At 61.6% G+C, this 55,183-nt stretch carries 57 protein-coding genes and 1 riboswitch (2 of these 58 running past the window's edge); of the genes, 36 read left to right on the top strand and 21 right to left on the bottom strand.

What is annotated here, in order from left to right:
• Together DWF74_RS07600 and DWF74_RS07595 are read left to right on the top strand one after the other, a co-directional pair.
• On the top strand, positions 1-372 hold the 3' portion of the coding sequence (locus tag DWF74_RS07600; RefSeq protein WP_102860713.1) for a response regulator. The gene continues 351 nt to the left of window position 1, outside the view; 372 of the gene's 723 nt are visible here — the last part of the coding sequence; its start codon lies beyond the left edge, outside the window; it ends in the stop codon at positions 370-372.
• On the top strand, positions 369-1,979 hold the full coding sequence (locus tag DWF74_RS07595) for an ATP-binding protein (RefSeq protein ID WP_115580699.1): 1,611 nt from the start codon (positions 369-371) through the stop codon (positions 1,977-1,979). Before DWF74_RS07600 ends, DWF74_RS07595 begins: the two co-directional genes overlap by 4 nt.
• On the opposite strand, the gene DWF74_RS07590 is transcribed toward DWF74_RS07595, so the two are convergent.
• Positions 1,948-2,718, bottom strand: coding sequence for a 4'-phosphopantetheinyl transferase family protein (locus DWF74_RS07590; RefSeq protein ID WP_115580698.1), 771 nt, complete (start codon positions 2,716-2,718; stop codon positions 1,948-1,950). The genes DWF74_RS07595 and DWF74_RS07590 overlap by 32 nt on opposite strands.
• A gap of 221 nt (positions 2,719-2,939) precedes the next feature.
• Here DWF74_RS07590 and DWF74_RS07585 point away from each other — a divergent pair, with 221 nt between their 5' ends.
• The 3 genes from DWF74_RS07585 (at position 2,940) to DWF74_RS07575 (ending at position 5,682) form a co-directional block, all read left to right on the top strand.
• Positions 2,940-3,542: a hypothetical protein gene (locus DWF74_RS07585; RefSeq protein ID WP_102860716.1), complete on the top strand. Its 603-nt coding sequence runs from the start codon at positions 2,940-2,942 to the stop codon at positions 3,540-3,542.
• A gap of 119 nt (positions 3,543-3,661) precedes the next feature.
• Complete coding sequence (locus DWF74_RS07580; RefSeq protein ID WP_102860717.1) at positions 3,662-4,339, top strand: response regulator; 678 nt, start codon at positions 3,662-3,664, stop codon at positions 4,337-4,339.
• A complete protein-coding gene (locus tag DWF74_RS07575) occupies positions 4,336-5,682 on the top strand; it encodes an ATP-binding protein (RefSeq protein ID WP_102860718.1) in 1,347 nt (448 codons plus the stop codon). The genes DWF74_RS07580 and DWF74_RS07575 overlap by 4 nt, the downstream gene beginning before the upstream one ends.
• A gap of 12 nt (positions 5,683-5,694) precedes the next feature.
• Here the strand turns inward: DWF74_RS07575 and DWF74_RS07570 are convergent, their stop codons facing one another.
• Positions 5,695-6,693 carry an AraC family transcriptional regulator gene (locus tag DWF74_RS07570; protein ID WP_102860719.1) on the bottom strand — a complete coding sequence of 333 codons (999 nt, stop codon included), beginning with the start codon at positions 6,691-6,693 and terminating at the stop codon, positions 5,695-5,697.
• A gap of 333 nt (positions 6,694-7,026) precedes the next feature.
• Here DWF74_RS07570 and DWF74_RS07565 point away from each other — a divergent pair, with 333 nt between their 5' ends.
• Positions 7,027-8,358 (top strand): dicarboxylate/amino acid:cation symporter, encoded by a 1,332-nt coding sequence (locus DWF74_RS07565; protein WP_115580697.1) that lies wholly within the window; start codon positions 7,027-7,029, stop codon positions 8,356-8,358.
• Between the two features lie 147 nt (positions 8,359-8,505).
• A complete protein-coding gene (locus DWF74_RS07560; protein ID WP_115580696.1) occupies positions 8,506-9,687 on the top strand; it encodes a CaiB/BaiF CoA transferase family protein in 1,182 nt (393 codons plus the stop codon).
• A gap of 33 nt (positions 9,688-9,720) precedes the next feature.
• Here DWF74_RS07560 and DWF74_RS07555 read toward each other — a convergent pair whose 3' ends face one another.
• The gene (locus DWF74_RS07555) at positions 9,721-10,215 is read right to left on the bottom strand and encodes a SprT family zinc-dependent metalloprotease (protein WP_102880572.1); all 495 of its coding nucleotides are present in this window, start codon (positions 10,213-10,215) and stop codon (positions 9,721-9,723) included.
• 149 nt (positions 10,216-10,364) lie between these two features.
• A complete protein-coding gene (locus DWF74_RS07550; protein WP_102860723.1) occupies positions 10,365-10,967 on the bottom strand; it encodes a Yip1 family protein in 603 nt (200 codons plus the stop codon).
• 293 nt (positions 10,968-11,260) lie between these two features.
• Here DWF74_RS07550 and ttcA point away from each other — a divergent pair, with 293 nt between their 5' ends.
• Positions 11,261-12,085, top strand: coding sequence for a tRNA 2-thiocytidine(32) synthetase TtcA (ttcA, locus tag DWF74_RS07545; RefSeq protein ID WP_110651466.1), 825 nt, complete (start codon positions 11,261-11,263; stop codon positions 12,083-12,085).
• Positions 12,086-12,144: 59 nt separating this feature from the next.
• On the opposite strand, the gene DWF74_RS07540 is transcribed toward ttcA, so the two are convergent.
• The 7 genes from DWF74_RS07540 to arsC all read right to left on the bottom strand — a co-directional run bounded on the left by DWF74_RS07540 (position 12,145) and on the right by arsC (position 19,040).
• The gene (locus tag DWF74_RS07540; RefSeq protein ID WP_115580695.1) at positions 12,145-13,680 is read right to left on the bottom strand and encodes an ArnT family glycosyltransferase; all 1,536 of its coding nucleotides are present in this window, start codon (positions 13,678-13,680) and stop codon (positions 12,145-12,147) included.
• Between the two features lie 103 nt (positions 13,681-13,783).
• A complete protein-coding gene (arnT, locus tag DWF74_RS07535; protein ID WP_102860726.1) occupies positions 13,784-15,535 on the bottom strand; it encodes a lipid IV(A) 4-amino-4-deoxy-L-arabinosyltransferase in 1,752 nt (583 codons plus the stop codon).
• A 241-nt stretch (positions 15,536-15,776) separates the two neighbouring features.
• Entirely contained in the window at positions 15,777-16,442 is a 666-nt protein-coding gene (locus DWF74_RS07530; RefSeq protein ID WP_115580694.1) for a histidine phosphatase family protein, read from the bottom strand.
• 430 nt (positions 16,443-16,872) lie between these two features.
• A complete protein-coding gene (locus DWF74_RS07525; protein ID WP_102860728.1) occupies positions 16,873-17,544 on the bottom strand; it encodes a DNA-3-methyladenine glycosylase I in 672 nt (223 codons plus the stop codon).
• Between the two features lie 125 nt (positions 17,545-17,669).
• Entirely contained in the window at positions 17,670-18,092 is a 423-nt protein-coding gene (locus DWF74_RS07520; RefSeq protein WP_102860729.1) for a DUF2069 domain-containing protein, read from the bottom strand.
• Positions 18,085-18,690 (bottom strand): NAD(P)H:quinone oxidoreductase, encoded by a 606-nt coding sequence (wrbA, locus tag DWF74_RS07515; protein ID WP_102860730.1) that lies wholly within the window; start codon positions 18,688-18,690, stop codon positions 18,085-18,087. Before wrbA ends, DWF74_RS07520 begins: the two co-directional genes overlap by 8 nt.
• Entirely contained in the window at positions 18,687-19,040 is a 354-nt protein-coding gene (gene arsC, locus DWF74_RS07510) for an arsenate reductase (glutaredoxin) (protein ID WP_102860731.1), read from the bottom strand. The genes wrbA and arsC overlap by 4 nt, the downstream gene beginning before the upstream one ends.
• Positions 19,041-19,179: 139 nt before the next feature.
• Here arsC and DWF74_RS07505 point away from each other — a divergent pair, with 139 nt between their 5' ends.
• Positions 19,180-19,644, top strand: a complete 465-nt coding sequence (locus DWF74_RS07505) for a TlpA disulfide reductase family protein (RefSeq protein WP_115580693.1) — start codon at positions 19,180-19,182, stop codon at positions 19,642-19,644.
• 71 nt (positions 19,645-19,715) lie between these two features.
• On the opposite strand, the gene DWF74_RS07500 is transcribed toward DWF74_RS07505, so the two are convergent.
• The 4 genes from DWF74_RS07500 to DWF74_RS07485 form a co-directional block, all read right to left on the bottom strand.
• Positions 19,716-20,120 (bottom strand): META domain-containing protein, encoded by a 405-nt coding sequence (locus DWF74_RS07500; protein ID WP_102860733.1) that lies wholly within the window; start codon positions 20,118-20,120, stop codon positions 19,716-19,718.
• On the bottom strand, positions 20,117-20,554 hold the full coding sequence (locus DWF74_RS07495) for a hypothetical protein (RefSeq protein ID WP_102860734.1): 438 nt from the start codon (positions 20,552-20,554) through the stop codon (positions 20,117-20,119). Before DWF74_RS07495 ends, DWF74_RS07500 begins: the two co-directional genes overlap by 4 nt.
• 90 nt (positions 20,555-20,644) lie before the next feature.
• Positions 20,645-21,634, bottom strand: coding sequence for a 2-hydroxyacid dehydrogenase (locus DWF74_RS07490; RefSeq protein ID WP_102860735.1), 990 nt, complete (start codon positions 21,632-21,634; stop codon positions 20,645-20,647).
• 63 nt (positions 21,635-21,697) lie between these two features.
• A complete protein-coding gene (locus DWF74_RS07485; protein WP_102860736.1) occupies positions 21,698-24,451 on the bottom strand; it encodes a response regulator in 2,754 nt (917 codons plus the stop codon).
• 218 nt (positions 24,452-24,669) lie between these two features.
• On the opposite strand from DWF74_RS07485, the gene DWF74_RS07480 reads away from it, so the two are divergent.
• The 7 genes from DWF74_RS07480 to DWF74_RS07450 all read left to right on the top strand — a co-directional run bounded on the left by DWF74_RS07480 (position 24,670) and on the right by DWF74_RS07450 (position 32,895).
• The gene (locus tag DWF74_RS07480) at positions 24,670-25,392 is read left to right on the top strand and encodes a response regulator transcription factor (protein ID WP_102860737.1); all 723 of its coding nucleotides are present in this window, start codon (positions 24,670-24,672) and stop codon (positions 25,390-25,392) included.
• The gene (locus DWF74_RS07475; protein WP_115580692.1) at positions 25,379-26,734 is read left to right on the top strand and encodes a sensor histidine kinase; all 1,356 of its coding nucleotides are present in this window, start codon (positions 25,379-25,381) and stop codon (positions 26,732-26,734) included. Before DWF74_RS07480 ends, DWF74_RS07475 begins: the two co-directional genes overlap by 14 nt.
• Positions 26,735-26,850: 116 nt before the next feature.
• Positions 26,851-27,753, top strand: coding sequence for a cysteine synthase CysM (gene cysM / locus DWF74_RS07470; RefSeq protein ID WP_115580691.1), 903 nt, complete (start codon positions 26,851-26,853; stop codon positions 27,751-27,753).
• Entirely contained in the window at positions 27,753-29,105 is a 1,353-nt protein-coding gene (gene rlmD, locus DWF74_RS07465; protein ID WP_102860740.1) for a 23S rRNA (uracil(1939)-C(5))-methyltransferase RlmD, read from the top strand. Before cysM ends, rlmD begins: the two co-directional genes overlap by 1 nt.
• A 122-nt stretch (positions 29,106-29,227) precedes the next feature.
• Complete coding sequence (gene relA, locus DWF74_RS07460; protein WP_102860741.1) at positions 29,228-31,471, top strand: GTP diphosphokinase; 2,244 nt, start codon at positions 29,228-29,230, stop codon at positions 31,469-31,471.
• Between the two features lie 24 nt (positions 31,472-31,495).
• Entirely contained in the window at positions 31,496-32,329 is an 834-nt protein-coding gene (gene mazG / locus DWF74_RS07455; protein WP_102860999.1) for a nucleoside triphosphate pyrophosphohydrolase, read from the top strand.
• A gap of 26 nt (positions 32,330-32,355) precedes the next feature.
• Complete coding sequence (locus tag DWF74_RS07450) at positions 32,356-32,895, top strand: DUF2058 domain-containing protein (RefSeq protein WP_060840548.1); 540 nt, start codon at positions 32,356-32,358, stop codon at positions 32,893-32,895.
• 102 nt (positions 32,896-32,997) lie between these two features.
• Here the strand turns inward: DWF74_RS07450 and DWF74_RS07445 are convergent, their stop codons facing one another.
• The 4 genes from DWF74_RS07445 to purM all read right to left on the bottom strand — a co-directional run bounded on the left by DWF74_RS07445 (position 32,998) and on the right by purM (position 35,913).
• Positions 32,998-33,186: a hypothetical protein gene (locus tag DWF74_RS07445; RefSeq protein WP_115580690.1), complete on the bottom strand. Its 189-nt coding sequence runs from the start codon at positions 33,184-33,186 to the stop codon at positions 32,998-33,000.
• A gap of 284 nt (positions 33,187-33,470) precedes the next feature.
• Positions 33,471-34,184, bottom strand: coding sequence for a DUF3108 domain-containing protein (locus tag DWF74_RS07440; protein ID WP_102860742.1), 714 nt, complete (start codon positions 34,182-34,184; stop codon positions 33,471-33,473).
• A gap of 8 nt (positions 34,185-34,192) precedes the next feature.
• Complete coding sequence (gene purN / locus DWF74_RS07435) at positions 34,193-34,843, bottom strand: phosphoribosylglycinamide formyltransferase (RefSeq protein ID WP_102861000.1); 651 nt, start codon at positions 34,841-34,843, stop codon at positions 34,193-34,195.
• An 11-nt stretch (positions 34,844-34,854) separates the two neighbouring features.
• Positions 34,855-35,913, bottom strand: a complete 1,059-nt coding sequence (purM, locus tag DWF74_RS07430; protein ID WP_102860743.1) for a phosphoribosylformylglycinamidine cyclo-ligase — start codon at positions 35,911-35,913, stop codon at positions 34,855-34,857.
• Between the two features lie 370 nt (positions 35,914-36,283).
• Here purM and DWF74_RS07425 point away from each other — a divergent pair, with 370 nt between their 5' ends.
• The 6 genes from DWF74_RS07425 (at position 36,284) to DWF74_RS07400 (ending at position 41,592) form a co-directional block, all read left to right on the top strand.
• Positions 36,284-37,333: a DUF2066 domain-containing protein gene (locus DWF74_RS07425; protein ID WP_102860744.1), complete on the top strand. Its 1,050-nt coding sequence runs from the start codon at positions 36,284-36,286 to the stop codon at positions 37,331-37,333.
• 38 nt (positions 37,334-37,371) lie between these two features.
• Positions 37,372-38,445, top strand: a complete 1,074-nt coding sequence (locus DWF74_RS07420; protein ID WP_102860745.1) for an AI-2E family transporter — start codon at positions 37,372-37,374, stop codon at positions 38,443-38,445.
• Between the two features lie 215 nt (positions 38,446-38,660).
• Positions 38,661-39,365 carry a DnaA regulatory inactivator Hda gene (gene hda / locus DWF74_RS07415; protein WP_007898944.1) on the top strand — a complete coding sequence of 235 codons (705 nt, stop codon included), beginning with the start codon at positions 38,661-38,663 and terminating at the stop codon, positions 39,363-39,365.
• Positions 39,366-39,588: 223 nt separating this feature from the next.
• Positions 39,589-40,209: a C40 family peptidase gene (locus DWF74_RS07410; RefSeq protein WP_102860746.1), complete on the top strand. Its 621-nt coding sequence runs from the start codon at positions 39,589-39,591 to the stop codon at positions 40,207-40,209.
• A 164-nt stretch (positions 40,210-40,373) separates the two neighbouring features.
• Positions 40,374-40,907 carry a C40 family peptidase gene (locus DWF74_RS07405; protein WP_092311761.1) on the top strand — a complete coding sequence of 178 codons (534 nt, stop codon included), beginning with the start codon at positions 40,374-40,376 and terminating at the stop codon, positions 40,905-40,907.
• Between the two features lie 22 nt (positions 40,908-40,929).
• Positions 40,930-41,592: a class I SAM-dependent methyltransferase gene (locus DWF74_RS07400; protein WP_115580689.1), complete on the top strand. Its 663-nt coding sequence runs from the start codon at positions 40,930-40,932 to the stop codon at positions 41,590-41,592.
• 2 nt (positions 41,593-41,594) lie between these two features.
• Here DWF74_RS07400 and DWF74_RS07395 read toward each other — a convergent pair whose 3' ends face one another.
• On the bottom strand, positions 41,595-42,914 hold the full coding sequence (locus DWF74_RS07395; protein ID WP_115580688.1) for a PQQ-dependent sugar dehydrogenase: 1,320 nt from the start codon (positions 42,912-42,914) through the stop codon (positions 41,595-41,597).
• A gap of 70 nt (positions 42,915-42,984) precedes the next feature.
• Positions 42,985-43,566 (bottom strand): hypothetical protein, encoded by a 582-nt coding sequence (locus tag DWF74_RS07390; RefSeq protein ID WP_115580687.1) that lies wholly within the window; start codon positions 43,564-43,566, stop codon positions 42,985-42,987.
• 170 nt (positions 43,567-43,736) lie between these two features.
• Positions 43,737-43,969, top strand: a riboswitch (cobalamin riboswitch).
• An 80-nt stretch (positions 43,970-44,049) separates the two neighbouring features.
• Between DWF74_RS07390 and cobO the strand changes: the two genes are divergently transcribed.
• From cobO to DWF74_RS07325, 14 genes are all read left to right on the top strand, one after another.
• Positions 44,050-44,661: a cob(I)yrinic acid a,c-diamide adenosyltransferase gene (cobO, locus tag DWF74_RS07385; RefSeq protein ID WP_102860750.1), complete on the top strand. Its 612-nt coding sequence runs from the start codon at positions 44,050-44,052 to the stop codon at positions 44,659-44,661.
• Between the two features lie 10 nt (positions 44,662-44,671).
• Entirely contained in the window at positions 44,672-46,012 is a 1,341-nt protein-coding gene (locus DWF74_RS07380) for a cobyrinate a,c-diamide synthase (protein WP_115580686.1), read from the top strand.
• Complete coding sequence (bluB, locus tag DWF74_RS07375) at positions 46,005-46,655, top strand: 5,6-dimethylbenzimidazole synthase (RefSeq protein WP_102860752.1); 651 nt, start codon at positions 46,005-46,007, stop codon at positions 46,653-46,655. Before DWF74_RS07380 ends, bluB begins: the two co-directional genes overlap by 8 nt.
• Positions 46,652-47,560 carry an adenosylcobinamide-phosphate synthase CbiB gene (gene cbiB / locus DWF74_RS07370; protein WP_110594693.1) on the top strand — a complete coding sequence of 303 codons (909 nt, stop codon included), beginning with the start codon at positions 46,652-46,654 and terminating at the stop codon, positions 47,558-47,560. Before bluB ends, cbiB begins: the two co-directional genes overlap by 4 nt.
• Positions 47,553-48,545 (top strand): threonine-phosphate decarboxylase CobD, encoded by a 993-nt coding sequence (cobD, locus tag DWF74_RS07365; RefSeq protein WP_115580685.1) that lies wholly within the window; start codon positions 47,553-47,555, stop codon positions 48,543-48,545. Before cbiB ends, cobD begins: the two co-directional genes overlap by 8 nt.
• Entirely contained in the window at positions 48,542-49,993 is a 1,452-nt protein-coding gene (locus DWF74_RS07360; protein ID WP_115580684.1) for a cobyric acid synthase, read from the top strand. The genes cobD and DWF74_RS07360 overlap by 4 nt, the downstream gene beginning before the upstream one ends.
• Before the next feature lie 35 nt (positions 49,994-50,028).
• Positions 50,029-50,550, top strand: a complete 522-nt coding sequence (gene cobU, locus DWF74_RS07355) for a bifunctional adenosylcobinamide kinase/adenosylcobinamide-phosphate guanylyltransferase (protein WP_115580683.1) — start codon at positions 50,029-50,031, stop codon at positions 50,548-50,550.
• Positions 50,547-51,602: a nicotinate-nucleotide--dimethylbenzimidazole phosphoribosyltransferase gene (gene cobT, locus DWF74_RS07350; RefSeq protein ID WP_102860757.1), complete on the top strand. Its 1,056-nt coding sequence runs from the start codon at positions 50,547-50,549 to the stop codon at positions 51,600-51,602. Before cobU ends, cobT begins: the two co-directional genes overlap by 4 nt.
• Positions 51,599-52,174, top strand: a complete 576-nt coding sequence (cobC, locus tag DWF74_RS07345) for an alpha-ribazole phosphatase family protein (protein WP_102860758.1) — start codon at positions 51,599-51,601, stop codon at positions 52,172-52,174. Before cobT ends, cobC begins: the two co-directional genes overlap by 4 nt.
• Before the next feature lies 1 nt (position 52,175).
• Positions 52,176-52,907: an adenosylcobinamide-GDP ribazoletransferase gene (locus DWF74_RS07340; protein WP_102860759.1), complete on the top strand. Its 732-nt coding sequence runs from the start codon at positions 52,176-52,178 to the stop codon at positions 52,905-52,907.
• A 70-nt stretch (positions 52,908-52,977) separates the two neighbouring features.
• A complete protein-coding gene (locus DWF74_RS07335) occupies positions 52,978-53,382 on the top strand; it encodes a MarR family winged helix-turn-helix transcriptional regulator (protein ID WP_102860760.1) in 405 nt (134 codons plus the stop codon).
• Positions 53,383-53,434: 52 nt separating this feature from the next.
• The gene (locus DWF74_RS07330) at positions 53,435-54,637 is read left to right on the top strand and encodes an MFS transporter (protein ID WP_102880541.1); all 1,203 of its coding nucleotides are present in this window, start codon (positions 53,435-53,437) and stop codon (positions 54,635-54,637) included.
• Positions 54,634-54,756, top strand: a complete 123-nt coding sequence (locus tag DWF74_RS30775; protein WP_258008952.1) for a hypothetical protein — start codon at positions 54,634-54,636, stop codon at positions 54,754-54,756. The genes DWF74_RS07330 and DWF74_RS30775 overlap by 4 nt, the downstream gene beginning before the upstream one ends.
• 55 nt (positions 54,757-54,811) lie before the next feature.
• Positions 54,812-55,183 carry the 5' portion of a glutathione peroxidase gene (locus tag DWF74_RS07325; RefSeq protein WP_115580682.1) on the top strand. 180 nt of this gene lie beyond the right edge of the window, so 372 of the gene's 552 nt are visible here — the first part of the coding sequence; its start codon is at positions 54,812-54,814; its stop codon lies beyond the right edge, outside the window.

Genomic DNA, 55,183 nt, shown 5'->3' with positions numbered 1-55,183 from the left:
GCCTTGCTGCGGCGTAGCGAAGCAGCGGAGCCTGCCCAGGAGAAAACCCGGCGCCTGCAATTCGGTCCTCTGGTGGTGGACAACGCCCTGCGTGAGGCATGGCTGAGCGATGTCGGCATCGAGCTGACCAGTGCCGAGTTCGATCTGTTGTGGCTGCTGGTGGTGAATGCGGGGCGGATACTGTCCCGTGAGGAGATCTTCACCGCTCTGCGCGGCATAGGTTATGACGGCCAGGACCGTTCCATCGATGTGCGCATCTCGCGCATCCGGCCCAAGATCGGCGACGACCCGGAGCACCCGCGGCTGATCAAGACCATTCGCAGCAAGGGCTATCTGTTCGTTCCTGAAGCCGCCGCCGAATTGCCCTCGTGAACTCCATCTTCCTGCGGATCTATGGCGGTATGTGCGCCGCGCTGATCCTGGTGGCGCTGCTGGGGGTGCTGGCTCTGCACCTGCTCAACGAGGTGCGCAGCGAGCAGTACCGCGAACGACTGGCCCACGGCACCTTCTCGCTGATGGCGGATAACCTCAAGCCCATGAGCGAGATCGAGCGTCGCCGCGCCTTGGCCGTGTGGGAGCGGCTGTTGGGGATTCCCCTGAGCCTGAAGACCTTCAACCAGACCGACCTGGACAGCAGCCAGCGTGGCCGGGTGCTGCGCGGACAGGCGCTGGTGGAGCAGATCGGGCCCTTTGCCGCCCGGGTCTATCGCCTGGTCAACGAGAAGGAGCAGTTGCTGCTCAGTGCCGAAGTGCAACAGATCAGCGAGCAACTGGCCCGGGCAACCATCTATCTGTTGGCGGACGAGTTGGTACGGTATCCGGTGGCGGAGCAGCCTGAGCGCCTGGCGGCATTGAAGAAGGCCAAGGGGTTTGGTTTCGATATGCACCTGTCCACCCTGGATGCCGCCGATATGGATGAGGACCAGCGCCGACGGGTGGCCGAGGGCGATACGGTGATGGCCCTGGGCAAGGGCGGTGATTCGATCCGGGTATTTGCGGGGTTGGTGGGTACGCCCTGGGTGCTGGAAATCGGCCCTCTGTATCAGATGAACCCTTATCCGCCGCAATGGCTGGTGCTGATTGCCGTGCTCGGCCTGAGCTTGATCGGCCTGATCGTCTATTTATTGGTACGCCAACTGGAGCGACGTCTCAGCGGCCTGGAATCGGCGGCCACGAAAATTGCCAAGGGCAGCCTGGAAACCCGCGTGCCGGCTCGTGGTGTGGATTCGGTGGGGCGCCTGGCGGCTGCATTCAACGGCATGGCCGAGCATTTGCAACGCTTGTTGGCGATCCAGCGCGAACTGGTGCGGGCGGTCTCTCATGAGTTGCGTACACCAGTGGCTCGGTTGCGTTTTGGTCTGGAGATGATTGCTTCGGCAAATACCGATCAGGCGCGACAGAAGTACCTGGATGGCATGGATCACGATATTCAGGACCTGGATCGTCTGGTGGACGAGATGCTCACCTATGCCCGCCTGGAACAGGGCTCGCCGGCCTTGAACTTCCAGCGTATCGACCTGGATGCCCTGATTAACCAAGTGATCAGCGAACTGGCACCCTTGCGGGCCAACCTCAAGGTCCAGCGTGGGCTGTGCCTGTCCGACGCCGAGTGCGACGGGGCCTGGGTTGAGGCCGAGCCGCGCTATCTGCACCGGGCGCTGCAGAATCTGGTGAGCAATGCCATGCGCCATGCGGAATCCCAGGTCACTGTCAGTTATCAGGTGGGCCAGTTGCGCTGTCGGGTGGATGTGGAGGATGACGGTCCCGGCGTGCCGGAAAGTGCCTGGGAAAAGATCTTCACGCCTTTTCTGCGCCTGGATGACAGTCGTACCCGGGCTTCCGGCGGTCATGGGCTGGGGCTGTCGATCGTGCGGCGAATCATCCACTGGCACGACGGTCGGGCCCTGATCAGCCAGAGCAAGAGCCTCGGGGGCGCCTGCTTCAGCCTCAGCTGGCCCCGGCAGCAGGAGCCCCGCTGAGGATTGTCGGCGGGGCGGCCTTGATGGCGATCAGACTGAGCAACTGGTTGTCCTCGACCACGAACTGCCCCTGTAGCTCACTGCCGTGGTGCCATTCATCGCTCAGGTCCGTCAGTAGGCGCACTCGGACCTGGCCCTCGAGAGACCACTTCAGTACTTCGGCGTGTTCGAAGTAGAAGTTTTTGTGCACCAATGGATACAGGGTCTTGTACAGGCTTTCCTTGATCGAGAAGGTCAGGGTCACCGCCAGGGCGTGCAACGCGGGGGGCAACAGGTCCCGGCGTTGCAGTTCCGCCGGCGTGAGGATCTGCTCAGCCAGATTGGCCGCGCGTTCATTGCTCAGCAGCTTTTCCAGGTCTATTCCCAAGGCTCGCCAGTGCTGTTTGTCGGCGACGATGGCGGCGGCGCGGCCGGTGCCGTGGGTAATGGAACCGCAGATATGCTCGGGCCAGATCGGCGCCCGATCGGCGCCGATCGGAGGAACCCAATCCACATTCTGCAGTTGCCACAGGGCGGCCCGGGCGCACAGGCGTCCGGCCAGGAATTCGGCTTGGCGCTTGGCCACCGAGCGCTGGATGTTGGGCGGCGCTTCAATGCCGCTGCGCTGGAAATCGTCCGCGGCCAATTGCCCGGGATCGAACCGAGTGCTCAGCCAAAGGGTATGGGGCAAGGCCTCCGGCAGGGGCCAGGAGGCATCTAGAGAGGTACAGCAAGCGGGGAGAGGGGGGAGTGCATTCATGGCCGCTAGTTTGCCGGGTTGAAGAGTTCGAGGGTAGCGGTGTGTGGTGCAGAGAGGGGACTCAGAAAGCTGGGCGAGAGCGTTGTGCAGGTTGAAATGCCTCAAGACAGCTAGATGGATCTGGTTCAGGCGAGGTTAAGAGTGTGTTCAGGGGGAGTTCAGGGCGGGCTGTTTACTCTAGCCCCGTACCCAAAAAGCCAATAGCGCAAAGGAAACTTCCTATGACTTCATTGAAAAAACTGATCCTGGCCTTTACCGTTCTCGGCGCCAGCGCCGCCGTCCAAGCCGCTGACAGTAACTTCGCCAGCCTGACCTACGGCCAGACCAGCGACAAGGTTAAAAAATCCAGCCAGCTCAACAGCAATCTCGGGCATCCGAACGCCGATGGTGTGATCGGCAAGGACAACACTTGGGGTGTGCGTTTCGGTCAACAGAATGACCAGGGCCGTTACTACGCCACTTACGATTACGTTTCCGGCTCTCACAATGGCATTAAACTGCGTCAGCAAAATCTGCTGGGCAGTTACGATATGTTCCTGCCGGTGACCAGCAGCACCAAGCTGTTTGGCGGTGCTACCGCCGGCTTGACCAAGCTGACCCAGGAATCCCCGGGCTTCAGCCGCGATAGCGACATCGGTTACGCGGTGGGAGTGCAGGCGGGTGTCCTGCAGCAGGTTTCACAAAATACCTCGGTAGAGCTCGGCTACCGTTACCTGCGCAGCAATGCCGGGACCGAGATGAGCGAGCGGGGCGGCAGCAAGCAAGGTTCCTTGAGCCTTACCAGCAGTGCCCAGACTTATCTGTCGGCCAACTACGCTTTCTGATAAGCGGCCTGGCCTGAACCGCGCCGGACTGTGCCTTGGGCACGGTCCGGCGCTGGCGCATTGATCGTCAGGGCGCAGGGGCGCCCTCGGAGATGTCGAATTTTGCCTGGGAGAGCGTTATGAAGTTGCTGGTCGTCGAAGATGAGGCGCTGTTGCGCCATCACCTGCAAACCCGCCTCACCGACAGTGGCCATGTGGTCGAGTCCGTGGCGAACGCCGAGGAGGCGTTGTATCAGACCGAGCAGTTCAATCACGACCTGGCGGTGATCGACCTGGGATTGCCCGGCATGGGCGGACTGGACCTGATCCGTCAGTTACGTGCCCGTGGCAAGACGTTTCCGATCCTCATCCTCACCGCCCGCGGCAATTGGCAGGACAAGGTCGAAGGCCTGGCCGCCGGTGCCGACGACTATGTGGTCAAGCCGTTTCAGTTCGAAGAGCTGGATGCACGGCTCAATGCGTTGCTGCGGCGTTCCAGCGGTTTTACCCAGTCCACCATCATTGCCGGCCCTTTGCTGCTGGACCTGAATCGCAAGCAGGCGTCCATGGATGATCAACCCCTGGCCCTGACCGCCTACGAATACCGGATCCTCGAGTACCTGATGCTCCATCACCAGCAGGTGGTGGCCAAGGACCGGCTGATGGAGCAGTTGTACCCGGACGATGACGAGCGTGATCCGAACGTCATCGAGGTGCTGGTGGGGCGGCTGCGGCGCAAGTTGGAGGGGCCGTCGGGCTTCAAGCCGATTGATACGGTGCGCGGCCTGGGCTATCTGTTCAACGAGCGCTGCCGATGATTCGATCGCTGCGGCTGCGGCTGATGCTGGCGGCGACCACCTTGGCGGTGCTGTTCATGCTGGCGTTGCTGCCGGCCATGCAGGGGGCCTTCAGCCTGGCGCTGCAGGACTCCATCGAGCAGCGCCTGGCTTCCGACGTCACCACCCTGATTTCGGCGGCGCGGATTGAAAACAACCGCCTGCAGATGCCCGCACAACTGCCGGACGAGCGCTTCAATCTCGCCGACAGTCGCTTGCTGGGCTACATCTATGACCGAGAGGGGCACCTGGTCTGGCGCTCCCGGGCCACCCAGGAAGAGAACATCAATTACCGGCCGCGGTACGACGGGCGCGGTAACGAGTTCGCCAGAATCCGTGAAGCCAATGGCCAGGAGTTCTTCGTCTACGACGTCGAGATCAAGTTGTTGGGGGGCAAGAACGCGGCTTTCAGTATCGTTGCACTGCAACCGGTGCGTGAGTACCAGCAGACTCTGGAAGGGGTCAGGGAAAACCTCTATCTAGGCTTTGGTGCGGCGTTGCTGGTGCTGCTGGCATTGCTCTGGCTGGGGTTGACCTGGGGTTTGCAGGCCCTACGACGCTTGAGCCAGGAGTTGGACCAGATCGAGAGCGGTACCCGCCAAAGCCTCAGTGAGGAGCATCCGCGAGAGCTGTTGCGTCTGACCGGCTCCTTGAACCGTCTGCTGCAAAGCGAGCGCGAGCAGCGTAGCCGCTACCGCGACTCCCTGGATGACCTGGCCCACAGCCTGAAAACCCCGTTGACGGTGTTGCAAGGGGTCAGCGAGGACATGGCGCAACGGCCTCAGGATCGGGAGCAGGCCTGGGTCCTGCAGGCGCAGATCGAGCGCATGAGTCAGCAGATCAGCTACCAGTTGCAGCGTGCCAGCCTGCGCAAAAGTGGCCTGGTGCGTCATCAGGTGCGCCTGCGGCCGGTGCTGCAAAGCCTGTGCGACACCCTGGACAAGGTCTATCGCGACAAGCAGGTGCGCGTGTCCTTCGATTTGCCCGAGCGCTGCTATGTGCCGATCGAGCACGGGGCCTTGCTGGAATTGCTTGGCAACCTGCTGGAGAACGCCTACCGCCTGTGCCTGAGCTCGGTACGCATCAGTGTGCGCGAGACTCTGGATGGCTCAGAGCTGTGTGTGGAGGACGATGGCCCTGGTGTGCCACCCGATCAGCGGGCGCGGATTCTCCAACGTGGCGAGCGTCTTGATCGCCAGCACCCAGGGCAGGGCATAGGCCTGGCGGTGGTCAAGGACATCATCGAGAGTTATGGCGCGCAGTTGACCCTGGGGGATTCAGCCTTGGGCGGTGCGGCCTTCAGGATTCACTTCCCGGCCCTGTAAAGGGCGCTTTGGCTACTGCTCCCGGGCGCGATAGGCGCCTGGGGTCAGGCCAGTCCATTTCTTGAATGCCCGATGAAAGGCCGAGGGTTCGGAAAAGCCCAATTGCTCGGCGATCTGTTGCAATGAGAGGTCAGCCCGCCCCAGGTGGTAGATGGCGATGTCACGGCGCAGTTCGTCCTTGAGTGCCTGAAAGCTCGAACCTTCTTCGCGCAAATGGCGACGCAATGTCTGCGGGCTGACGTGCAGGTGCTGGGCAACGCTTTCCAGGTCGGGCCAGCGCTCCCGGTCACGGCTGAGCAGACGCCGCAACTGGCTGCTGAGGCTGTCGCCCTGGTCCGGGCGTGACAGCAGATCGGCCGGGGAGCGCTCAAGAAAATGCTTGAGGGTACGTTCATCCTGTAGCAGCGGCATGCCCAGGTAGCGACTGTGGAACAACAGGCTGCTGTGCTCCTGGCTGAACAGCAGTGGGCAGGGGAACAGCAAATCGTATTCTGCGCCGTGTTCGGGTTTCGGGTAGCTGAAGCAGGCTTGTTCAAGGCGTATGCGCTGGCCGATCAGCCAACTGCCCAGGCGATGCCAGATCACCAGCAGGCTTTCGCTAAGAAAGTGCTCCGGGTCCCATAACTCAGCATCATCCAGGCTCAGACGGGCCATTTCTCCTTCGTGCGTCAGACGAAGGCGCGGTGCTTGCGCAAACAGGCTGTAAAACAACAAGCCGCGATTGAGCGCTTTTTCCAAGGTGCGGCAGTGGATCAGTGCGTGGCACATCATGGCGAAGGTTCCGCGTTTGCTGGGGCCATGGCCGAAACCCAGGTATTCGTCGTCCAACGCCAGCCACAGTTGCTGCAGCAGACGGGTGAATTGTTCGGGGGCGATGCGTGCCTTGGGCTGGCTCAGCAGTTCTGGACTGATGCCCAACTGCTGCAGAAGCGGCCCGTAATCGTAGCCGCGACGACGTGCACCGCCCAAGGCGGCACGGGCAAAGTGGCTGGCGATGGTGCGTTCGCGCATGAAGGCTGGTCCGTCCATTGAGTGGCGGATGTTAGCCAGCCCCCTATGAGGGAACAAGGCGGATATCCGCCAAATTGTAGGACGAGACTCGGTGAATGGGCGGAAATCCGCCAGCGGCGCCGGGTGCAGTGGAAGCCAAGATCGGCCTGTCCCCCTGATGTCTAAAGGCCTGTAGGGCTTTTTTACAAGGTGGCACGGGCTTTGCGATAGAGCCGGAAGATCTGCCAGCACGCAGTTCGACACAACAAATCCCTCCAGCGCAGGAGGGTTCGCACTTTAGGCACCGCATGCATCGACGGAAGCTGTATGCCGGGGCTCTTGAGGAACTTTGCAATGACGACTCGTCAGCCACTGTACAAATCCCTGTATTTCCAGGTGATCGTTGCCATCGCCATCGGCATCCTGCTCGGTCACTTCTATCCTCAGACCGGCGTGGCCCTCAAGCCCCTGGGTGATGGGTTCATCAAACTGATCAAGATGGTCATTGCGCCGATCATTTTCTGCACCGTGGTGAGTGGTATCGCCGGCATGCAGAACATGAAATCGGTGGGCAAGACTGGCGGCTACGCGCTGCTGTACTTCGAAATCGTCTCCACCATTGCCCTGCTCATCGGCCTGATCGTGGTCAATGTGGTGCAGCCGGGTGCTGGCATGCACATCGACGCCTCGACCCTGGATGCTTCAAAAGTCGCTGCCTATGTGACTGCGGGCAATGACCAGAGCATTGTCGGCTTTATCCTCAACGTGATCCCGTCGACCATCGTGGGTGCCTTCGCCACCGGCGACATCCTGCAAGTGCTGATGTTCTCGGTGATCTTCGGTTTCGCCCTGCATCGCCTGGGTGCCTACGGCAAGCCGGTGCTGGACTTCATCGACCGCTTCGCCCACGTGATGTTCAACATCATCAACATGATTATGAAGCTGGCGCCCCTGGGTGCGCTGGGTGCCATGGCCTTCACCATCGGTGCCTACGGCGTCGGCTCTCTGGTGCAACTGGGCCAGTTGATGATCTGCTTCTACATCACTTGCGTGGTATTCGTGCTGGTGATCCTGGGGGGCATCTGCCGCGCCCACGGCTTCAGCGTGATCAAATTGATCCGCTACATCCGCGAAGAGCTGCTGATCGTGCTGGGTACCTCGTCCTCGGAATCGGCCCTGCCACGCATGCTGATCAAGATGGAGCGCCTGGGTGCCAAGAAGTCGGTGGTCGGCCTGGTGATTCCTACCGGTTACTCCTTCAACCTGGACGGTACCTCGATCTACCTGACCATGGCGGCGGTGTTCATTGCCCAGGCAACTGACACCCACATGGACATCACTCACCAGATCACCCTGCTGCTGGTGCTGCTGCTGTCCTCCAAAGGTGCTGCTGGTGTGACTGGCAGTGGCTTCATCGTTCTGGCCGCCACCCTGTCGGCTGTGGGGCACCTGCCGGTGGCCGGTCTGGCGCTGATTCTGGGTATTGACCGCTTCATGTCCGAAGCCCGTGCCCTGACCAACCTGGTGGGCAACGCCGTGGCTACCCTGGTCGTTGCCAAGTGGGTCAAGGAACTGGACGAAGACAAACTGCAGGTCGAGCTGGCGTCTGGTGGTCGTGCGATCATCGACACCCGTGAAACCGACGATCTGGGTGTGGCTGAAGGCCCGGCACCGAGCATCAAGTAAGTCTTGCTGAATATAAGAAACCCGCTACGGCGGGTTTTTTATTGCCTGGAGGTTGAGCACAACGGTCAGTCCGGCTGACCGTTGTGGTAATTGTTGCGCTGCTCGCGGCTGCCTACTCTGAAGCAATCGATCAAGAGGAGAGGGCACATGCAAGGGCCGTTGGCGTCACTCAAGGTACTGGATTTCTCCACCCTGTTGCCGGGGCCGTTCGCCTCGCTGCTGCTGGCGGACATGGGGGCCGAGGTATTGCGCATCGAGTCGCCAACCCGCATGGACCTGCTGCGGGTGCTGCCACCCCACGACCACGGTGTATCCGCCAGTCACGCCTATCTCAACCGCAACAAGCGCAGCCTGGCCCTGGACCTCAAGCGGCCCGAGGCGCTGGAGGTGATCCGGCAACTGCTGCAGGACCACGACATCGTTCTCGAACAGTTTCGCCCAGGCGTGATGGAGCGCCTGGGGTTGGGGTACGAGGCCTTGAAGGCGATCAACCCGCGGCTGATCTACGTGTCCATTACCGGTTATGGCCAGACCGGACCCTACAAGGACCGCGCCGGGCACGATATCAACTACCTGGCCCTGGCCGGGCTCGCCAGCCAGACCGGACGCCGCGACCAGGGCCCGCTGCCTCTGGGCATCCAGGCAGCGGATATCGCCGGGGGCTCGCTGCACGGCGTGATCGGCCTGCTGGCGGCAGTGATCGCCCGGCAGCATAGCGGCCAGGGCCAGCACCTGGATATCAGCATGACCGATTGCGTGTTCAGCCTGAACGCCATGGCCGGAGCCGGTTACCTGGCCTGCGGGGTAGAGCCGGGGATGGAACAGCAGGTGCTCAATGGCGGCAGCTTCTACGACTACTACCGCAGCCGGGATGGTCGTTGGCTATCGGTGGGCAGCCTGGAGCCGGTGTTCATGCAGCAGCTGTGTCAGGCCCTGGGGCGGCCGGAACTGGCGGTCCAGGGCTTGTCTCCCATGCTCGAGCAGCAGAGGGCCCTTAAGCAGGCCTTGCAGATCGAGTTCGAGAAACATGACTTTGCCGAGCTGTGCCAGTTGTTCGCCGGGCTCGACGCTTGTGTCGAACCAGTGCTCAGCCTGGCTGAGGCGGTGGAGCACCCCCAATTGCAGGCTCGGCAACTGCTGAGCCAGGTCCCCCGGGAAGACGGTAGCCCCCAGACCCAGATGGCATGTCCGCTGAAATTCTCCGACGGTTTGCCCGAGCCGCGGCATATCGGCGCCAGGCTGGGCGCCCATTCCGATCAGGTGCTGGCGGAGCTTGGCTACAGCGCTGAACGTATCGAGGAACTGCGACGCAGCCAGGTCATTGCCTAGGCGTCGGCTTGCCGGCGAAGCGCGTTGATGCCATCACTCGACCCGGGTTTCGCCGCTGTACACCAGGGTGTGCCGACAGCGTCGGCACAGGTAGCGACGTCCCTGGGCCACCAGCTTGTGGCGTTGCGCCGAAAACGGAAAATCGCTCTCGGCGCAGGGGCAGCGGTAGATGTAGCGGGTCACGCTGCGGCGTTTGACTTCATAAGTGTGGCAACGATTGGGCGGCAGTTCATACACCCCGCGCATGATCAGTTGCCACTCCTCGCCGTGGGGCTGAATGCGTTCGCCAAACAACTGATGAGCGATCAGGTGCGCGACTTCGTGGGCCACGGTCTGCTTGAGAAAGTCTTCGCTGTTTTCCCGGTACAGCTGGGGATTGAAGCGCAGCAGGTTTTCGTGCAAGTGGGCAACGCCGGCTTTCTGGCCTCGTAATTTGAGGCTGACCACCGGGCGTTTGAAAGGACGTTTGAAAAAGGATTCAGCGAGTAGGAAACAGTCTTCGACGCGGGTATTGAGTTGCTCGGGCATGCTTAACGGCTCTCCAGAGCGGCTGAGTATGCCGCAAAGAGCGGCTAATCCGAATCGCCCAGGCGCCGAATGGTCGCAGGAGCGCCCATTAAGAAGGCCGCCTTGCGGCGGCCTGTGTTGGCAGATGGAGGATTATTATTGGTGCGGCGTCAGTTGGTGTACACGGGGCCGACGCCCAGGCCCCAGACAATCACGGTGAAGGCCATGATCGCTACCAGCACCACCAGTCCTACCGCCAGGACCGAGCTGGAAAACAGGAATCCTTCGTCCGATGGGATGTTCATGAAGGTCGGTAGCCCGACGTAAAGCAGGTACACCGTGTAGCAGATCGCCGCCGTGCCGACGATCATCCCCAGCCACATATGCGGATACAGCGCCGCCAGGCCGCCGACGAACAGCGGTGTCGCGGTGTAGGTGGCAAAGGCGACGCAGCGCGCCAGGCTCGGGTTGGCGTCATAGGTCCGGGCCATCCAGTGGATGAAAGCACCCATCACCGCCACGCCGCCAAGCATGGCCAGGTACGACATGATGGTCATCCACAGGGCGCTTTCCATGGTCAGCATCACCGGCGCGCGGTTGCCAATGACCCAGCCGACCTGGGTGGTGCCGATAAAGGCCGAGATCGCGGGGATCGCCGCCAGAATCAGCGTGTGGGTCAGGTACATGTGGCTGATGCTTTCTTCTGCATCGCCACGGATTTCTCGCCATTCCTGATCGGGGTGGGTGAAGAGTCCTACGACATGATGAATCATGGTCAGTCACTCCTTTCATTGTTGCCATCGCCCCCCAACGGAGCGCTTACAGCCAAGTGGCACAGTCAGTATAGGTCTATATATGCATGCGACCTTATGTCGCAGTATAGGGAGGAGTTTTCGTCAGATGTGCGCACCTTTAGAGCAAATCGCGCTGTAAAAGCCCAGGGTAATCGCTGTCCTGTCTGTCAGCGCGGCCCCGGGGGGCGCTACGTTTCGACGCTTTCAAGGGGGCGGGGTTTTTGCGTAAAATGTCCGGCTTTTCGTCACATACCTCGCGGATTCCAAGCGCCATGGGCACTCTTACGGTCAACCAGAACAAACTGCAGAAACGCCTTCGCCGACTGGCGGGCGAAGCGGTCGCCGACTTCAACATGATCGAAGAGGGCGACAAGGTCATGGTCTGCCTGTCCGGCGGCAAGGACAGCTACACCATGCTCGACGTGCTGTTGCACCTGCAGAAGGTGGCGCCGATCAAGTTCGAGATCGTCGCGGTGAACATGGACCAGAAGCAACCCGGTTTTCCCGAGCATGTACTGCCGGCCTACCTCAAGGAATTGGGGATCGAGTACCACATCGTCGAGAAGGACACTTACTCGGTGGTCAAGGAGCTGATCCCGGAAGGCAAGACCACCTGCTCGCTGTGCTCGCGCCTGCGTCGTGGCACCCTGTACACCTTCGCCGACGAGATCGGCGCCACCAAGATGGCCCTCGGTCACCATCGTGACGACATCGTCGAGACCTTCTTCCTCAACATGTTCTACAACGGTTCGCTCAAGGCCATGCCGCCCAAGCTGCTGGCCGATGACGGGCGCAATGTGGTGATCCGCCCGCTGGCCTACTGCAGCGAGAAGGACATTCAGGCCTACTCCGATCTCAAGCAATTCCCGATCATTCCCTGCAACCTCTGCGGTTCCCAGGAGAACCTGCAGCGTCAGGTGGTCAAGGAGATGCTCCAGGACTGGGAGCGCAAGAGCCCGGGGCGTACTGAGAGCATTTTCCGCGGCCTGCAGAACGTGATCCCTTCGCAACTGGCGGATCGCAATCTGTTCGACTTCGCCAGCCTGCGCATCGACGACAGTGCCACGCCGCGTTTCGTCAACGTGGTCAATCTCTGATCCGCTCTCGCTGAGTCTATATCGCCATGCCGGTTGCTATCCGGCGTGGCGAGGGGGCTTCAGTCCCCGAGAGCCTGAGGAATGAAAGCAACACTGCCCTCGGCTTTTCTTTTCGCCAGCCGTTCACCGTTGGTCGGCAGTGTGCGCACCAGTTGATGATCCTTGCCCAGGTAGCCGAGCATCGACGGTTCATTCTCACGCTGTTGCACCAGGATCAGCGTGCGCTGGGGGTCCCAATGCTGGCCGCTGGTCCTGTCCAGCCAGGCCATGAAGTCTGCGCTGGTGCCGGAGCGCGGGAAGTCCTGGGTTTCGGCGACGTAGTAGAAGGGCGCTCCCTGATTCTGCAGGTACAGCGGCACTTTGTTATCCACCTCGACCATCACCATGCGCCATTGATGCCAGGGGGCAATCCGGCTTGCCTCGGCTCTGACCTGCGTGCCGAACTGGATGACACCGCCCGCGCCATTGCTCCAAGGGTAGGCCACCCCCAGCACCAGCAGCAGAATCACCGCTGCGCTGGCAAAGCCTATGGCCCAGTTGCGTTCGCCGGGCTTGCCGCTGGCGCGTCGTTGAAGCAGGTGGCGGTTCAGCCACCAGGCCCCTAACAGCTGGGCGAAGGGCACCAGAGGCAGGACGTAATAGCTGCGCCGACTGCCACTGGCAGTGAAGAACAGGAACAACAAACCCAGGGCCCAGACCAGCCAGCGCTCATTGGGTTGTAGCTGGCGCCAGTGACGCGCCGCTACCCAGAGGCCGAGTACCCAGCAGGGCGCCCAGGGCAAGGTGTAGGCCGGCAGGTAGATCAGGTAGGTATAGATCGGTCCGATATGGTCGAAAGGATCGAAGAAGCGTTGCACATTCTCCCGGAATACCAGGCTCAGCCCGCTTTCAGCGTAGGTCGGGGCGCCATACAGGTGCGAGAGCACGAACGGCACCATGTACAGCAGGGCAGCCATCAGCAACGCCAGGCACAGGCGCGGATTGAGGTGACGCTTCCAGCGTCCTTGGCTCAGCAGGTGTGGCAGCAGGATCAGCCCCGGCAGGACGAAACCGATCAGTCCCTTGAGCAGCGAGGTCGCCGCCAACAGCAGGAAGAACAGGCAATAGCGACTCAAGCGAGTGTCTTCTGGCCCTCGCCAGTACCACCACACAGCTGCCAAGACCCCGCACACGGTGAGAATGTCCGCGGTGGCCACCCGGGCCCAAAATGCAAAGTAGAAGGTGGTGGCCAGCATCCAGCCGGCGATCAGCCCTGTGCCCTTGTGAAACAGCTGCTCGCCAAGCAGGTATACCAGCCAGATGCTCAGCCACCCGGCGAGCACTGAGGACAGCCGCAGCGACCAGTGCCCCAGGCCCCCGGTCAGCCAGGCGCTGGCGGTGATCAACCAGTAGGACGGCAGGGGTTTGTCGTAATAGGGAGCGCCCTTGAGGTAGGGGTCGAAGTAGTCGCCACTCTGCAGCATCTGCAAGGCAATGTTGGCCCAGCGGGTTTCCGCCCCCCACAGCTCACGGGAGCCCAGGCCGAGGAGCAGGATCAGGGCGCTGACGCCCAGAAGCAGGATCAGATCCTTGCGTTCGCTATTGCAGATTTTCATGGGTGGGTTTGCGCAGGCCGGGTGGTGGAAGGAAAGGGCCAGGAATGCCAGCGCCGATGGTGGTCGACGCTGACGCTCTCAGGCAGGCGTTTGGGCAGCTTGGTCAGGGTTGAGTAGCCGGCAGGATCAGGATCAGCATGTTGCCTTGCTCGTAGCGCTTGCCGCCCGGCGGCAGCAGGGCGACTTCTTCGTTCTCCAGTACGTCCTTGACCCGCATCACCACACCCACCGATCCCTGTTTGCGTGCGTCGCTGATCCATTGGCCAACGTCGGCCATGCTGACCTTGCGCTGGGCCGATTCAGGGTAGGCCAGGCCGTATTTCAGTTCGCCCTCGGTGTTGTACAGCGCCACGTCCGGGCGTTGCAGGCGCCAGGCCAGTGCTGAGGCCGCTCCCAGGTCATTGCTCAACAGGCTGTGGGTCTGCTGGAGTTGCGCAAGGTGTTCCTTGATGAACTGGTCCGGCATCTTGTTGTGCACGATCAAGCCGGGCATTCCCGCAGGCAGCAGCGCTACCAGCAGCCAGATGCCCAGGGCCGGCGTTGCCCAGTAGTTGAGCGGCCTGGAGGCCGGCAGCAGGTTGGCGATGATCCAGCCCATGAGCATGATGAACACCAGGGACAGGCTGAGCATTTCGTCGTGGCCGTACACCGGCCGGGTGATCTGGATCACCACCAGCGCCACTAATGCAGCGACGCCGATCAGTAGGTTGAGCAGACTGTTGAGGCGAACAGTTCGGGTCTTGCCTGCGCTGATCCACTGGATCAGTGCATGGCCCATGAGCACGGCCAAGGGCAGCAGGCAGGGCATGATGTAGGTCGGCAGCTTGCCGCGGCTCAGGCTGAAGAACGCCAGCGGCAGTAGCAACCACAACAGCAGGTAACCGGTGGCTGCCTGGTGCTTGTCCTTCCAGGCCTGAATCAGGGTGCCTGGCAGCAAGGCCGCCCAGGGCAGGCTCGAAACCACCAGCAACGGCAGGTAGAACCACCAGGGGCGAGTGTGCTGCGCATTGTCGGCGGCAAAGCGGCGGATATGCTCATGCCAGAAGAAAAACCGCCAGAAATCGGGTTCATGGGCATGAATGCTCAAGACCCAGGGCAGGCTGATGGCAATCGCCACCAGCACGGCCACCAGGCCAAAGCGCAGCAACTCGCCGAAACGCCGTTGCCAGAGCATGTAGGGCAGGGCGATCAGTACCGGCAGCAGCCAGGCCAGGAACCCCTTGGTCATGAAACCCATGCCGCAGGCGGCGCCCAAGGTGCCCCAGGCCAGCAAGCGGCCGCCTGGTGTCTGGCTGTCCAGGGCGAACCAGAGCGCCACCAGGCTGAGGTTGACCCATAAGGTGAATTGGGGATCGAGATTGGAGTACCCGGCTTGCCCGGCGATCAGACCGAAGCTCATGTAAAGCAGGGCGGCGGCAAAACTCTTGCGCGGGTCGTTCCAGATCCGGCGAGTGATCAGGTAAGCCAGCAGTACGCTCAGACCGGTGCTCAGGGCTGAGGCAACACGCACGCCGAACAGGTTGTCACCGAACAGTGCCTGGCCGATGGCGATCATCCAGTAGCCGGCAATGGGCTTTTCAAAATAGCGGATGCCCATGAAGTGCGGAGACACCCAATCCCCGCGAAGCAGCATCTCCTGGCTGATCTGTGCATAGCGGGTTTCATCCGGAATCCACAGGCCGTGGCTGGTCAGTGGCAGCAGGTAGAACAGGGCGAAGGCCAGCAGCAAAAAGGGTAGTGCCCAGCGCTGGATGCCGCTGGTTGTGCTCCCGCCCACGGTATAGCCGGAAGGCGTGGCGCTTGTTCCATAAGCCTGGGGCGGTAAAGTGCGCTGCATTTGTGTCCTCTGAGTCATGTGTTGAAAACGGTACTTCGCTACATTCATCAGGTACGACTGATGAACTGTAAATTGTTGTCGAGTGCTCGGGGTTCTCAAGTTTTAAAAATATACTTGGCTTCGCCTGTTTGATAGACCTTGTTGTAAGTGAGAGGGGCGCTCTATTGGTTTAGGGGCTTATAAGCTCAATTAGTTGGCGAGTGAGTGTGTCTGCTTTTTGAGTGAAGTCTGTTGGGAAGTTGTTAAAAATAGTTGAAAGTTACTCGAGAGGGCCCTTAAGAGTTTGTCGCCAGCTTTCAGCATTGATAATGCCCAGTACTTCCATGGTTCCGTTCACGTTCAGGGTGACAAATAGCGAACTGGCGTAATGACTGGCCAGTGCATGTTCAAAGCCCAGCTGGCTTTCCAGGTCACTGATGCAATCGCTGTGGGTAACCAGGATCAGGTTGCGCTTGAACAACTTGTGCGTCTTGATCTGGTCTTCGAAGTGTTTGCCGCAGTTGCTCAGCCAGTCCTGGGTCTGCACCGGCCGCTTGAACATGAATTCCGAGGTTTGCCGGGTACGGGTTGCCGGGCTGCTGATGACGTCGGTGGAGGCCATGCCCAGAGTACGGAATGCCTGGCCCACGTCGCTTGCCATGCGGCTTCCAGGCAGGGTGATGCCATCGGCAGGCCCCAGGCAGGGATTGGCGGAGCGGTCGCAGCGCTCGGCATGTCGCACCAGGGCAATCACCTCGCCGTCTTGCCAGTGGCGATAGAAGCCGGCTTGCTGCATCTGGTTGTCGACACCCAGGTCCAGTGGTGTGGCTGGCCACAGGACAAAGCCGCAGACGAGGATTGCCAGGGCTGCCCCACAGACGCCAGCCAGGATGCGCACGCTGCGGGTTGTCTTGCCGCCAGTACCGGATTCAGCAGTATTGAGCACGTCGTTTACCTGATTAGGTTTTTGCCAGGAGTTCTGAAAAGAACGGCATGCGCTCACCGCTGCCCTCGCCGCAACTGGGGCCAATTTAGGTCGGGCCAGGTGGGCGGAGAGTGAAAGCAATGTGAAAAAAACGAATGAATGGCGACAGTTCTTTTAAACCTGACAGCCTGGGTTCAGGTTGTTGGCCTGATCAGTGCTTTGCGGTCAGGCCTTATTCATCTATTGGCCCGCAGAATGTGGCTGCAGTTAACTGTCTATCTATCGCTCTTATCGTTGCGGCAAGTGCGAAGTGAACTTTATCCGATAATAAACAGCGGAAGAAAAAACCTAGGTTTAGTTCAGCTTATTGTCAGCTTGAGCTGGAGGAGTTTGAGAGCGGATGTTTCCCTGCCCGTTGTGCCGGGCAGAGAGCCATGTTGGTGACGGGGGATCAGTGATTGACGGTGTAGGCCAGCATCGCCGACAGCTGGCACAGTGGTCGACCACTTTCTTGCTGCCACTGGTTGAATACTTCCTGAACCAGGGCCTGGTCACGCTTGCTGCTGGGCACCTTGTCGATGATGTTCTGGGCATTGAGGGCCGCCACGACGTCCCACGTGGGGATGAACGTGTCCTTGCCCACCATGCGCAGGAAACGTGGGGCGGAAAGCCCCCCCATCTGGTTGCCGTGCTTGGCCAGGTATTGCCAGAGCCCAGTGATGTCCTGGACCGGCCAGTCGGCAATGAAGGCGCCGAAACTGCCGTGCTGCTTTTCGACATCAAGGATCATCTGGGCATTGCGCGGCACACTCTTGAGCTTGCCCAGATGGCGAATGATCCGTGTGTCCTGCATCAGTCGCTCCAGATGCTCGGCGCCCATGAGCACCACTTTGTCTGGATCGAAGCCAAAGAACACTTGTTCGAAGGCCGGCCATTTGGCGTCCACCAGGCTGTGTTTCAACCCGGCGCGAAAAACCCGCAACGCCAGGGTCGACAAGTAGCGATCAGCGCTCAATGAACGCAGGTAGTCGTTGTTCGCTGGCGTCGGCAACTGGGCTTCCAGGGCTGCGGCGCAACCGAAGCGATTAAGACAGTATTCGTTCAACCATTTGTAATCGTGCATGCCTGCTCCGGGTTGGTTCGGGAGTATGGGTCAAGAAGTCTGCTGACCAAGGTGGGGGCGCCGAAACGGCGATGCAAGGTCCCCGGGCGATGTCATGCCCGGGGAAACCAGAGGGGAGCGGGGCGTCAGGCTGGGTTGGCACCTTCGCCAGCGAGCCGGCGATTGAGCTGGAAGCGCCAGCGTACGTAGAGCAGTGCCGAGGTGAATACCGCCAGGCTGGCGAACATTTCCAGCAGGCCGAACAGCTGGCGATTCGGGTCGTAGGCCGCCAGAGCCCCCTTGATGAAGTACAGGTTGACCACAAAGCACATCCACGCGTGTCCGCGAGCACTGCCGCTGAGCATGCCCGGTGCCATCAACAGCAGGGGCACCAGTTCGATCAGCAGGATCACCCAGGGCCGGGCGCCGTGGAGGTCGGCTAGCAGCAGGTAGTAAACGCAGAGCAGGCCTATCAGGCCGAAAAAACAGATCAGGCTGAGGATTCGGGCTATCCGGACCCGAGGTTCCAGCCATTCCACCGGGGGCAGGATCTTCGGCTTTTTAGCCACGGCCGTTCTCCAATTGCTGAGCGGTTTTCGCCAGGCGCAGGCCCAAGGCCCGGCACAGGGCGATTTCATGTTCGTCCAGCGGGCTCTTGCCGTCCGCCCCGGCATGATGGCTTGCGCCATAAGGCGTACCACCGCCGCGGGTTTCCAGCAACGCCGACTCGCTGTAGGGCAGGCCGGTGATCAGCATGCCGTGATGCAACAGCGGCAGCATCATCGACAGCAGGGTGGCTTCCTGGCCGCCATGCAGGCTGGCGGTGGAGGTGAAGACACCGGCGGGCTTGCCCACCAGGGCGCCGGTCAGCCAGAGGTTGCTGGTGCCGTCGAGAAAGTACTTCAGCGGGGCTGCCATGTTGCCGAAGCGAGTCGGGCTGCCCAGGGCCAGGCCCGAGCAGTGCTTCAGGTCGTCGAGACTGGCGTACAGCGCGCCGCTTTCGGGAATGCTCGGTGCCACGGCTTCGCACTCAGTGGAAACTCCCGGCACGGTGCGCAGGCGCGCTTCCAGGCCGGCCTGTTCGACGCCCCGGGCGATCTGCCGGGCCATCTCGTTGGTCGAACCGTTGCGGCTGTAGTAGAGGATCAGGATGTACGGCGCGCTCAAGGCAGGATCTCCAGCACATTTTCCGGTGGGCGCCCGATGATGGCCTTGTCGGCGGTTTCGAGAATCGGCCGCTCCATGAGTTTCGGGTGTTGGGCGATAGCAGCGATCAGTTGTTCTTCGCTGAGGCGGGTGTCCGCCAGGTTGAGCTCTTTGTACTCATCCTCGCCGGTGCGCAACAGTTGGCGCGCACTGAGGCCGAGCTTGCCCAGCAGGCGGTGCAACTGGGTGGCGTCCAGTGGGGTTTCCAGGTAGCGGACCACGGTCGGCGCCAGGCCGCGTTGTTCCAGGAGTTCCAGCGCACCGCGGGATTTCGAGCAGCGCGGGTTGTGATAAAGCGTCAGATCGGTCATGTGCGGGTCGCATCTTGCGTAAGGTGGCGGCTATTCTACCCGCGCGACGGACTCTCCTGAACCTTGGGAGTCGATAGGTCGCAGCGATTATCGGTCATCGATCATTTTTCAAGGCACCCTTCAACACAGGAAGCACGGCATGGCAAGGCAATTGGCAGCAGCATTGGCGATATTCACCACCCTATTGCTGGGCGGCTGCGGGAATGACTACGGGGTCGACCAATACGGCCAGAAAGTCGCCGCCGAGCGCCTCGACAAGCAATGGCTGGTGCTCAACTACTGGGCGGAGTGGTGCGGGCCTTGCCGCACAGAAGTGCCGGAATTGAATGCCCTGAACGAGCAGCTCAAAGGGCAGTCGGCCACCGTGCTGGGGGTCAATTTTGACAATGTGCAGGGCGAGGAGCTCAAGAACGCCAGTGAGAAGCTGGGGATCAAGTTCACGGTGCTGGCGCAGAATCCCGAGCAACTCTTCGATTTGCCACGCAGCGAGGCGCTGCCGGTGACCTACATCATTGACGACAAGGGCAAGGTGCGTGAGCAACTGCTGGGCGAGCAGACCGCCGCGGGTGTACTGGCAAAATTGCAGGCCCTGCGCGGTCATTGATGGGGGACTGCCTGCAGCCGCTGATAGCGTCGGCGGTCGCAGGCGTTGGGGTCAACCTGCCCCGGTTCGGATCAGCCTTCTTCCAGCCACCAGCGCAGCGGCTTGCCTTCGGCAGGCCAGAAGCGCACTTGCTCGATCGGCGAAACATCCCAGCGCTCCACGCTTTCCAAGGCCTGGAGGAAGCGCCGTTCCTGCTCCATCAAGGCTGGAGCACAGAGTTTGCGGGTGCTGCCTACCTTGCCGAAACGGAGCTTTTCGCCGTCCAGAGTGTAAGGCGCGAACCAGTGGTTGCATCCGCCATTGCCATAGGCGCGACCGTCTTCACCCAAGGTGATGGTCAGGTGGCTGTAATCGATCAGTGGCCGTTCGCCGATCCACTCCAGGACGTAACTGCGATCCTGCTGCAGCTTCAGCGGCTCGGCGGCGCAGCCCATCAGGCCGGCCCCCAGTGCCGCAGTCAGCGCCAGGCGTTTCATTGGCCGGCCTGCTGGCATTTCGGGCAGAGGTGGCGTTCACCCTCACTGGCCCAGCCCAGCTCGGCAATGCGTGCGCTGGCGGCAGGTTTCTGGGCCTTGGTGCCGAGCTTGGCGTCCACTGCGAACTCGAAGTTCAGCTCTGCTGTGCAGCTGTCGCAGTTGACTTGCCATTGATGAATCGCCAGTTCGCCGAATACCGGGCCACGGGCCACGGCGACCCATTGGCCGACCGGATTGATCAGGTGGCGGACGGTGTCCACTGTCAGGCGCATGGACAGGTCCTTGCTGCCCTTGAGTGTGACCAGCAGCACGTCGTCGGTACGGATCGAACCACCGTTGCCGGTGACTTGATAACGACCCGGTACCAGGGCGCGGCATTCGATCAGGGTGTGTTGCGGGTTCATCAGGTTGTAGCGGAAATCGTGTTCGACCATGGGTCCTCCAAATCTGCCGCGTATGCTAGCACGGGCCCCTGCGCCGCAGGTTGCGGGCAGGCGACCTTCGATCAGGCCGTGACCGGGATTTCAGCCTCGGACCTGATTTTGCGGCTGGCCCGCAGCCCAGCTGGCGATGTTGTGCAACGTGGTGTCGGCGATGGCCGCCAGGGCCTCATGGGTCAGGAAGGCCTGGTGCGCGGTGACTATCACATTGGGGAAGGTCAGCAGCCGGGCCAGCACGTCATCCTGCAGGGGCAGGTCGGAACGGTCCTCGAAGAACAGTTGGGCTTCCTCTTCATAGACGTCAAGCCCCAGGTAACCCAGTTGGCCGCTCTTGAGCGCGTCGATCAGCGCCGGTGTATCCACCAGGCCGCCACGCCCGGTATTGATCAGCATGGCCCCGGGCTGCATGTGCGCCAGGCTGTCCTGGTTGATCAGGTAGCGACTGTCGTTGGTGAGTGGGCAGTGCAGGCTGATGATCTGCGCCTGGGCCAGTAGCTCCGGCAGGCTCAGGTAGCGGGCCCCCAGGGCCTCGACGGCAGGGTTGGGGAAGGGGTCGTAAGCCAGCAATTGGCAGCCGAAGCCGGCCATGATGCGAGCGAAGGTGGCGCCGATCTGCCCGGTGCCGACAATGCCCACGGTCTTGCCCACCAGATCGAAGCCGGTCAGGCCGTGAAGGGTGAAGTCGCCTTCACGGGTGCGATTGTAGGCTCGATGCAGGCGTCGGTTCAGCGCCAGGATCAGGGCCACCGCATGTTCCGCCACGGCATGGGGCGAGTAGGCCGGGACCCGGACCACATCCAGGCCCAGGCGCTTGGCGGCGGGCAGGTCGACATGGTTGTAGCCGGCTGAACGCAGGGCGATCAGCCGGGTACCGCCGGCGGCCAGTTGCTCCAGCACCGGAGCGCTCAGGTCGTCGTTGATAAAGGCACAGACCACTTCATGGCGCTCGGCCAGGGCCGCGGTGTCCAGGCTCAGGCGGGCGGCCTGGAATTGCAGTTCGATACCCGTGGGCAGGCTGGCGCCGAGAAAACTTTCACGGTCGTAGGTCTGGCTGCTGAAAAGAATCGTACGCATGCTTGCATCCTTGGTCGGGACGCCCAGCATGCAGGCCGGGCGCCGGGCAGGTCTTGTCCTGGATCAGGCGTTGATCCGCGCTTCGGCGGCGAGACGGCTGATGGCGTGGTCCAGCTCATCCAGAGCGGCAAAGGCTTTGACGTCTTCCTGCTTGAGCAGGGTTTCGCTGCGCTGGCAGGCGGCGCGCAACTGCGGCACTCCGCAATATCGGGTGGCTCCGTGCAGGCGGTGGACCCGTTCGATCAGGGCGCTGTGGTCGTTGGCTGCACGAGCGGCGTTGATCGCCTCGCGATCGGCCTCCAGTGAGGCCAGCAACATGGCCAGCATGTCCGCCGCCAGATCAGCCTTGCCGGCCGCCAGGCGCAGGCCTTCGTCCTGATCCAGCACTTGCAGCTCCAGGTTCAGTTCCGAGCGTTCATTGGCTCGCTCCGGGCCCTGATTGCGCAAGGCCAGCCCGGTCCATTTCAGTACCACCTGGGCCAGCTGCCGTTCACTGATGGGCTTGGTCAGGTAATCGTCCATGCCGCTTTGCAGCAGGGCGCGTTTTTCGTTGGCCATGGCATGGGCGGTCAGGGCCACGATGGGCAGTGGCGTGCCATGGCGCTCGCTTTCCCATTGGCGGATCGCCTCGGTACTTTGTCGGCCGTCCATGCCCGGCATTTGCACGTCCATCATCACCAGGTCGAAAGGTTCGTTCTGGATCGCGTTCAGGGCTGCGTAACCGTTGTCCACCGCCAGCACCTTGGCGCCCATGTCCTCCAGCAAGGTCTGGATCAGCAGCAGGTTGGCCGGGTTGTCGTCGACACACAGGACCCGTGGCGCACGGCTGGAGAGGCTTTCCTCCGGCTCGCTGCGGGCCCGGCGCGGGGTGACCAGGTCAGACAGGGCGCGACGCAGTTTGCGGGTGCAGGCCGGCTTGGCCTGCAACTGGCTGTGGGGGTTGGGGACTGACAGGTGGAACAGCGTCTGTTCGGTGGTCGGGCACAGCACCAGGACTTTGCAGCCCAGGTGTTCCAGGTCCCAGATGTGCTGGCTCAGGCGTTCGGGAGACATGTCGTTGGTGGTGATGCCGAGCACGGCCAGGTCAATGGCCTGGTCGCTTTGGTGTACGCCGGTAATGCCATTGGTCAGGGCGTCCAGGGTGTTGAACGGGGTCACTTCCAGGCCGCAGTCTTCCAGTTGATGCTGCAGGGCCTGACGGGCCAGTTCGTGATTCTCCAGCACCGCTACGCGGCGCCCCAGCAATGGTGGACCCGGCAGGTCCTCGGCGTCATCGCGGGTTTTCGGCAGGTTCAGGCTGATCCAGAATTCCGAGCCTTCGCCCGGGGTGCTGTCGACTCCGATTTCGCCACCCATCTGTTCGATCAGGCGTTTGGAGATCACCAGCCCCAGCCCGGTGCCGCCGGGTTGCCGCGACAGCGAGTTGTCGGCCTGGCTGAAGGCCTGGAACAGAGCGCGAACATCCTGGTTGGACAGGCCGATGCCGGTGTCTTGAATGCTGATGCGCAGTTGCACGCTGTCTTCGTGTTCTTCTTCCAGCATCGCCCGGGCGACGATGGTGCCTTCGCGGGTGAACTTGATGGCGTTGCTCACCAGATTGGTGAGGATCTGCTTGAGCCGCAGTGGATCGCCCACCAGGGACAAAGGCGTATCCCGATAGACCAGGCTCACCAGTTCCAGCTGCTTGGCGTGGGCTGCCGGCGCGAGGATGGTCAAGGTGTCCTGCAGCAAGTCCCGCAGGTTGAACGGAATGCTGTCGAGCACCAGCTTGCCGGCTTCGATTTTCGAGAAGTCGAGGATCTCGTTGATGATCCCCAACAGGCTGTCGGCGGATTTTTCGATGGTGCCCAGGTAATCCAGCTGGCGCGGTGTCAGCTCGCTTTTCTGCAGTAGGTGGGTGAAACCGAGAATGCCATTGAGGGGCGTGCGGATCTCATGGCTCATGTTGGCCAGGAACTCCGACTTGATGCGGCTGGCTTCCAGGGCTTCCTTGCGCGCCAGGTCCAGCTCGATGTTCTGGATCTCGATGGTTTCCAGGTTCTGGCGCACGTCTTCGGTGGCCTGATCGATGCTGTGCTGCAGTTCTTCCTGGGCATTCTGCAGGGTGCTGGCCATGCGATTGATGCCCGAGGCCAGCTCATCCAGCTCCTGGCTGCCCAAGGGCGGCAAGCGGGTTTCCAGGTTGCCGTCCTTGAGTTGCGCCACGGCCTGCTTGATCTGGGTCAGCGGGTTGTTGATGGTCCGCCCCATGCGCACTGCCAGCAGGGCAGCACCGGCCAGGCCGGCGGCAATCAACAGCAGACTGGCGAACAGGCTGCGGTAACCGCGCAACAGCATGCCGCTGTGGGACAGCTCCAGTTCCACCCAGCCCAGCAAACGGTCTGATTCATCGGGGATCAGGTCACCGGCCAGATTGCGGTGGCGGCCGAAGACCGGCAGTTGGTAGCGGGTCGCGTCATTCCCACTGCGTTGCATGATGTGGGTGCTGTTATCGCTGGGCGGTGGATTGAGCATGCTGGGGCCGGCGTGGGCCATGAGCGTGCGATCGGGGGCAAGGAATGACACCGCGCGTACGTCCTGCTGTTCCAGGGCTTGGGTGGCGATGCGTTCGAGCATCGGCGAGTTGCGGTTGCCCATCGCCGGCGCCACCAGGGAGGCCAGTTGTTCGGCGATCATTTCGCCGCGCTGCAGCAGTTGGGTCTGCAGGTCGGAGAGCTGCATCCAGGTGAAGTAGCCGCCCAGTACCAAAGCCATCAGGCTGGTGGGCAGTAAGGTCAGCAACAGTACGCGGCCTTTGATTCCCAGTTTCTTGAGCACGCAACTCTCCTGCTTCCACGCTGTTTTGAAAGGTCGACGGGCACGTCCGTGATGCGCCACCTGCGCAGTGTAACGATTTGCCAGGGGCTGATCTTGGCAAATTGCAGACCGTTAGCCGACAGCCGGAGGGCGGATAGGGGGCTACGACCAAGGCGCTGGTTGCCGCAAACCGGGCAATCTTGAATAATCGCCCAACTGAGAATGACTTGCAGAAGCTAATGACTCCCGTAGCTGTTGAGCCTCCCCGTATCCTGGCAATTGAAGACGACCCGGTGCTCGGTGCCTATGTGCATGAGCAGCTGGGGCGCTGCGGCTTTGCCGTGACCTGGTGCCAGAACGGCCAGGAAGGTCTGGGGATCGCGCGTCGGCAAGCCTTCGATGTGGTGTTGATGGACATCCTGTTACCGGGCATGGACGGCCTGGAGGTGCTGACCCACTTTCGCCGGAGTCACTCCACGCCGGTGCTGCTGATGTCGGCCCTGGGAGCAGAGGCCGATCGCATCAGTGGATTCCGCCTGGGCGCCGACGACTACTTGCCCAAGCCCTTCAGCATGGCCGAGCTGCGGGTACGCATCGAAGCCATCCTGCGGCGAGTGGCCCTGGACCGGCGGCCGACACCACCGAAACTCAGCAGCAGCGTGCAGAGCCTGCGTTTTGATGACGAGCTGTGTGACGTGTTCTTTGCCGAGCGCCCGGCCGGCCTTACCCGTAGCGAATACCGCCTGCTGGAAACCCTGCACCGCAACGTCGATGAGGTGCTGAGCAAGGCCTTCCTTTATCAGCATGTCCTGCAACGCGGGTATGCGGCCCACGATCGCAGTTTGGACATGCATGTCAGTCAGATACGTCGCAAGCTCAAGGCGCTGGGCTACAGCGAACGTGAAGTGCGTACGGTGTGGGGCAAGGGCTATGTGCTGAGTGCCTTCGATGAGCTGGTCTGATCTGCCGGGCCGGCACTCGCTGTTCTGGAAGCTGGCCTGCCTGCTGGTGGCGTTCTGTCTGTTGATGATCTGGTTGAGCTGGTCCTGGGGGCGCTATGTTGAGCAGAAGAACCTGTACCTCGCCGATGAAGCCCGGGCTACCTTGCGCAGTTACGCGCAGGAAGCGGAACAGGCCTGGAAGACCGGCCAGCATGCCGGCGTGGATGTCTGGATCCAGGCAATGGCAGGCCGTGAGAGCACCTGGGTCGGCGTCATCGGCAGTGATCTGCAAGCGCTGAGCAGCTACCCGCTGACAGCGGCCGAGGCTCAGCGCCTGACGTTCCTGCGGGGGGCGGATTGGCCGGTGAGCCGGCACAGTCGCGGGTTGCCCTGGCTGAAAATTCCGTTCCCCGATGATCCGTCTCTCGGCAGTCTGGTCATCGAGCTGCCGCAGCGTTTCATGCCCGGGCGATACCGGGTGTTCTGGCGCGTGATCACCAACGGCGTGATCCCCGGACTGTTCACGCTGCTGCTGTGCGTGGGCTTGTACCGCTTGTTGGTGGTGCCGCTCAATCAGTTGCGGGAGCAGGCCAATGCCTGGCGTGCGGAGCAGTTGAATGTGCGGCTGTGCACCGAGACCACTCAGCGCAAGGACGAGTTGGGGGAGTTGGGGCGAGCGTTCGATCAGATGTCCGAGCGGCTGCAAAGCACCGTGGCTGTGCAGCAGCAGTTGCTGCGGGACCTGTCCCACGAGTTGCGCACTCCCTTGAGTCGTCTGCGGGTGGCTTGCGACAGCGAGCAGAGCCTGGGGGCATTGCGTGAGCGCTTGTCCCGGGAAGTCGACGCCATGCAGCGCCTGGTGGAGGACAGCCTGCAACTGGCCTGGCTGGACACCGAGCGGGCGCCGCTGCCGGAGGAGCAGATTCAGGTCCAGGCCTTGTGGGAAATGCTCAGCGAGAACGCCTGCTTCGAGAGCGGCTGGTCCCCAGCGCAGTTGCGCTGTGATCTGCCGGCGGATTGCTGGGTGCGCGGGCATCTCAATACCCTGGCCCAGGCTCTGGAAAACATCCTGCGCAATGCCATCCGGCATTCGCCACCCGGGGCTCTGGTCATCCTCGATGGTCGACGTGACGCTGAATATTGGCATCTGTGGCTGGACGACCAAGGGCCGGGGGTAGCGGAAGAAGCGTTGGAGCGCATGTTCGATCCGTTTATCCGTCTGGACGGTTCACGGCCGGGAGATGGAGGTTTCGGCCTCGGCCTGAGCATTGCGCGCAATGCGGTGGAGCGCCAGGGAGGTCGTTTGTGGGCGCAGAACACGGCCCATGGCTTGCGTGTTCACATGCGCTTGCCGGCGGCTTGAGACGACCCTGTGCCGCCTTATATCAATAAGCCATAAGCCCCGCACTTTGCGTGATATGGCGCTTGGGCGTTTGCCGGTATGATAGGCGCCCCCGCAGTCTGGATTGCGAATACGCCATGACCTTGCAGTACCCAACCATCGCCGATTGCGTCGGCAACACCCCGCTGGTTCGTTTGCAGCGCCTGCCTGGCGCCACCAGCAATACCCTGCTGCTCAAGCTCGAGGGCAATAACCCGGCGGGTTCGGTCAAGGACCGCCCGGCACTGTCGATGATCACCCGCGCCGAGTTGCGTGGGCAGATCCAGGCCGGGGATACCCTGATCGAAGCGACGTCGGGCAACACCGGGATCGCCCTGGCCATGGCTGCCGCGATCAAGGGTTACAAGATGATCCTGATCATGCCCGACAACTCCAGCGCCGAGCGCAAGGCGGCAATGACCGCCTATGGTGCCGAGCTGATCCTGGTGAGCCAGGAAGAGGGCATGGAAGGCGCCCGTGACCTGGCCGAGCGGATGCAGGCCGAAGGCCGTGGCAAGGTGCTCGATCAGTTCGCCAACGGCGACAACCCGGAGGCCCACTACACTGGCACCGGTCCCGAAATCTGGCGCCAGACCCAGGGCAGCATCACCCACTTCATCAGCTCGATGGGCACCACCGGCACCATCATGGGCACTTCGCGCTATCTCAAAGAACAGAATCCCCTGGTGCAGATCGTGGGTCTGCAGCCGATGGAAGGCTCGGCGATTCCCGGCATTCGCCGCTGGCCCGAGGAGTACCTGCCGAAGATCTATCAGGCCAGCCGGGTCGATCGCATCGTCGATATGGCCCAGAGCGAAGCTGAAGACGTGACCCGGCGCCTGGCTCGGGAAGAGGGCATCTTCTGCGGCGTGTCTTCCGGTGGTGCGGTGGCGGCGATGCTGCGCCTGTCCCGGGAAGTGGAAAACGCGGTCATGGTCGCGATCATCTGTGACCGTGGCGATCGTTACCTGTCGACCGGCATTTTCGATGCGCCCAACTGATGGCTAAGCACGAGAGAGGCCTGCGCTTCCAGCCTGCGGGCGGTAGCCGGGCCCCACAGATTCCGGTGGGCAAGAAGCAGCGGTTGGCTATCCAGCGTCTGGCCAATGATGGCCGTGGCATTGCCTTTGTCGAAGGGCGTACCTGGTTCGTCAGCGGTGCCCTGGCCGGTGAAGAAGTCGAAGCTCGGGTGTTGGGCAGCCATGGCAAAGTGGTAGAGGCCCGTGCCGAGCGCATCTTCAACGCCAGTGATCTGCGTCGCCCGGCGGCCTGCGCCCACGCCGGGCGTTGCGGCGGTTGCAGTGTCCAGCACCTGCCCCATGCCGAACAGCTTGCCCTGAAACAGCGCATGCTCGCCGAGCAGTTGTCCAAGGTCGCGGGTGTCGAGCCCGAGGCCTGGGCCGCTCCCTTGAGCGGTCCCGAGTTCGGCTATCGGCGTCGCGCCCGGGTGGCGGTGCGCTGGGACGCCAAGGGCAAGCAACTTGAGGTGGGTTTCCGTGCTGCCGGTAGCCAGGACATTGTCGCCATCGATGATTGCCCGGTGCTGGTACAGGCTTTGCAACCTGTCATGAACCGTTTGCCCGCTATGCTGCGACGCTTGAGCAAGCCTCAGGCACTGGGGCATGTGGAGTTGTTCAGTGGTTCGGCGCTAGCGGTGCTGTTGCGCCATATGGCGCCGTTGTCCGAGAGCGACCTGACGATCCTCAAGGACTTCTGCGATTTCCATCAGGCGCAATTGTGGTTGCACGGTGAAGGTGAGCCGCAACCCTTTGATCCATCGCAGTCGCTGGGTTATCGCCTGGAGACCTGGGATCTGCACCTGGCGTATCGGCCGGGTGACTTCGTCCAGGTCAATGCGGGGGTCAATGAAGCGATGGTGGCCCAGGCTCTGGAGTGGCTCGCGCCGCAAGCTCAGGAGCGGGTGCTGGACCTGTTCTGCGGCCTGGGCAACTTCGCCTTGCCGCTGGCTCGGCAGGTGCGGGAAGTGGTGGCAGTGGAAGGCGTGGCGACCATGGTGGCGCGGGCCGCTGAAAATGCTGCCAGCAACAATTTGCATAACACGCGCTTTTTTCAAGCCGATTTATCCCAACCTCTGAGTGCTGCCGAGTGGGCTGATGAAGGCTTTTCTGCGGTACTCTTGGACCCACCCCGCGACGGTGCTTTCGAGGTGGTCCGCCACTTGGCGAGCCTGGGTGCCAAGCGGTTGGTGTACGTGTCATGCAATCCGGCAACTTTGGCTCGTGACACGGTCGAACTGATCAAGCAGGGCTATAGGTTAAAACGTGCCGGGATCCTCGATATGTTTCCTCAGACGGCGCATGTCGAGGCCATGGCGTTATTCGAAGCGAGCTAGGATGGCTTGTCTAATCCGACTGATCTTTCTGGTGTGGTTCGCTGGCCCTGCGAGCTGTGCCCGAGCGTTGAAGATCAGCGATTTGACGCATTGAATGTGCGTCGTAGGGAAGGTAAAGCAAGATGGTACAGGTGAGAGCGCACCAGCCGATCAACACCGACGGCAGTATCAATCTCGAGGCATGGCTTGATCATACGGTCAGCGTCGACATGGTACTGGACCGTGAAGCCTTGAAAGAGGCCTGCGAGTTCGCTCGTGAGGCCGAGCTACAACACATTGCCGCCAAAGGCCTGAGCTCTGAGGGCGTGTCGAGTTTCAGCACGGGCCTGGAGATCGCCGAGATCCTTGCTGATCTCAAACTGGACCAGGATTCCCTGGTCGCCGCGGTACTGTACCGCGGCGTCCGCGAGGGCCAGATCCAGTTGCCGGCGGTCAGCCAGCGTTTTGGTCCGGTGGTGGCCAAGCTGATCGATGGTGTGCTGCGCATGGCTGCCATCACCGCCAGTCTCAGTCCTCGCCAGTCCCTGGTACTCGGCACTCAGGCGCAGGTTGAGAACCTGCGCAAGATGCTGGTGGCCATGGTCGATGACGTGCGGGTGGCGCTGATCAAGCTGGCGGAGCGGACCTGTGCCATTCGTGCGGTGAAAAGCGCCGACGAAGAGAAGCGCAATCGAGTGGCCCGGGAAGTCTTTGACATCTACGCGCCCCTGGCTCATCGCCTGGGCATCGGCCATATCAAGTGGGAGCTGGAGGATCTGTCCTTCCGGTACCTGGAGCCCGAGCAATACAAGCAGATCGCCAAGCTCCTGCATGAGCGGCGCCTGGATCGCGAACGCTTCATCAGCGACGTGATGAACCAGCTGCAGAACGAACTGAAGGCCACTGGGGTCAACGCCGACATCAGTGGGCGGGCCAAACACATCTACTCCATCTGGCGCAAAATGCAGCGCAAGGGTCTGGAGTTCAGCCAGATCTACGATGTGCGCGCCGTGCGGGTGCTGGTGCCGGAAATGCGCGACTGCTACACCGCACTGGGCATCGTGCATACCTTGTGGCGGCATATTCCCAAGGAATTCGACGACTACATCGCCAACCCCAAGGAAAACGGCTATCGCTCGCTGCACACCGCGGTGATCGGCCCCGAGGGCAAGGTGCTGGAAGTGCAGATCCGCACCCACGCGATGCACGAGGAAGCGGAGCTGGGGGTGTGTGCCCACTGGAAGTACAAGGGCACCGACGTCAAGTCCGGCTCCAACCATTACGAAGAGAAAATCTCCTGGCTGCGTCAGGTGCTGGAATGGCACGAGGAGCTGGGGGACATCGGCGGCCTGGCCGAACAGCTGCGGGTGGATATCGAGCCGGATCGGGTGTACATCTTCACCCCCGACGGCCACGCCATCGACCTGCCCAAGGGCGCCACGCCGCTGGACTTCGCTTATCGGGTGCACACCGAGATCGGCCACAACTGCCGTGGCGCGAAGATCAACGGGCGCATCGTGCCCCTCAACTACAGCCTGCAGACCGGCGAGCAGGTGGAGATCATCACCAGCAAGCACGGCACCCCGAGTCGCGATTGGCTGAACCCGAACCTGGGTTACGTCACCACGTCCCGGGCGCGGGCGAAGATCGTCCACTGGTTCAAGCTGCAGGCTCGCGATCAGAACGTCGCCGCCGGCAAGACCCTGCTGGAACGCGAGCTGAATCGTCTCGACCTGCCTCAGGTGGACTTCGACAAGTTGGCCGACAAGGCCAACATGAAGACTGCCGAGGACATGTTCGCGGCTCTGGGTGCGGGCGATTTGCGCCTGGCGCAACTGGTCAACCTGGCCCAGCAACTGGTGGAGCCCGAGCGCGGCAACGAGCAGTTGGAGCTGATCCCGCGCAAGGCCGCCGGCTACAAGCCGGGCAAGCGTGGCGACATCCAGATCCAGGGGGTGGGCAACCTGATGACCCAGATGGCGGGTTGCTGCCAGCCGCTGCCGGGGGATGCGATCGTCGGTTACATCACCCAGGGCCGTGGCGTGAGCATTCACCGCCAGGACTGTGCCTCGGTGCTGCAACTGGCCGGGCGCGAGCCGGAGCGGATCATCCAGGTCAGCTGGGGGCCGGTGCCGGTGCTCACCTATCCGGTGGACATCATCATTCGCGCCTACGACCGTTCCGGCCTGCTGCGTGACGTGTCCCAGGTGCTGCTCAATGAGCGGATCAACGTACTGGCGGTCAATACGCGCTCGAACAAGGAGGACAACACTGCGTTGATGTCCTTGACCATCGAAATTCCGGGCTTGGATGCATTGGGACGTTTGCTGGGGCGCATCTCCCAGTTGCCGAACATCATCGAGACCCGGCGCAATCGAACCCCGTGATGCCCGCATGAAATGGATGAACTGATGTACAGCCTTGAAGACCTGCGCCACCTGATGGCGCGCCTGCGGGACCCGCAATACGGTTGCCCGTGGGACATCAAGCAGAACTACGCCAGTATCGTTCCCCATACCTTGGAGGAGGCCTATGAGGTCGCCGACGCCATCGAGCGCGGCGACTTCGACCACTTGCAGGGTGAGCTGGGCGATCTGCTGTTCCAGGTGGTGTATTACAGCCAGCTGGCCCGGGAGGAGGGGCGCTTCGAATTCGATGGGGTGGTGGACAGCATCACCCGCAAGCTGATTCGCCGGCATCCCCATGTATTCCCTACTGGCGACTTGTACGCGCCGCTGGATATCCCGCGGCTCAATGAGGAGCAGGTCAAGGAGCGCTGGGAGCAGATCAAGGCCGAGGAACGGGCAGAGAAGTCCGACGCTCCGCAGCAGCTGTCCCTGCTCGATGATGTGCCGGTGGCCCTGCCGGCCCTGTCCCGCGCGGCCAAGTTGCAAAAGCGCGCGGCGCAGGTCGGCTTCGACTGGCCGGACGCCCTGCCGGTGGTGGACAAGGTTCGTGAGGAACTGGACGAGGTGCTGGAGGCCATGGCCGACAACGACCCGGCAGCCATCACTGATGAAATCGGTGACTTGCTGTTTGTCGTGGTCAACCTGGCCAGGCACCTGAAGGTCGACCCGGAAACCGCCTTGCGCGGTGCCAATGCCAAGTTCGATCGGCGCTTCCGATTTATCGAGCAGGCATTGCGCGACACCGGCCGTCCCGTGGAAGATTGCACCCTCGAAGACTTGGACGCCCTGTGGGGTGAAGCCAAGCGTCAGGAAAAGAATTTGCCCAGCTGTGGCTGAGGCCGTTGCCTAAGTGAGTAAGCACCATGAGCCTTTCCCTTCGCGACCAGTTGCTCAAAGCAGGGCTGGTCAACCAAAAGCAGGCCAAGCAGGTCAGCAAAGACAAGCAGAAGCAGCAGCGCCTGGCCCATAAAGGCCAGATCGAACTCGATGACTCCCAGCAGCGCGCAGCCCAGGAAGCCATGGCCGAGAAGGTCAAGCGTGACCAGGAGCTCAATCGTCAGCAGCAGGAGAAGGCCGAGCAGAAGGCCCGTGCAGCGCAGATCAAGCAACTGATCGAAGTCTCGCGTCTGCCCAAGCTGAACACCGAGGATTACTACAACTTCGTCGACGACAAGAAGGTCAAGCGTCTGTCGGTGAACACCCTGATGCGCAACAAGCTCAGCAGTGGCTCCCTGGCCATCGTTCACCACGGTGGTGGTTACGAGGTGATTCCGCGGGAGGCGGCGCTGAAGATTCAGGAGCGCGATCCGCGGCGTATCGTACAGCTCAATACTCCCACCGAGGCGCCGGATGAGGATGATCCATACGCGGCCTATCAGATCCCTGATGATCTGATGTGGTAAGCATCCGGTAACGACCAACCCCGCTCATGGCGGGGTTGGTCGTTTATGGGGGGCAGGTAGGAATCCGCGTGGAGATCCCGGTGCTCCTGCGCTGACGTTGAGTCAGGAACGCTGAGGCGTGCGGTTCTGCTCGAGTTTTTCCAGTTCAGCCTTGTAGCTGTGGGCGTCGCTCTCGGAGTGGAACATGCCCACCAGCATGTCTTGTTGATGTACATCCCAGATCCGTACACCCGCGGCTACGCCTTCATGGGACATATGTGAATCGTCGCGTTCAGTTACTTTTACAGTCATCTGCTAGCTCCAATCTCGGTTGATCTGCAGCAAGGCGTGTGCAGGGCTCTTTTATATATTTTGTTAGCTTGCTAAGTAAATTGCCTGGATCTGCAACAGACCTTTGCAGGATCGGCGACAATCCCGCAGGCCGCGAAAACCGTGACATTTCGCCGCAGTCGGCGAAGTTTCATGACAAAAGTTTCATCTAGGAGGGCTTGCCCCGGCGTCTGGCAGGCGGACATGGAGTGACATTTCAAGCAAAAAAAAGCCCCGCTTTCGCGAGGCTTTGATCGTGCTGCGGCTTAACTGCCTTTGACTGTCTTGCCGTTGACGGTGCCGTTGAGGAGCATGATGTTGTACTCCTTGCCGTCGGTTTCCACCTGTTGCAGGCGTACCAGCAGGTAATCCCAGTCCTTGGCGAACCACATCACGGTGATGCGTTTGCTCTGTGTCGGGTCGCGCACGCGCTCGACCTTGATCGCATCGATCTGGCCGGCCTTGGTGTCGACCTTCTCCGAGCCCAGGACGCGGAAGTCATAGGTGTCGACTTCACCGCCATCGACCACTTGATAGCTCATGGTCTTCTTGCCGGCGGCTACGTCATGCTGCAGGGCCAGCTGGTAGGTGGATTTGTCCACCATGCCGGTATTCAGAGGCAGCTTGACCGCATCGCCGCGGTCGGTGCCGGTGACCATCTTCGCGCTCCAGTCGAAGTCCAGGTCGGCTTTCTTGGCCTTGCCCAGACCACCGCGTTCGAAGTGATAGGACTGGGGCACCAGGGTGTCCTTGTCCAGGGTCAGGGTGCTTTCTTCACTCAGGCTGGCGATCATCATCGATGCCTTGAAGCTGAGTTTCCACGTGCCGTTGGCGGTTTTTTCCAGGCTGCGTTCAGCTGTGCCGCTCATGGGCAACTGCTTCCAGTCGGCGGTATAGCTGGCGGAGAACGGTTGAAGGTCTGCCGCCTGCACAACCGGCAGGGCGAACAGAGCACAAGCGAAGAGCAGGGCGCGACGCATAAAATCTCCTAGGTTCGAATCAAATAGCCGCTGGCGGCCAGTAATTGACCATCCAGTAAAGCACCCTGATCGCCGAGCGTCAGCCGACCTTCGGCAAACCAGCGTACGGCCATGGGGTAAATCCGGTGTTCCTGGACGTGCACTCGCTGCGCCAGGCTTTGCGGCGAGTCGTGCAACTCTACCGGGATCACAGCCTGTACGACCAGAGGCCCGCCATCGAGTTCCTCGGTGACGAAGTGCACACTGCAACCGTGCTCGGTATCTCCGGCCTCCAGCGCCCGCTGATGAGTGTGTAACCCTTTATATTTGGGTAGCAGCGAGGGATGGATATTCAACAGGCGGCCCTGGTAGTGGCGGACGAATCCAGCGCTGAGAATGCGCATGAACCCGGCCAGTACCACCAGTTTTGGTTGGAAGGTATCGATCAGCTCGATCAACCCCTGGTCGAAGGCCTCGCGGCCTTCGAAGGTGGTGTGATCAAGGAAGCGGGTAGCGATACCCGCTTCCTTGGCGCGCTGCAGGCCATAGGCGTCAGCGCGGTTGGAGATCACGGCAGCGATGCGAAACGGACTGTCGTCGGTCCGCGCGTTGTCGATCAGGGCTTGCAGGTTACTGCCGGTGCCGGACAGCAGCACCACAACATCACAGGTCGGCGACATCCGCTCTTGCATCAGTGGGCCTTGAGGTTCTTCAGCTCAACCTGGGCCGCGCCTTCGGCTGCGGTGGCGATTTGGCCAATGACCCAAGGCTGCTCGCCAGCTTCGCGCAGAACATTCAGGGCGTTTTCGACCTGGTCCTGGGCGACGCAGATGACCATGCCCACGCCACAGTTCAGTACGCGGTGCATTTCGTGTTCGTCGACGTTGCCTTGCTCTTGCAGCCAGTCGAAGACCGCCGGACGTTTCCAGCTCGCCACATCGACCACCGCCTGGGCGCCTTTTGGCAGCACGCGCGGGATGTTGTCCAGCAGGCCGCCGCCGGTAATGTGGGCCATGGCCTTGACCGCGCCGGTGTCCTTGATCAGCTTGAGCAGCGGCTTGACGTAGATGCGGGTCGGGGCCATCAGCAGGTCGGTCAGTGGCTTGCCGTCCAGCTGGATGCTTTCGATGTCGGCACCGGATACTTCGATGATCTTGCGGATCAGCGAGTAGCCGTTGGAGTGCGGGCCGGAAGACGGCAGGGCCAGCAGGGCGTCACCGGCGGCGACTTTCGAGCCGTCGATGATTTCGGCTTTTTCCACCACGCCGACGCAGAAACCGGCCAGGTCGTAGTCTTCGCCCTCGTACATGCCTGGCATTTCAGCGGTTTCGCCGCCCACCAGGGAGCAGCCGGACAGTTCGCAGCCGGCGCCGATGCCGGTCACTACCTGGGCTGCGGTGTCGACGTTGAGCTTGCCGGTGGCGTAGTAGTCGAGGAAGAACAGCGGTTCGGCGCCGCAGACCACCAGATCGTTGACACACATGGCCACCAGGTCGATGCCGATGCTGTCGTGCTTGTTCAGGTTCAGGGCCAGGCGCAGCTTGGTGCCGACGCCGTCAGTACCGGAAACCAGTACAGGCTGCTTGTAGCCGGCCGGGATTTCGCAGAGGGCGCCGAAACCGCCCAGGCCGCCCATGACTTCCGGGCGCGCAGTGCGCTTGGCGACGCTCTTGATGCGTTCGACCAATGCTTCACCGGCGTCGATGTCTACACCGGCGTCTTTGTAGCTCAGGGAGGGTTGCTTGCTCATGATCCAGGCCTTTAGGGGGGATTCAGGGGGTATCGACCGAACCAGAGAGCCTGCTGAAACACTGCAAAAGGGTTTCAGGGTGCCCAGCTGATGCCGGTCTGCGAAGGCGCGCGATTTTATCAGGCTTGAGGGGCAGCGGCCATCCTCGGGCCGACGGGTAGAGGCATATCCGGTTAAAAAAACTGCGATTGGCCGTGTTGGTGCCCCTGCCCATGCCTGTATAAGGTATAGCGCTCAAGTGGCTATCGTTATGACAGTGCGAAAACAATCGGGCGACGGGTGAATGTTTTGCCGGGGCTTGTGGTCACAGCCTTGCTCGCAGCGGTTCATGCGTACTGTTTCAATCGTTTTTTGTCGTCGGGAATCTTCCATGCGTCTGGGTAAATTTCTATTTGTGGGCTGTTTGTCATTGGTCAGCCTGGCGAGTCATGCCGAAACCCTCAATGGCTTGTATCAGGTGCGTGAGCCGGTGAGCAGCCAGTCGCCCGAAGAGCGCAACCAGGCGACCCAGCGAGCACTGGAAACCCTGGTGCTGCGTCTCACTGGTGACGCCAAGGCTGCGCAGGGTCCCGGTCTGGCAGCGATCCGCAAGGACCCGCAGCAGATCATCAGTCAGTACGGTTATGACGCCGGGCCGCCGGAAAGCTTGCAGGTGGACTTCGATCCGGTCAGTACCGATCGTGCCCTGCGTCAGGCGGGGTTGCCATTGTGGGGAAGCAATCGGCCGTCGATCCTCGGTTGGTGGCTGAGTGACTCAACCGAAGGCTCGAGCCTGGTCGGGGATGGCCAGGCCAGTGCCGCGCCCCTGCGGCGAGCCGCTCAGCATCGTGGCCTGCCTCTGCGTTTGCCTCTTGGCGACCTGGATGAGCAGATCGTCGCGACGGCGCCGAATCTCGAAGGCGCCGATCCGACTCCGCTGCGTGAAGCTTCCGAGCGCTACGGCGCAGATGCGCTGTTGGCGGTACATGCTCGTGAAGAGGGCGGCCAATGGCAGGCCAAGTGGCGGTTGTGGCTTGGCGATCAGAAAGAGCAAGGCACTGTTCAGGGGGCTGATACCGCCGCCCTGGCAGATGGCGTGTTGCTTGCGGTGAGTCAGCGTCTGGCACCGCGTTTCGTTACCCGTCCCGGTGTTTCCAGTGAGCAGTTGCTGGAAGTGCAGGGCATGACCCTGGAGCACTATGCCGCCTTGGGGCACCTTTTGGAGCCTTTCGGTGCGCAGTTGCAGAGTATCGACGGTGACCGGGTCGTCTATCGGGTCAATGGCAGCGCGGAGCAACTGCGGGCGCAGTTGTCCCTGGCCAAGCTGCAAGAGATCCCGGCTGATGAGGTGCCGGCTCCCCAGGTGTCTGTGCAAGGCGGGCAAGGCACCGCGCCGGTCGCAGCGCCTGCGACACCGGCACAGTTGCGTTTTCGTTGGTAGCAGGTTGATTTCCTTCTATATAGAAGCAGGAGTGGTTTATGGCTGATACGCGTCGTTGGGTCTGGTTGGGTGGAGTGCTCCTGGTTTGTGGGTTGGTTTACCTGCTGCACCCGATCCTGAGTCCGTTCCTGGTGGCGCTGTTGCTGGCCTATCTGTTCGACCCCTTGGTGGATCGCCTGGAAAAATGGGGGCTGTCCCGTACCTGGGGTGTGGTGGCTGTGTTTGCGCTGTTCACCCTGATCGTGATGACGCTGCTGCTGGTATTGGTGCCGATGCTGGCCAAGCAGTTGCTGCGATTGTATGAATTGGCGCCGCAAATGCTCGACTGGATGCAGCACTCGGCAATGCCCTGGGTGCAGTCCCGGCTGGGGTTGGCGGATGGCTTCTGGAAGTTCGACAAGGTCAAGGCTGCCATCAGTGAGCATATGGGGCAGACCACGGACATCGTGGGTGTGGTGCTGAGCCAGGCCACGGCTTCGGGGTTGGCGCTGATCGGCTGGCTGGCCAACCTGGTACTGATCCCGGTGGTCAGCTTCTACCTGCTGCGGGACTGGGATCTGATGATGGCCAAGATCCGGAGCCTGTTGCCGCGCAATCGCGAGGAGCGGGTGATGTCCCTGGCGGGTGAGTGTCATGAGGTGCTGGGGGCATTTGTCCGCGGGCAATTGCTGGTGATGCTGGCTCTCGGGGTGATCTATGCGGCAGGGCTGATGTTGGTAGGGCTCGAGCTGGGCTTGTTGATCGGCCTGATTGCCGGTTTGGCAGCGATCGTGCCGTACATGGGCTTTGTCATAGGCATTGGAGCTGCGCTGATAGCCGGTCTGTTCCAGTTTGGTGGCGACCTGTACCCGATGCTCGGCATCGTTGCGGTATTCATGGTCGGGCAGGCGCTGGAGGGGATGGTGCTGACGCCGTTGCTGGTAGGTGATCGCATTGGTCTGCATCCGGTGGCGGTAATCTTTGCCATTCTTGCGGGTGGCGAGCTGTTCGGGTTTACCGGGGTGCTGCTGGCTCTGCCGGTGGCTGCGGTGATCATGGTGCTCGTACGCCATGTGCATGACCTGTACAAGGACTCGGACATCTACAGTGGTGCTGAAGACCCCGAACTGTAGGCGGGCAAAAGGCTCGACGAGCAGGGGCGCCCATTCATGACTGTCCATCTGTTGCTGTCCGGGCTGTCAAAGAATCCCCTTTGCCCCGCTTCGGCTGACGCAAACCTTTGATTTTGCTTGTGGTCTGCTGCATTGTGCGCTCGGCGTCACGGGTATAAACTTTGCAAACTTTACACAGAGGCCACTAACGGTTCCTTTGGAACTGTTCAGTCAGCATGAAACCGATTCAGCTGCCCCTAGGTGTGCGTCTGCGTGATGACGCCACCTTCATCAACTACTATCCAGGCGCCAATGCCGCTGCACTCGGCTACGTCGAGCGCCTATGCGAAGCCGACGCCGGTTGGACCGAAAGCCTGATCTACCTCTGGGGCAAGGACGGTGTAGGCCGTACGCACTTGCTGCAGGCGGCGTGTTTGCGTTTCGAGCAGTTGGGGGAGCCTGCGGTTTACCTGCCGCTGGCAGAGTTGCTGGATCGTGGTATCGAGATTCTCGACAATCTTGAACAGTACGAATTGGTTTGCCTGGATGATCTACAGGCGGTGGCCGGCAAGGCCGATTGGGAAGAGGCGCTGTTCCATCTGTTCAATCGCTTGCGTGACAGTGGTCGACGCTTGCTGATCGCGGCCTCGACCTCACCCCGGGAGTTGCCGGTGAAACTGGCGGACTTGAAGTCCCGTCTGACCCTGGCGCTGATATTCCAGATGCGTCCGCTCTCTGATGAAGATAAATTGCGTGCCCTGCAACTGCGTGCGTCCCGTCGTGGGCTGCATCTGACCGATGAAGTCGGGCATTTTATTCTGACTCGCGGGACTCGCAGCATGAGTGCACTTTTCGAGTTGCTCGAGCGCCTTGATCAGGCCTCATTGCAAGCTCAGCGCAAGCTGACCATTCCTTTCCTGAAAGAGACTCTGGGCTGGTAAAACCAAGGCCTGCAGCGCTTTGCTGGAAGGCGTTCGGCATATTTCAGGCGTCAGAAAACGCACCTTTGGAAGGGTTTCCAGAGGCGGGCGGACTTAAAATGGGCTTAAAGCCTTAGATGTACGGAAGAAACTCATAAGTCACATTCTGATCGATTGAATTTGCAAATGAGGGCGATAGAAGGCATAGTCGCGTCTTCTTTTATTTCAAGCCACGGTCGTGCCCATGCTAAATCGCTTCGCACCCCTCGTGCCTCTCGCACTCGTTACCCTGTTGTTTGGTTGCGCTTCTCACACCCCTGTGTCTCAGCAGCAACCCGTGCAACAGGCTCAAGTCTCCGCAAAAAACCAGTCTTCCGCTGTTTACCAGGAAGAGCTGGCAACTGAAAAGGAACTGGCAGAGTTCTCTGACAGCAAGCCTTACCAGTTGCCAGTTCTGGCTGACAGCATCCTTGAGCGCGGCATGTCCCTGATCGGTACCCGTTACCGTTTCGGCGGTACCTCGGAAGCCGGCTTCGATTGCAGCGGTTTCATTGGTTATCTGTTTCGCGAAGAGGCGGGCATGAATCTGCCGCGCTCCACTCGCGAAATGATCAACGTCAAGGCTCCTCTGGTAGCGCGTAACAACCTCAAGCCGGGCGATCTGCTGTTCTTCAGCACCAACGGTCGCGGGCGCGTCAGCCACGCCGGTATCTATCTGGGGGATGATCAGTTCATCCACTCCAGCAGCCGTCGCAGTGGCGGCGTGCGAGTAGACAGCCTGGGTGATAGCTATTGGAGCAAGACCTTCATCGAAGCCAAGCGAGCCCTCGCCATGGCACCGACTGTGGTCACTGCACGTAAATAAGCTGACTGTTTGTAGGGCGAAGTTAAAGTCTTACTTGAAGTTTGGCGTGTAGGCGCTAGAATCCTGATCTATTGTTGAAACTAACCGCGTAAGCCCTGCTTACGCGGTTTTGTTTTCAGTACCACGGCAGAGAAAGCCGCATCCCGATCAGGATTGTTCAGCTTATGTCGACCTCGGCCCGTTTCGCGCTTATTGCCCTCGCTGCACTGCTCAGTGCTTGCGCCAGTCGTACACCGCCTCCGGCGCCTGTGGTACGTGCTCCTGTATTCAATTCCTCCCAGGCCTTTTCTCCGGTTGCCGAAGACGTACTGTTTCGCGCCTTGGGTCTGGTAGGCACGCCCTATCGCTGGGGTGGCAATACACCGGACTCCGGATTCGATTGCAGCGGTTTGATTGGTTATGTCTACCGTGATGCGGCGGGTATTTCCTTGCCGCGCTCGACTCGGGAAATGATCGGCATGCAGGCGCCGGATGTGGGCAAGAATGCCTTGCAGACCGGTGACCTGATCTTCTTCGCCACCAATGGCGGTTCTCAGGTCAGCCATGCAGGGATCTATGTTGGCGAAGGGCGTTTCGTGCACGCCCCGGCCACAGGTGGCACCGTGAAGCTCGACAGTCTGTCCAAAGCCTATTGGCAGAAGGCCTACCTGAGCGCCAAGCGTGTACTGCAGCCGGAACATCTGGCGCACAACCCATAACACTTCTCCGGTCGAGGTGCTCGTGACTGCTCGTACCCTCAACCTCGACGATGCCCTTTATCAGTACCTGCTGGACGTTTCACTGCGTGAGACGCCCTTATTGCGTCGTTTGCGTGACGAAACCCAGGCGCTGCCCAATGCGCGCTGGCAGGTGGCGCCGGAGCAGGGGCAGTTCCTCGCGCTGCTGATCAAGCTGATCGGTGCTCGCCGCATCCTCGAGGTCGGGACCTTCACCGGCTATAGCGCCTTGTGCATGGCCCAGGCGCTGCCCGACGATGGTTTGTTGATCTGTTGTGATATTCCCGGCGATTACAATGCCACCGCCTGTCGTTACTGGAAGGACGCGGGAGTCGACCAGCGTATTGACCTGCGCCTGGCGCCCGCGCTGCAGACTCTGGCTGGCCTGGAGCAGGCGGGCCAGCTTGAGTCTTTCGATCTGATCTTTATCGATGCGGACAAGGCCAATTATCCAGCCTATCTGGAGTTTGCCCTGCGTTTACTGCGAGTTGGGGGCCTGGCGGTGTTCGACAACACGCTATGGAGCGGGCGAGTGCTGGAGGCGAATGCCGCCAGTGAGGATACCCGAGCCATCCAGACGCTCAATCGCGCCTTGAAGGATGACTCGCGTATCGACCTGTCGCTGCTTCCCTTGGGGGATGGCCTGACCCTGTGCCGCAAGCGTTGAACTCAGGGCGCTTTGGCGGCGGATACCCGCCAGATCTTGTTGCCGACGTCATCGGCGACCAATAGCCCCCCTTGCTGATCGATGACTACCCCGACCGGGCGTCCCAGGGCTTTTTCATCGGCATTGAGAAAGCCGCTGAGTACGTCGATCGGTTGTCCCTGGGGTTTGCCTGCACGGAAAGGCACGAATATCACCTTGTAGCCGCTGTAGGGCTTGCGGTTCCAGGAGCCGTGCTGGCCGATGAAGGCTCCTTCGGTAAAGGGCGCGGGAAGTCTGCTGCCTTCGGCGAAGGTCAGGCCCAGTGAGGCTGTATGCGGGCCCACGGCATAATCCGGGGCGATTGCCTTGCTCACCTGTTCGAGGTTTTGTGGCTTGACCCGCACGTCCACGTGTTGCCCGTAGTAACTGAAGGGCCAGCCATAAAAAGCCCCGTCCTTGACCGAGGTGATGTAGTCCGGAACCAGGTCGCTGCCTATTTCGTCGCGCTCATTGACGGCGGTCCATAGCGCTCCACTGACCGGCTCCCAGGCCAGGCCATTGGGGTTGCGCAGGCCGGTGGCGAACAGGCGATGCTTGCCGCTGGCTCGATCCACTTCCCAGATGGCTGCACGGCCTTCTTCTTTATCCAGGCCGTTTTCCCCAACGTTACTGTTCGAGCCGACGGTGACATACAGCTTGCTTGCGTCCTTGCTGGCGATGACGTTCTTGGTCCAGTGGTGGTTGAGTGTGCCGCCGGGGAGGTCGAGCACCTTGGTGGGGGCTGCGCTGATGTGGGTGTCACCGGCCTGATAGGGGAAGCGCAGCAGCTTGTCGGTGTCCGCTACATACAGATCATTGCCCACCAGGGTCATGCCGAATGGGGAGTTGAGGTTCTCCAGGAACAAGCTGCGGGTTTCGGCTACGCCGTCGTGATCCTGGTCTCGCAACAGGGTAATGCGATTGGCGCTGGGGACGGTTGCGCCGGCGCGGCCCATCACTTTTCCGGCGATCCAGCCGCGAATGCCCTGGCTGTCATCCGGCTTGGGCGGTGCATTGGTTTCAGCTACCAATACATCGCCATTGGGTAATACATACAGCCAGCGTGGGTGGTCGAGGTTTTCGGCGAAGGCGGCAACCTGTGTGCCGGCTGCTGCCGTGGGTTTTGCGCCCTCGGGCCAGCCGATGGCGGGGGCAATATTGACCGTGGGGATCAGCGTGGGATTGGGCTGCGGCAGTTTGGGGTTCGGTCCGGTGCCGTCCGAGACTTGCAGGCTTGAGGTTTCGCCGCAGGCGGTGAGGCCGGCGGCGATAGCGATAAGCAAGGTGTGTTGAAGCTTGAGCATGCTGATTTCCCTATGAGTGCACGAACGTCGTAGTCATAGAGGAGCATAGCCAGTCGATGGTTCCGCCTGATCAGCGGGCCTCCTTGAACAGTACGGCAATCCCCGGATAGTAGTGGCCGCTTTCGTTGTGCAGCTTGCGGTAGGCGTAGGGGAAGTACCAGGCTACGGCGCAGCAGTGCTCCTTTTGCAGTTCGTCCAGCATGTCCTGAAGTTCTTCGGGAGAGGCGCTGTGCTGGGCTTTTTGCGGGGCGACAAACAGGCAGCCAAGCCTCAGGTCGCTGGGGTAGCTGATCTTTCTGGCGTCACTGGCAATGTCCAGCAATGGCTGGGTCAGGTGCAGGCTGTTGACCCGCGGCCAGCGCTGGGTGCTCTGGATATAGGCGCGTTCGTCCTTGGTGGCCAGGTACAGGTCGGTACGAGCGTTGCGGGCGCCGTCTTCCTGTTGCTTCTTGCTGGGGCTGTGTTCCAGGCTGATCATCTCCGCCATCCAGGCCGCCGCAGAAAGCAATCCCAGGTTGGCCTTTTCATCGAACCAGTACGGGGTTTCGCTATCGCCGCGGACTGCGTTGTAGCGGTCAATGCAATCGAACCAGCGTTCCAGCATCGGGCGCAGGAATTCCAGCTTTGGATTGCTGATGATCATGCCTTGCATCGAGCTCACTCCTTATTGTTGTGCGGCAGGACCTTGGGTCCTGGGTTATGGCTTTTTGATATCACTGCTCTGAGTGTGGCACAAGATTGGCGTCAGTTTGTTGATGCAGTGCAGTTTTGTGTGATGTGCGACGGCTGGCTTCAATTGACGCTCCACCCCCAACCCTCTAACCTTCGCGACTTGTTTCAGGTGCTCTGTGGCCCATGGTCGACAGAGTGAAACAGGGAAGCCGGTCAGGGCCTGTTCCAGCGATGGACACGGCAACGATTCCGGCGCTGCCCCCGCAACGGTAGATGAGTCAAGGCTGTGCCACATGCCACTGTGTCGATGACATGGGAAGGCGCGCAGCCCGGCAGTGATGCCCCTCATGAGCCCGGAGACCGGCCTGATCCATCCAACGGCATCACGGTGGGCGATGCCAGGCTAGCGCCGTCTCTTTTTTTTCCTGCCCGCCGTTCCCCAGCCCCAACGGAGAGCTGCCCCATGAGTGAATCCCCCGATCGTGACGAGCGCCATCTGGCGCGCATGTTGCGCAAGAAAGCCGTGATCGACGAGCGCATCGCCAACTCGCCCAACGAATGTGGTCTGTTGCTGGTGCTGACTGGCAATGGCAAGGGCAAGAGCAGTTCGGCCTTCGGCATGCTGGCGCGGTCCATGGGCCACGGTATGCAGTGCGGTGTGGTGCAGTTCATCAAGGGCCGTAACAGCACCGGGGAAGAGTTGTTCTTCCGGCGTTTTCCAGAGCAGGTGCGGTTTCACGTGATGGGTGAGGGCTTCACCTGGGAGACCCAGGATCGCCAGCGCGACATTGCTGCGGCCGAAGCGGCCTGGGCGGTATCCAGGGAGCTGTTGAGCGACCCGGAGATTGGTCTTGTCGTACTCGACGAGTTGAACATCGCGCTCAAGCACGGCTACCTGGATCTGGACCAGGTGCTCAGTGATCTGCAGGCTCGGCCACCCATGCAGCATGTGGTGGTGACCGGCCGCGGCGCCAAGCCGGAGATGATCGAGCTGGCAGATACCGTCACTGAAATGGGCATGGTCAAGCATGCGTTCCAGGCCGGTATCAAGGCGCAGAAAGGTGTTGAGCTGTGAGTGTGAATTCATGACCGATGTTCGTCATTGCCCGGCGGTATTGATCGCCGCACCGGCTTCCGGCCAGGGCAAGACCACCGTGACCGCGGCACTGGCCCGCCTGCACCGCAACCAGGGGCGCAAGGTGCGGGTATTCAAGTGCGGTCCGGATTTTCTCGACCCAATGATTCTTGAGCGAGCCAGCGGTGCTCCGGTGTACCAGCTGGACATGTGGATGGTCGGGGAGCAGGAAAGCCGTCGCTTGTTGTGGGAGGCTGCGGGCGAAGCAGACCTGATCCTGATCGAAGGGGTCATGGGGCTGTTCGATGGCACGCCCTCCAGTGCCGATTTGGCGCGGCATTTCGGCGTCCCGGTGTTGGGGGTGATCGATGGCACCGCCATGGCCCAGACCTTTGGTGCGCTGGCCCTGGGACTGGCCCGCTATCAGCCGGACCTGCCGTTCGCCGGGGTGCTGGCCAATCGGGTAGGCACCTTGCGCCACGCGCAGTTGCTCGAAGGAAGCCTCACCGAGGGATTGCGCTGGTACGGTGCCTTGTCCCGAGAGACTGACATCGAACTGCCCAGTCGCCACCTGGGGCTGGTACAGGCCAGCGAGCTGAATGATCTGGACCTGCGCCTTGATGCTGCCGCTGAAGCCCTGGCCAGCAGTTGCCAAGTGGCACTGCCGCCGGCAGTGAGCTTTGCCGCACCAACGCCGGTACCCTGCGAGCCTTTGCTTGCCGGTGTGCGAATCGCCGTGGCGCGGGATGAGGCGTTTGCCTTTACCTACGGTGCCAGCCTGGATCTGTTGCGGGCCATGGGCGCGCAGTTGAGCTTCTTCTCGCCGATTCATGACACTGAGCTGCCGGAGGCGGACAGTCTGTATCTGCCCGGTGGATACCCTGAATTGCACCACCAGGCGCTGGCGCAAAACACCGCGATGCTGGGTGCCATTCGTGCCCATCATGGTGCGGGCAAGCCGTTGCTCGCGGAGTGTGGCGGTATGTTGTACTTGCTGGACTCCCTGACCGACGTCGAAGGGCAGCGTGCCAATCTCTTGGGGCTGCTGCCCGGTGATGCCGTGATGCAAAAGCGCCTCGCGGCCCTGGCCTTGCAAGCGGTGGAGTTACCGGAAGGCAGCTTGCGTGGTCACACCTATCATCATTCCCTGACCAGCACGCAACTCGAGCCGATTGCCCGCGGCATCAGCCCCAATGGTGGCCGTGGTGCGGAAGCGGTGTATCGCGATGGGCGGATGACGGCCTCCTATGTGCACTTTTACTTTCCGTCCAACCCGGAGGCGGTGGCGGCTTTGTTCGTGCCAGCTCGCGCTGGCAAGCCAACGCCTGTAGAGGATGCGGTAGGTGAGTGAGCAGGATTTTTCTACGGCGGAGCGTGAGGCGGTTTATCGCGCCATTGCCGAGCGCCGGGATATGCGTCACTTCGCCGGTGGCAGTGTCGCGCCCGAGCTGCTGCGGCGTTTGCTGGAGGCGGCGCATCAGGCACCCAGCGTGGGGTTGATGCAACCCTGGCGTTTTATCCGTATCAGCGATCGCCCGTTACGTGGACGAATCCAGCAGTTGGTGGAAGAGGAGCGGGTGCGCACTGCCGAGGCCTTGGGAGAGCGTTCCGACGAGTTCATGAAACTCAAGGTTGAAGGCATCAATGACTGTGCCGAGGTGCTGGTGGCGGCGTTGATGGATGGGCGTGAGCGACATGTCTTTGGTCGGCGCACTCTGCCGGAAATGGACCTGGCTTCGCTGTCCTGTGCCATTCAGAACCTCTGGCTGGCGGCGCGCAGCGAAGGCCTGGGCCTGGGCTGGGTTTCGCTGTTCGAGCCCCAGGCCCTGGCCGACCTGCTGGGATTGCCCGCCGGTGCCAAACCCTTGGCCGTGTTGTGCCTGGGCCCGGTTACCGAGTTCTATCCGGCGCCGATGCTGGCGCTGCAGGGTTGGGCGCAACCCCGGCCATTGAGTGAGTTGCTGTATGAGAATTACTGGGGAGTGAGTCAATGAGTGTGGCGTTGCTGAGTGTCGCCGGGGTGGCGCTGGATGCGCTGCTGGGCGAACCCAAGCGCAGGCATCCGCTGGTGGCCTTTGGCCGTATGGCGGATCGTATCGAGCAACGTTTCAACGCCGCCGGCCGAGGCTGGCGCAGTCATGGGGTCACCGCCTGGGTACTGGCGGTGCTGCCCTTGACCCTGCTGGCCACGGCCCTGTCCTGGCTGCCCTACATTGGTTGGGTGGTGGAGATCATTGCACTGTATTGCGCCCTGGGCCTGCGCAGCCTCGGCGAGCACGTCGCGCCGGTGGCTCAGGCTTTGCGCAGTGAAGACCTGGATGAAGCCCGGCGTCGGGTCGGTTTTCTGGTGAGCCGTCAGACCAGTGAACTGGATGCCACCGAAGTGGCGCGGGCAGCCACTGAATCGGTGCTGGAAAACGGCAGCGATGCCGTGTTTGCCGCCTTGTTCTGGTTTGCCGTGGCCGGTGCGCCGGGGGTGGTGCTCTATCGCCTGAGCAACACCCTGGATGCAATGTGGGGCTATCGCAACGAGCGTTTTGAGCGTTTCGGCTGGGCGGCGGCGCGAATCGACGACCTGCTCAACTATATTCCTGCGCGCCTGGTGGCCCTGACCTATGCCTTGCTGGGCAAGACCCGCCTGGCGCTCAAATGCTGGTGGCGCCAGGGTCCGACCTGGGACAGTCCCAATGCCGGTCCGGTGATGGCGGCTGGAGCGGGCGCCCTGGGGGTCGAGTTGGGCGGCGCAGCGATTTATCACGGTGAGTTGCACCAGCGTCCGCAACTGGGCGAAGGCGAGCCGGCGAGTGCCGACTCCATCGATCGCGGTTGGCAGTTGGTGCAGCGGGGTGTCTGGCTGTGGTTGTTGATTTTGTGCCTGGGGGCTGAATTCTATGCTTGAGCACGGCGGAAGGTTGCGCAAGGCGGCCCAGGAATACGGGATCGCCGAAGAGGCCTGGCTGGATCTGTCCAGCGGATTGGCGCCCTGGCCATTTCCCTTGCCGACCATTCCCCTGCGTGCCTGGGCACGTCTGCCGGAAACCGATGATGGTCTGGAACAGGCGGCCTGCGCCTACTACGGCGCGACTGAGGTGCTGCCGGTGGCCGGTTCCCAGGCGGCAATCCAATTGCTGCCGCGGCTGCGGCGGGCGGGCAAGGTCGGGGTCTTGTCACCCTGTTATGCCGAACACGCCGAGGCCTGGCGGCGCAGTGGCTACCGGGTGCGCGAGGTACTGGAGCAAGAAGTGGATTTCTTTCTCGACAGCCTCGATGTGCTGGTGGTGGTCAACCCCAACAACCCCACCGGTTTGAGCCTCACGCCCGAGCGCCTGCTGGATTGGCATGCCCGCTTGGCCCAGCGCGGTGGTTGGTTGGTGGTGGATGAAGCCTTCATGGATAACACCCCGCAACTGAGTCTGGCCCGGCATGCCCATCAGGTGGGGCTGATTGTCCTGCGTTCATTCGGCAAGTTCTTCGGGCTGGCTGGCGTACGCCTGGGCTTTGTCCTGGCCGAGCGCCGGTTGCTCAGGCTGTTGGCGGAGCAGGTTGGCCCTTGGGCGGTCAGCGGGCCGACCCGGGGGCTGGGGCAGGCTTGCCTGCGGGATGTCGAGGGGCATGCCCGGCAACGTCTGCGCAGTGAAGAGGCTAGCGAGCGCTTGAGTGAAGTTCTTGCGCGCTACGGCTTCAAGCCTCAGGGCGGCTGTGCGCTGTTCCAGTGGCTGATCACCGCCGAGGCCGAGCGGCTTTATCAATTCATGGCGCGGCGCGGCATTCTCCTTCGGCTGTTCGCCCACAACAGCAGTCTGCGCTTCGGCCTGCCCGCCGACGATGCCGATTGGGCGCGCCTGGAACAGGCGCTGCAGGCTTATCGCAAGGACTATCCATGAGCACGCTGATGGTACAGGGCACCACCTCGGATGCCGGCAAGAGCACGCTGGTGACCGCGCTGTGTCGCTGGTTGCTGCGCCGGGGCGTCAGCGTGGTGCCGTTCAAGCCGCAGAACATGGCGCTCAACAGTGCGGTGACCGCCGACGGTGGCGAGATCGGACGGGCTCAGGCGGTCCAGGCCCAGGCTGCCAACCTGGCACCCCACACCGATATGAACCCGGTGCTGCTCAAGCCCAACAGCGACACCGGCTCCCAGGTGATCATTCACGGACGGGCCGTCACCACCATGAATGCCGTGGCCTATCACGACTACAAGGCCATCGCCATGCAGGCGGTTCTGGCTTCTCATGAGCGTCTGCGAGGCGCTTATGACGTGGTGATGGTGGAAGGGGCCGGCTCTCCGGCAGAGATCAATCTACGGGCTGGCGACATTGCCAACATGGGGTTTGCCGAAGCGGTGGACTGTCCGGTGCTGCTGATTGCCGATATCAATCGTGGCGGGGTGTTCGCCCATCTGGTGGGGACTCTGGAGCTGCTTTCGCCCAGCGAGCAGGCGAGGGTCAAGGGCTTCATCATCAATCGTTTTCGTGGTGACCTGGCGCTTTTGCAGCCGGGCCTGGATTGGCTGGAGGCCCGTACCGGCAAGCCGGTGATTGGTGTGCTGCCCTATGTCATGGACCTGCACCTGGAGGCGGAGGACGGCATCGACCAGCGCCAGGCCGGCAAGGTCGAGCAAGTGCTGAAGGTGGTGGTGCCGGTGCTGCCGCGCATCAGCAATCACACGGATTTCGATCCGTTGCGCCTGCATCCTCAGGTGGACTTGCAGTTCATCGGCCCCGGGCAGGTGATTCCCGCCGCCGATCTGATCATTCTTCCCGGCTCGAAAAGCGTACGCGGCGATCTAGCCTATCTGCGAGCCAACGGCTGGGATCGGGCCATCGACCGGCATCTGCGTTATGGCGGCAAGCTGCTGGGGATCTGTGGTGGTCTGCAGATGCTCGGCAAGCAGTTGCACGACCCACTGGGTCTGGAGGGCGCGGCGGGCTCCAGCCCGGGCCTGGGCTTGCTGGATTTTGAGACCGTGCTCGAAGCAGAGAAACAGCTGCGTAACGTCAGCGGCAACCTGACCCTGGAGAATGCGCCGGTCAGTGGCTATGAAATTCACGCTGGGGTCACTCGCGGCCCGGCCCTGGAGCAGCCTGCGGTGCAGTTGGAGGACGGTCGCTGCGATGGCGCTTGCAGCGTCGATGGGCTGATCCTCGGCACCTATCTGCATGGTCTGTTCGAGACTCCGGCAGCCTGTGGTGCGCTGTTGCGCTGGGCGGGACTGCAGGATGTGCAGGAGGTGGATTACCACGCCTTGCGCGAACGCGATATCGAGCGTCTGGCGGATCTGGTGGAGCGTCATCTGGATACCGCCGCGCTGCTCAAGCTCTGTGGCCTGTAAGCCGCGGTGGACTTACTTTTCAAAGGTGCTCAAGCATGCTGCAACTGATTCTCGGCGGTGCCCGCTCCGGCAAGAGTCGCCTGGCGGAAAAACTGGCCACCGACAGCGCCCTTGAGGTGATCTACATCGCCACCAGCCAGCCTCTGGATGGCGAGATGAATCAACGTATTGCCCATCATCGTCAGCGTCGCCCGTCCCATTGGGGGTTGATCGAAGAACCGCTGGAGCTGGCCCGGGTGCTGCAGCAGGCCGCTGGCACCGGGCGTTGTCTGCTGGTGGATTGCCTGACCCTGTGGTTGACCAATCTGTTGATGCTCGAGGACGAGCAGCGCCTGGTGTTTGAGCGCGAGGCCTTGTTGCAGTGTGTGGCGACGCTGCCGGGGGAGATCATCTTTGTCAGCAACGAAACTGGAATGGGTGTCGTGCCCCTGGGCGAATTGACTCGCCGCTACGTGGATGAAGCCGGTTGGCTGCATCAAGCCCTGGCCGAACGTTGTCAGCGTGTGGTGCTGACGGTGGCCGGCCTGTCCCTGACTTTGAAAGGAACTGCGTTATGAGTAACTCCTGGTGGCTGAACCCGTGCAAGGCGGTCGATGCCCGGATGGTCGAGCAAGCCCTGGCGCGTCAACAGCAATTGACCAAGCCGGCCGGGTCCCTTGGCCAACTGGAGCCCTTGGCGGTACGTCTGGCCGGTTTGCAAGGTCAGCTCAAGCCAGGCCTTGAGCGGTTATGGATTTCGATTTTCGCCGGGGATCACGGGGTGGTTGCCGAGGGCGTATCCGCCTACCCACAGGAAGTGACTGGGCAGATGCTGCTGAACTTTGTCAGCGGCGGCGCGGCTATCAGCGTGCTGGCACGGCAACTGGGTGCGCAACTGGAGGTGGTGGACCTGGGCACAGTGGCCCCAGGATTGAGCCTGCCGGGGGTGCGCCACCTTAACCTGGGTGCCGGTACGCAGAACTTTGTCCAGGGGCCGGCCATGACCCCGGCTCAGGGGGAGCTGGCCCTGCAAGCAGGCCGCGACAGTGCGTTGCGCGCCCGAGCCGAGGGTGCCCAACTGTTTATCGGCGGTGAGATGGGCATTGGCAACACCACTGCCGCCAGTGCCATTGCCTGTGCCTTGCTGGACATTCCGGTGGCGCAGTTGGCCGGACCGGGCACCGGCTTGAATGCCGAAGGGGTCAACCACAAGGCCGAGGTCATCGAGCGGGCCTTGGCCCTGCATGCGCGGTCCCGCGACGATGCCTTGCAGACGCTGTTCAATCTCGGTGGTTTTGAAGTGGCTGCGTTGGTGGGGGCCTATCTGGCCTGCGCTCAGGAAGGAGTCGCAGTACTGGTTGATGGGTTTATCTGCAGTGTCGCGGCCCTGGTGGCGGTGCGCCTGAATCCGGCGTGCCGTCCATGGCTGCTGTTTGCGCATCAAGGGGCCGAGCCGGGGCACCGGCATGTGCTGGGCGCTCTGCAAGCCGACCCGTTGCTGGATCTGGGCTTGCGTCTGGGGGAGGGCAGCGGTGCCGCGCTGGCGGTGCCATTGCTGCGCCTGGCCTGTGATCTGCACGGGCAGATGGCGACCTTCGCCGAGGCGGCCGTGGCGGACCGCCCGGCATGACCCTGTATCTGGACCTGTTGCGCCACGGTGAAACCGAACTGGGCGGTGGTTTGCGCGGCAGTCTGGACGACGCCCTGACAGAGCGGGGCTGGCAACAGATGCGTGACGGGGTTCAGGGGCACGGGAGTTGGGATCTGATCGTCAGTTCACCCTTGCAGCGGTGCTCGCGTTTTGCCGAGCAACTGGCTGCGCAGTTGCAGTTGCCCCTGCTGCTGCAGCCTGATGTGCAGGAGTTGCATTTTGGGGCCTGGGAGGGGCAGAGCGCAGCGGCGCTGATGGAAACCAATGCCGATGACCTGGGCCGATTCTGGGCCGATCCCTATAGCTTTACTCCGCCCCAGGGAGAGCCCGTGGCGGACTTTTCCCAGCGGGTGCTGGGGGCGATCGAGGGCTTGTACCGGGACTGTGCCGGGCAGCGGGTGCTGTTGATCAGTCATGGTGGGGTGATGCGCCTGTTGCTGGCCCGGGCGCGGGGGCTGCCCCGGGAGCAGTTGCTGAATGTGGAAGTCAGCCACGGTGCGTTGTTCAGCTTGAAAGTCGCCTCTACGGGGCAATTGAGCGAGGAGGGCTGAGATGCTGCCATTCTGGATTGCCCTGCAGTTTCTCAGCAGCCTGCCCATTCGCCTGCCGGGCATGCCTCAGCCTGAAGAGCTGGGGCGCTCATTGCTGTTCTATCCGCTGGTGGGGCTGTTGTTCGGTGTGCTGTTGTGGTTGCTGGACGCCGTGCTCGCTGGCACCCCCTTGCTGCTACACGCGGCGTTGCTGCTGAGCGCCTGGGTATTGCTCAGCGGGGGATTGCACCTGGATGGATTGGCAGACAGTGCCGATGCCTGGCTGGGGGGCTTCGGTGATCGAGAGCGCACCTTGAGCATCATGAAAGACCCCCGGAGCGGGCCCATCGCTGTGGTGACGTTGGTGCTGGTGCTGTTGCTCAAGTTCGTTGCACTGGTGGCGCTGATCGAACAGCAGCAGGGCGTTGCCTTGTTGCTGGCACCTCTGATTGGGCGCGCCTCATTGCTGGGGTTGTTCCTTTGCACGCCATATGTGCGTGCGGGAGGCCTGGGTCAGGCGCTGGCCGATCATCTGCCTCCACTGGCAGGGCGACAGGTACTGGGCTTGAGTGTCCTGGTCTGTTTGCTGCTGGGGGGCTACAGCGGACTTTGGGTGGTGCTGCTGGCGGTGTTGCTGTTCTTCTGGTTGCGCCAGTTGATGATCCGGCGCCTGGGTGGCACTACCGGCGATACGGCGGGGGCTCTGCTGGAGTTGCTGGAGACGGCGGTATTGCTGGTGATGGTGCTTCTTTGAGCAAGCTCTGCAGTAGCTGCTTTTTCTGAAATTTCTTGCCTTGGATTAATAGCGGGTATATACACGCATCATGCTTCCCTCTCAATGTTTGTGCACCAATCTGCGTCGTGCCGCTCGTGGCGTCAGCAGGTATTACGACGGCGCCCTAGACGGCTTCGGGATTAACGTTGCCCAGTACTCTTTGCTGAACAATCTGCTGCGTCTCGATCAGCCGAGCATTTCCAGCCTGGCGGAGGCCATGGGCCTGGACCGCAGTACGCTGGGGCGTAATGTGCGAGTCCTGGAGGCTGCGGGCCTGGTCCGGTTGATGGAAGGTGACGACCAGCGCAATCGTCTGGTGCAACTGACCGAGGCGGGGCATGAGCGCTTGGTGGCAGCTTTGCCGGCCTGGGAAGCAGCCCAGCAGCGGCTGATCGATCGGCTTGGGGTGGAGAAGCGTGAAACCTTGTTGGCCTTGCTGAACGAACTCGCCTGAAGGCGTTTCGTTCGACTACAAGCGGGTATATACCCGCAACTGGAGAATAAAAATGTCATCGATGTGGCGCACCTGCGGCTGGGTACTTCTCGGCAGCGCATTGATCCTGGCGCTGTCGCTGGGGGTTAGGCATGGTTTCGGCCTGTTTCTGCCACCCATGAGCGCGCAGTTCGGCTGGGGCCGTGAAGTCTTCGCCTTTGCCATTGCCTTGCAGAACCTGATCTGGGGCCTGGCACAGCCGTTTACCGGGGCCCTGGCCGACCGTTTTGGTGCGGCCAAGGTGGTGCTGGTCGGTGGCGTACTGTACGCGGTCGGGCTGGTGTTCATGGGGCTTTCGGATTCGGCGCTGAGCCTGTCCCTGAGTGCCGGGTTGCTGATTGGCATCGGTTTGTCCGGAACTTCCTTCTCGGTGATTCTCGGGGTGGTCGGTCGTGCCTTGCCGCCGGAAAAGCGCAGCATGGGCATGGGGATCGCCAGTGCCGCAGGTTCCTTCGGCCAATTCGCCATGCTCCCGGGAACCTTGGGGCTGATCGGCTGGCTGGGCTGGTCGACGGCATTGCTGGTGCTGGGCCTGCTGGTGGCGCTGATCGTGCCGCTGGTCAGCATGCTCAAGGACAAGCCGCTGCCGGTGCTGGGGCATGAACAGAGCCTGGGCGAGGCCCTGCGTGAAGCCTGTTCTCACTCGGGGTTCTGGTTGCTGGCGTTCGGCTTCTTTGTCTGTGGTTTCCAGGTGGTGTTCATCGGCGTGCATCTGCCGGCCTATCTGGTGGATCAGCATCTACCGGCGACAGTCGGAACCACGGTGCTGGCGCTGATCGGCTTATTCAACATCTTTGGCACTTACACAGCGGGCTGGTTGGGCGGGCGGATGTCCAAGCCACGGCTGTTGACCGGTCTGTACCTGTTGCGTGCGGTGGTGATCGGCCTGTTCCTGTGGCTGCCGGTGACCCAGGCCAGTGCCTACCTGTTCGGCATGGCCATGGGCTTTCTCTGGCTGTCCACCGTGCCCTTGACCAACGGCACGGTCGCGACCTTGTTCGGGGTCAGGAACCTGTCCATGCTTGGCGGCATCGTGTTTCTGTTCCATCAGTTGGGCTCGTTCCTTGGCGGTTGGCTGGGGGGCGTGGTGTATGACCGTACCGGGAGTTATGACTTGATCTGGCAGGTAGCGATTCTTCTCAGTCTGTTGGCCGCGGCTCTCAATTGGCCGGTGCGCGAGCGGCCGGTGGCGCGCTTGCAGGCGAGTGCAGCGTGAAGTCATGGCTGGGTTGGAGTGTCGGCCTGGGCGTCGGCATTGTGCTGTTGTGGCTGGCCTGGTGGGGATGGCATCGCGGCGGGCTGGCGCTGATGCAGTTGGGCATGGGTGCTTGCTAGGTGGCCAGAGGGGCGAGTAACGTCGATATCCGACGACTATTGAAGGACGCTGAACATGGCTAAGCGCTGGTTTGTGGTTCCGGCATTACTCACATTGTTTGCAGGTTCGGTCTGGGCCGCGGATTGTCCGGCGTTACTGCAGGGGTCTGTACCCAAGTTGCACGCCAAGGAATCCATCGATCTGTGCAAGCGCTTTGCCGGCAAGCCGCTGGTGGTGGTCAATACCGCGAGCTTCTGTGGGTTTGCTCCGCAATTCAAAGGCCTTGAGGCGCTGTATCAGCGTTACAAGGAACAGGGGTTGGAAGTGGTGGGTGTTCCGTCCAATGACTTCAAGCAGGAGTCCAAGGATGGCGCTGAGACTGCCAAGGTCTGTTACGTCAACTACGGCGTGACGTTCACCATGACCGAGCCGCAAAAGGTTCGAGGG

Origin of the sequence: Pseudomonas protegens (genome assembly GCF_003363755.1) — a bacterium.
In the GTDB taxonomy this organism is placed as follows: Bacteria; Pseudomonadota; Gammaproteobacteria; order Pseudomonadales; family Pseudomonadaceae; genus Aquipseudomonas; species Aquipseudomonas danubii.
Note: the sequence above shows the minus strand (reverse complement) of the source record. Positions and strands in the feature narration are given on the sequence as shown.

Bases quoted from the DNA above. Each gene is read 5' to 3' on its own strand.
- DWF74_RS07480 (WP_102860737.1), top strand. From the start codon at position 24,670: ATGACTCCCGTAGCTGTTGAGCCTCCCCGTATCCTGGCAATTGAAGAC.
- cobT (WP_102860757.1), top strand. From the start codon at position 50,547: ATGAGTAACTCCTGGTGGCTGAACCCGTGCAAGGCGGTCGATGCCCGG.
- DWF74_RS07330 (WP_102880541.1), top strand. From the start codon at position 53,435: ATGTCATCGATGTGGCGCACCTGCGGCTGGGTACTTCTCGGCAGCGCA.
- DWF74_RS07505 (WP_115580693.1), top strand. From the start codon at position 19,180: ATGGCAAGGCAATTGGCAGCAGCATTGGCGATATTCACCACCCTATTG.
- cobD (WP_115580685.1), top strand. From the start codon at position 47,553: ATGCTTGAGCACGGCGGAAGGTTGCGCAAGGCGGCCCAGGAATACGGG.
- DWF74_RS07425 (WP_102860744.1), top strand. From the start codon at position 36,284: ATGCGTCTGGGTAAATTTCTATTTGTGGGCTGTTTGTCATTGGTCAGC.
- purN (WP_102861000.1), bottom strand. From the start codon at position 34,843: ATGTCGCCGACCTGTGATGTTGTGGTGCTGCTGTCCGGCACCGGCAGT.
- arsC (WP_102860731.1), bottom strand. From the start codon at position 19,040: ATGACCGATCTGACGCTTTATCACAACCCGCGCTGCTCGAAATCCCGC.
- DWF74_RS07570 (WP_102860719.1), bottom strand. From the start codon at position 6,693: ATGCGCGAACGCACCATCGCCAGCCACTTTGCCCGTGCCGCCTTGGGC.
- cobU (WP_115580683.1), top strand. From the start codon at position 50,029: ATGCTGCAACTGATTCTCGGCGGTGCCCGCTCCGGCAAGAGTCGCCTG.
- DWF74_RS07540 (WP_115580695.1), bottom strand. From the start codon at position 13,680: ATGAAAATCTGCAATAGCGAACGCAAGGATCTGATCCTGCTTCTGGGC.
- DWF74_RS07450 (WP_060840548.1), top strand. From the start codon at position 32,356: ATGAGCCTTTCCCTTCGCGACCAGTTGCTCAAAGCAGGGCTGGTCAAC.
- DWF74_RS07380 (WP_115580686.1), top strand. From the start codon at position 44,672: ATGACCGATGTTCGTCATTGCCCGGCGGTATTGATCGCCGCACCGGCT.
- hda (WP_007898944.1), top strand. From the start codon at position 38,661: ATGAAACCGATTCAGCTGCCCCTAGGTGTGCGTCTGCGTGATGACGCC.
- DWF74_RS07395 (WP_115580688.1), bottom strand. From the start codon at position 42,914: ATGCTCAAGCTTCAACACACCTTGCTTATCGCTATCGCCGCCGGCCTC.
- cobO (WP_102860750.1), top strand. From the start codon at position 44,050: ATGAGTGAATCCCCCGATCGTGACGAGCGCCATCTGGCGCGCATGTTG.
- rlmD (WP_102860740.1), top strand. From the start codon at position 27,753: ATGGCTAAGCACGAGAGAGGCCTGCGCTTCCAGCCTGCGGGCGGTAGC.
- mazG (WP_102860999.1), top strand. From the start codon at position 31,496: ATGTACAGCCTTGAAGACCTGCGCCACCTGATGGCGCGCCTGCGGGAC.
- DWF74_RS07565 (WP_115580697.1), top strand. From the start codon at position 7,027: ATGACGACTCGTCAGCCACTGTACAAATCCCTGTATTTCCAGGTGATC.
- DWF74_RS07585 (WP_102860716.1), top strand. From the start codon at position 2,940: ATGACTTCATTGAAAAAACTGATCCTGGCCTTTACCGTTCTCGGCGCC.
- DWF74_RS07445 (WP_115580690.1), bottom strand. From the start codon at position 33,186: ATGACTGTAAAAGTAACTGAACGCGACGATTCACATATGTCCCATGAA.
- DWF74_RS07555 (WP_102880572.1), bottom strand. From the start codon at position 10,215: ATGCCCGAGCAACTCAATACCCGCGTCGAAGACTGTTTCCTACTCGCT.
- DWF74_RS07340 (WP_102860759.1), top strand. From the start codon at position 52,176: ATGCTGCCATTCTGGATTGCCCTGCAGTTTCTCAGCAGCCTGCCCATT.
- DWF74_RS07390 (WP_115580687.1), bottom strand. From the start codon at position 43,566: ATGCAAGGCATGATCATCAGCAATCCAAAGCTGGAATTCCTGCGCCCG.
- DWF74_RS07475 (WP_115580692.1), top strand. From the start codon at position 25,379: ATGAGCTGGTCTGATCTGCCGGGCCGGCACTCGCTGTTCTGGAAGCTG.
- DWF74_RS07590 (WP_115580698.1), bottom strand. From the start codon at position 2,718: ATGAATGCACTCCCCCCTCTCCCCGCTTGCTGTACCTCTCTAGATGCC.
- DWF74_RS07335 (WP_102860760.1), top strand. From the start codon at position 52,978: ATGCTTCCCTCTCAATGTTTGTGCACCAATCTGCGTCGTGCCGCTCGT.
- DWF74_RS07550 (WP_102860723.1), bottom strand. From the start codon at position 10,967: ATGATTCATCATGTCGTAGGACTCTTCACCCACCCCGATCAGGAATGG.
- arnT (WP_102860726.1), bottom strand. From the start codon at position 15,535: ATGACTCAGAGGACACAAATGCAGCGCACTTTACCGCCCCAGGCTTAT.
- DWF74_RS07495 (WP_102860734.1), bottom strand. From the start codon at position 20,554: ATGGTCGAACACGATTTCCGCTACAACCTGATGAACCCGCAACACACC.
- DWF74_RS07575 (WP_102860718.1), top strand. From the start codon at position 4,336: ATGATTCGATCGCTGCGGCTGCGGCTGATGCTGGCGGCGACCACCTTG.
- cbiB (WP_110594693.1), top strand. From the start codon at position 46,652: ATGAGTGTGGCGTTGCTGAGTGTCGCCGGGGTGGCGCTGGATGCGCTG.
- DWF74_RS07525 (WP_102860728.1), bottom strand. From the start codon at position 17,544: ATGCACGATTACAAATGGTTGAACGAATACTGTCTTAATCGCTTCGGT.
- ttcA (WP_110651466.1), top strand. From the start codon at position 11,261: ATGGGCACTCTTACGGTCAACCAGAACAAACTGCAGAAACGCCTTCGC.
- DWF74_RS07580 (WP_102860717.1), top strand. From the start codon at position 3,662: ATGAAGTTGCTGGTCGTCGAAGATGAGGCGCTGTTGCGCCATCACCTG.
- cysM (WP_115580691.1), top strand. From the start codon at position 26,851: ATGACCTTGCAGTACCCAACCATCGCCGATTGCGTCGGCAACACCCCG.
- DWF74_RS07410 (WP_102860746.1), top strand. From the start codon at position 39,589: ATGCTAAATCGCTTCGCACCCCTCGTGCCTCTCGCACTCGTTACCCTG.
- DWF74_RS07490 (WP_102860735.1), bottom strand. From the start codon at position 21,634: ATGCGTACGATTCTTTTCAGCAGCCAGACCTACGACCGTGAAAGTTTT.
- relA (WP_102860741.1), top strand. From the start codon at position 29,228: ATGGTACAGGTGAGAGCGCACCAGCCGATCAACACCGACGGCAGTATC.
- DWF74_RS07500 (WP_102860733.1), bottom strand. From the start codon at position 20,120: ATGAAACGCCTGGCGCTGACTGCGGCACTGGGGGCCGGCCTGATGGGC.
- DWF74_RS07420 (WP_102860745.1), top strand. From the start codon at position 37,372: ATGGCTGATACGCGTCGTTGGGTCTGGTTGGGTGGAGTGCTCCTGGTT.
- cobC (WP_102860758.1), top strand. From the start codon at position 51,599: ATGACCCTGTATCTGGACCTGTTGCGCCACGGTGAAACCGAACTGGGC.
- DWF74_RS07405 (WP_092311761.1), top strand. From the start codon at position 40,374: ATGTCGACCTCGGCCCGTTTCGCGCTTATTGCCCTCGCTGCACTGCTC.
- purM (WP_102860743.1), bottom strand. From the start codon at position 35,913: ATGAGCAAGCAACCCTCCCTGAGCTACAAAGACGCCGGTGTAGACATC.
- DWF74_RS07440 (WP_102860742.1), bottom strand. From the start codon at position 34,184: ATGCGTCGCGCCCTGCTCTTCGCTTGTGCTCTGTTCGCCCTGCCGGTT.
- DWF74_RS07560 (WP_115580696.1), top strand. From the start codon at position 8,506: ATGCAAGGGCCGTTGGCGTCACTCAAGGTACTGGATTTCTCCACCCTG.
- DWF74_RS07360 (WP_115580684.1), top strand. From the start codon at position 48,542: ATGAGCACGCTGATGGTACAGGGCACCACCTCGGATGCCGGCAAGAGC.